This is a genomic window from Sphingomonas panacisoli, from assembly GCF_007859635.1.
GTDB lineage: Bacteria > Pseudomonadota > Alphaproteobacteria > Sphingomonadales > Sphingomonadaceae > Sphingomonas > Sphingomonas panacisoli.
The window spans coordinates 334,763-391,253 of record NZ_CP042306.1 but is presented as its reverse complement, the minus strand read 5'-3'; the positions used below and the strand labels follow the sequence as shown (position 1 = coordinate 391,253).

Genomic DNA, 56,491 nt, shown 5'->3' with positions numbered 1-56,491 from the left:
CCAAATTGGACGCTGTGCGTGACGTAGTCAGCAGCTGGCCCGTCCTTGGGGGCTACAAACACATATGTGCCCTCGCACTGAGCGGGCGTCGCACCGGCAGCGATAACATCATCACTCGGCGGACCGTCGTCGGTATACGTTGCGGTATTCATTTCAGTTACCGTGTTCATCACCGTGGTCACGGTCATGAACTGTGACGCCCAAATGAACGCGACAATGACAATGATGCCCAACGCCCACTTTTGCCACTGTAGCAGGATGGCCTCTGGCTCATCACTTTCCTGCTCTTCAATTTCCGGTGGACGAGACCCAGCAACAAAAGTGCGGTGATCGTAATAATGGTAGTGATGCTCGGCTTTGTCGGTCGGCTCTGGCCCGCTTTTGGGGCCGCCTTTCTCGTTTGGGTCATAAGGAACAAGCTTGGTCATTGGTCGCGCCCCCGCCCGCGTCAGCCGTTGATGATGCTCCACGTGCGCCAGCACATGTTATTGCCCGTGAGGTCCTCGGACGTGCCCTTCAGGCGCACGTGCATAGCTGTCAGTGCGATACCGCCGTCCTTGGCTTCGACCGCATATGTGATGGTTTCAGCACCACGTACGCCGCCGCGGAACACCAGGCGGCCGTTGGTGTCGTCGCTCACGGTGAGCGTTGCGGTGAAGCCAAATTGCCGGCGAAGCGCCTGTTTGAACGCACCATAGTTGGTGCGCTGAACTGGCTGATAAGTGCCCGTGCCATCAAGGCACAGGAGTGGTGTCTCGGCAGGGAGTGTGACCCCCGCAGCCGCCGTCGCTAGTAAAACTGATAACATATGCCGCTCCTAGAAAAATGGGCGGCAGTACTTCGCCTAGCCGCCCCTATGTTCCTCTCGGGGCGGCGGCCGAAGCCGGATGTTGAGAACCCGTCGTTAGAGCAGGCGCATGCGCCTTTACCGTTGCCGGCTGGACATGCGCGCATGCCACCCGGCCGTCAGCAAGCTGTTGACCGAGTAACTAACGATGGGGTTCTCACGCCCCACGCTGTGGCTTTTTCACAGCGTGAAGCCAGTATAGTTGAAACGCCGCCGCAGGGCAACGATGTGGCTGTGAGCGCCAATTTAATCAGCACCAGATCGGTCAAAGCTTTTAACAGCGTTCAAACGATGGAGCCGAGCATACTTGGCTGCGGCCAGTGCCTTTTGCCAAAGCGTTCGACGATCAGCCTGACGACCTCCGAGATCGGGGCGTACCCGACCTCGGCCTACATTATCAGGATCGAAAAAACGGGATGTTCCACTCTGGCTTTTCCAACGCGACGTTGAGTTCGGTCACCATTTGCGCCAGCTCATCGTAATGTAGCTTGTAGGGCAATATTTCAGCCTCAGCTTTGCACTTTCGCTTAGCGCTTCGGATCGCATGATTACACAACTCCCGCCCAGCCCCTCGACCAAATACGACATCGGGCAGTTTCATCATTAATTCGATTTGCATTTGCCGCAGCGATACCGCCGGCTCGCAATCATCAATCTCTCCAGAGGATTCGAGCAGTGTCGCCGTGCCCCAAGTAATCCCATCCTGCGTTGGCTCAACTTGATGCCAGTCCATCACGCCTTGCACGCTTTTTAAATCGACGAACTTTTGCCAATCCGACGGAGGGTCCAACAGGCGATCGACCACGCCGTCGCCTGAAGCCAAGACGAAAACTCAATTTTCAATCGCGAAACTCCCGTCATCCATTAGTAATTCGGGATTAGGACGCGGCTGAAGCACCGCTACATAATCGGGTATTATCTTGCAGAGTGCAGCATGCGTATCTTCGCGGCATTTCACCACATCGAATTCACACTCGTTCGCCGATGTGGCCCATAATTCATTTTTGAGCTCTACCACGACCAAACTCTCATTCGGTCGAATAAAACCGCTCTTCAATCCCTGCTCATGAAAGGACTGCCGGATGCACTGACGTGCATATATACTGACCCCGTTGAGGAGAGCGGGCGTCCCTCCCCAGCCATACGCGGCAGCAATCTTTGCGATCACCTGCTCTCAAACAGGAGCGTCCTCGAGCAGATCTCTATAGCGGAGTGCCAGGGTAAACGCGGGGACTATCATGTTGGCTAGAGACTCCGAGTAATGCGGCGGGGTGATTAGTTGGTACTGGCCGTTCATATTTTCCTCCTCTACGCCGTCCCATTGCAATGGGACGTTTGCGTGATCGACCTCATGGTCCTATTGTAGTGGGACGTCAAGTGACTGATCGAGGGGTCAATGGTCGAAGGCCGTAACGTGAACTGGGCCGCAGGATTGCCGCCGTTGCCAACGACTGTTGTGGAGCGACGTAACGCGTCGAAAACGTTCAACGCATGGGCTCAAGCCATCCTGGACGAGTGGCAATCGCGAAAAGGGATGGCGGCGGAGAAAGGCGAGGAAAGCCCAAACGCCTGGTTCAAGCGTCAAGCATATGGCTTGTTAGCGCATTACATTGAAACGGGGCAGGACGGCGTGTTCCGATTAAACCCTAGAGCCGACGCGCGGCCCAGCCGGCTTGTCGAAGAGGCGCTCAAAAACCCATTCAAGCTCGGTTTACTCGCGATGTTCGCGGATGAGTCACCACTGTCGCGCAAAGACCGCCACGTATTTGGCAACCAAATGCTCTACGCATGGGCGCACGACGTCCCACCCGAGTTGATTAACGGATTTCTAGCTGTGAGCGGTCATCCAACGCAGATCGCCGAGAAACTCAAATGCGGTCACGTCGAACCTGGCTTCGAACAACGGCATAAGTCCGAAAGGCTGCCCTGATCGTCCGCCCCACTCGCAACTCGCTAACAAACTACGTGTCTTCACTGAGTTGTAAGTAGTTGCGGGAGAATAGTTTGACGCCCCAACAGGCAGCGTGTTGACAATATGGGCAGGTCTAACAGCAGCTGACGCTATGATGGCGAATCCGGTGGAGTGCGTTGGCGACGTCAACTACATATTTCAGGTACTGAGCGTGGCCGCGCGGGGCAACCAACCTGCACGGCCGCGCTCCAACAACGATGTTAGTTTTTCGTAGACGATCGAGGCTTTCGAGCAGCAGGCGCTTTGGGCGTTACAGTGTCAGCTGCCTTCCGTTTACGGCCAAGACCGATTTTCTTGGCCAACTCACGGCGACTAGATGAATAACTCTCGGCGACCATTGGGTAGTCCGGCTTTAGATTATAGCGCTCGCGATACTGCTCCGGCGTCAGACCGTGAGTGGCGAGATGTCGACGCAAGGTTTTGTAGGGCTTGCCGTCAATCAGCGAGATAAGATGGTCTTTGGACCCAAGCGATTTCCGAACCGATACTGCCGGTTCGTATTCGGTTGTGGGTTCTTCGAGCAGTGGTGCGGAAGGGCCGGATAGACCGATAACGGCGCTATGCATTTGAGCGAGAAACGCTGGGACTTCTTCCGCAGTCGCGCGTGTATTTGGATTGCCCAGCCAGGCGATCGTAAGCTCGGTTGCGAGCTCAACAGCATTCAGTTCATCAGCCATGTTCGTCTCCCTGCGAAGCTGTTGCCCGGTGGACTCACCGGGTTAGTCCGTCAAGGATTTGAATCAATCAAGGCATCAGCTGCTGCCTAGTATGCGGACAATGGCGACCGGCACCGGCCCGGTGTGGAGCAGCTGATTAGGAGTTATTTCATATCGTTTTTCGGCGGCGAGTAGCACTCGAATGACAGCGCTTTTGCTTGAAACCCGCCGAAGCTGGGCGGACACAAGAACGATAGGTGAAAAGGCGGAGCCGCTCGACTCCGCCTTTTTCGTTATCAATCTGGGCTGGTTAGAATTTGGCCCTTACGCCGGCACGGAATGCGCGGCCGATGATACCTTGCTCGGCTTGTACCGAGTTGTACAAATAGCCGCTGTAGGTCACCGTATCGAGCGGCGGCCTTGTATTGAGTACGTTGAGCACGTTCACATAAAATGTGAAGCGCTCGCCGACATTCACTTCACCGGTCAAATCGAGGTTAAAAAATGGCTTAACCCGACACGGCTGCAATCCACCGTCCAGTCCCGAATTTCCGCTGTTGGGATCAGGATCGGTGCAACGGCCACTATTCTGATCGTCGGCCGACAAATTATAGCCGTTTGTATAATAGGCCGTCGCAGTGAGCGAGCCGATCTTGCCAAATTCCAGCGTGTTCTGCCATGATCCCTTCCAGCGGAAGGTACCCGACCCGGATGTCAGATTGAAGTTTCCGAGGGTATCGACGTACCGCTCGACGTGGCCGTCGGCGTAAACGGTATTAAGCTTGATAACATATGCGGCTTCCGCATTCCCGGACAGCCGAACCTCGCCAAAGAGCGGGATGGAGTACTGCGCACCAAACTCGACCCCCTCCGTTTCAATCTTATTGGCGTTGATGAACGGTGCACCGACGGTGGCAACCACTGGCGGTGCGAGGGGATGATTTACGTCAGGCGCAGCTAGCTCAAACGTGTAACCAGCTTTCATTGTGCCGTTAGCATAATATTGCTTCAGTGCGTCACCAAAAGGCGCAGGCTGGATCGCGCCTGTTTTCCGGATGTTATAGTAATCGCCCGACAGTGTAAGCCAGCGAGTGGGCTTAAACTCTGCGCCAAGGGTAATGTTGCGGGATTTCTCCGGCTTCAAGGCTGGATTGGCGACTGCTTTCTCTCCAACAGTATACGCGCTTACGTAGACCGAACAGTTTGCTGGCGAAGAAGCTGTGCACGTCACGCCAGGGTTGCTGAATTGGGCTAAATAGGCGGCTGGTAGCTGCGTGAAATAAGGGACGTAGCCGGTCGTTGGCAAAGCGCTAGTTTCGCCAAAGGAGGGAATGCGGAAGCCGCCAGAGATCGAACCGCGCAGTAGAACGCCGCGGACCGGCTTGATCACGACACCTGCCTTTGGCGAAAAGTTGGACTGCCCGGACGAATAATGATCGTAGCGACCCGAACCTTCGAGCGACAGCTGGTCAAAGACCGGCGCCTTTATTTCGAAGAAGCCTGATTGAACCCAACGATGTCCAATCGTGCCAAATGCGTTCACATTGAAATACCGCTGTGTCGGTCCGTTGTAATCGGGGTTGGCACTGGGCGCGTAAACCGATTCATAGCGGACCGCTCCACCGATACCGAACTGAAGCGGACCGCCAGGCAGGTTAAAGAGCGCGTGCGTAAGCGTCGCGTTGAGCTGATACATCTCCGAGTTTGCGTTCGACAATAATGTCGGGGCGAGATAGTCGCGGACCGCCTGCGTGTTGGCAGACGGGTTGACGAAGTTGTACGAGCCGTCTCGGACGACGTCCAGGAGATGCTGGATGTAGACGTAGCCAGAGAATTGACGGCGCAGGTCATTCACCATGCCGACACCGTCCACGCGCCAGTCCCATTCGTCGCCGAATGTTCCATTAATGCCGCCAGCCAGGCGATAAGCGCGACTACGTGTGGCAGTGAACTGACTGAGGTCGGGTGTAGTGCCCAGTACCAATGCGACTTGTCCCGCAGCGGCGAATGGATTTTGAGGGTTAAGGGTGCCATTCGCCGCCGTACAAGCCCCGACCGTCAAACGCGGACAGATGTAAACTGGTAACGCGAGCGGAGCCGATCCAGGCGCGGTCGCAGCGCTTGCAACGGCTGCGGTACTGAACGCTGGATAGAGGATACCGGCCGGTGCTTGAGCGCGTACCAGAGAATTTGTAGGAAACGGACCCGCCAAACCGTACCCTGTATAGGAAACGGTACTTTGCTCGAAATTGAATTCAACATAGGCATGGGTCCGGTCACCGATCTCCATCGTTGCGCGCGCGGAGGCACCGAGCCGCGTTAGTTTAGGCTCGATTATGTTGCCATCAGCGACCTGATCTTGAACGCAAACCGTTGTCGGAGAATTCGGAAAGCCCGCTAGCTCGGCAGCGGTTGGGTTATACGGTTGAAAGCGACCGCAGCCATTCGTTGGATTTAGGAACTGGTAGCGACTACCTGGTATGGCAGCGAACGTCGTTGGATTGGCAGGACGCACCAAGAAGATTGGCACAGAGGCTGACACGCCACCGTAATTTAATGGCGAGTTTGCCCGAAGGTCGGCGCCACAGTTTCCGTCGAAGCAGATCCCGGTCTGGTTTGCCGTATTATAGGGATAGCCGAGGTCGCGATTGTGGAGCATGTCTTGATGCAGGTAGTGAACGTTGACGTAGACGTTGAACCGCTGCGTCGAAAGATCACCAATTCCCGCAGTAAGGCTGAGACGCTGATTGGCAGCGTCTCCCCGCTCGGTAATCCCAGCTTCTACCGTCGCCTGGACGCCAGTGACCTGACGCTTCGTGATGACGTTTACAACCCCCGCGATCGCGTCAGCACCGTAACTCGATGAGGCGCCATCGCGAAGGACTTCGATGCGGTCAACGATCGCATCGGGTATTGTGTTGAGATCGACAAAGTTGCGCGAGCCGTCATCGGCGAGTGGGTAATAGGCTGCGCGAAGCCCATCGAACAACACAAGTGTGGAGTTAGTTGACAAGCCGCGCAATGAAACTGAGGATGCGCCGCCAGCAAACGCGCCGTTGGCAGCAAACGAGTTGGTGAGAGCTGGCCCATTGTTAGACGCCAGCATCTGAAGCGCCGACTGCACAGTGCTAATGCCACGCTTGTTGAGATCGTCGGCGGTGACGGTGGTAACCGGCGATGCGATATTCGCACCATTCGCACCACGAAAAAGAGTACCGGTAATCACGATATCATTGCCGTCGGTCTGATCGTCAGCTGCTGGTGCCGTCGTAGCTGCCGGAGTGGTCGGCGTGGCAGCAGCATCCTGCGCCAACGCAGGAGGCGCAAAAAAGGCCGACATGGCGGCGCCTGCTCCGACCACCGCGAGAGTGTTTAGCGAGCTTCCTGCGCGAAAACCTCTGTTGAGATAAGAAACCCGCATGTTAAATTCTCCCTGAAGTAGTTTTAATTCGTTGGCGGCACGCCGTGTGGCGCGAACAAGGCGCACTTCGTCGAAAGGTGCGCTTGCGTAATTTCATCAAATAAAGCGATCATGAGAAACGCGGTTAGCGCTAGTATTTCTACCGACTAATGGATTAATATAAGCCCGCAAAGCTATTCACGATCAACTAAGGTAAAACTCAAATACAATAGTCCTTCGGATACTAATATTGATCGTCTTCACTGCAACATAACTGTCGCAGCATCAGGGATCATCGGTTACGTTACCGACAACCGCAATGGCAGTGATTTACGCCGTATGCGAAGCTAAATAAACAAATACGGGCCGATGCTTTACCGCTCCCCGCGGTGCGTCACACAAACGACACACAGCGATTTGCAATTCGCCTTGGATTTTTACGTCGGTCTAAAGGTGTTTTGGCCTCGACTAGCGCGATCGCCGTCGCCTCAAGGCTCCATCATCGTTAAGAACGGGTCGCCTCATCACTTTGACGTTATGTCGCTAAATCAATGCTCTAGCGAGCTAACCTACTGAACTGCAGGTGCAGAAAAGTCCCATGACGCGCGGGGCCAATCGTTACGCTACTGGTCATCGCATAGGCAATCCGCCCGCCCACTAATGTCTTCAGGCCAGCAATACCGCGAGGACTGGGAGCGTAACTTCGATCGCTCGAGATCGCAAAAGTTCTTTGCAGAGTTGAGCTGATGTTTGGGTTCGCGCGCGTGACCCCGCCGGGTCGCTCTGTCGTGCGACACAGCCACCAACTGCTGTTGCCTGCAGCTTTCACTCAGCGCCAGTCGCAGCAGGTTTGGCGTTACCTGCCGGGCCAGCGTGTCGTTAACGGGTCGCCAGTTGCCTTGAGGTCACGCAACGACATCGCCCCTAGGCGCGCAGCTAGTCTTCCATCACTGCCTCGGCCGCGGGACCGTCGGCTATGCCCCACGTTCCTGGCACGTGGCCCCCTTTCCACGAGGCACGCCCCCGCCAACCGATCTCGACGGGACCGGCGAGCCGCCATCACCGGCGACTCTGAAGATATGGCCTGTTCGCTCTGCTCGATGCTTGGAGCGAGCAGATGGTGCTACAGCGAATGATTTTTTACTGGGCCCTACTCACGGAATTTGACCGCCAGTCGATTAGTAATCCTGCCAATACCGCTCGCGTTGAGTCCCCGATCACAATGACACAGCCAAGTCGATGAGGCCGCGCAAGGTGGCGTTTATCGTTCTCGAAATTTTCGCGGCAGAGGTCGGGGCAGGGGCAGGTTTGCTAGTTATCCCCCCACCCATGAGAACGATCTAGTCGGGCGACGCTGCCAAACGCCCTGCTCCACTCGGTATGTTTTAAGCCCCGCTATTTCTCGTTGGCGATCCGTCGCGCAATCGCATTACGCTCAGTCGCCGCGCTGCTCAGTCCATCCGAAGCGTACAGCCCGCGGAGGAAAGCGGTATCCGATCCCGTCAGCGCACGAGGTGCCGTCCCGCTACCGTCGAGCAGCGACAAGATCGTATCAACCTGCCCCCCAGACGCCGGCGGACGGGCATGCCCGAGACCGCGCATTGCCGCATAATCCGCGATCTGGCGGAGCGACAAGCCCACCGTCGCCGATTGGTCGATCACGACGAACGATGCTTCGAGATCTCGCCGAGACGCATATTGCCTGATCGACGTCGAGCGCACGCGAAGCACCGGAGTCTGACTAAATGTGTCGCGCGTTTTGTCGAACAATGCGTGCTGCATATCTGCGTCGCTCAGTTCTTCGCCAGCCTCGTTGCGCAGCGACGTGACGCTCCATGCGCGCGCCGGTGCGGGTGTGGTCAACGCATCGATATCGCTGGGGCTCAGACCAGTCAGCCAATCTGGTCGCCTGGATCGCATGTCTATGACCAGGTCGCTGCCACTAGTCGCGACGATTACGATCAAATTAGGTGTACATGTCGCCTTTTTCGCGACCGGCGCACCGACAGAGACCGCATCAGCGATGATGCGCTCTTTAACAATCGTTGCGTAGGATTGCGGCAAACCAATCACGTCGGCGCACACTGGCTGATGAAAACGCGCAAGTTGGCCATCGGTCCTGGTCGAAACACTCCTGACAAAGGCTTCGGCGACTGCGCGATCCTGCTTACGTTTGGCGCGTACGACAATGTCATCTTGCGATTTAACATCTTGTGCGACCGCGACGCTCGGAACGGCGATTAACAACAACGAGAAAATCAAACGCATCACAATCCTCCTTAGCAAAATCGTGGTCGATCGATTTTTCGTTCCCAACCAAATGGGCGTTGCAGTGCATTGGTCAGACAATACTGCTGCACCCGCAGCAACCTGCCAAGTCCCCTGTGTTAGCTTTTCGGCCGATCATCACATTTTTGGTGGACTAGCTTCGGTGCTTCCCATGATCGGTCCAAAAACAGACCCCGATCGTGCCACATGCACGCGGACAACTCCTATGACGAGACAGTCACCCTGTTCGCAAGAGAGTGTGCGGGTCATGAATGCTATTGATGACATTTTGAGGCGAGGGGCGTTTGCGATCATTGCCGCGACCGTTCGCGGTACTTTGTTGTCGCCGCTCAACGCGACGGCTAACCGACTTGGCGCAGAGCAAGTCTTGAGCCTCTCTTTCCACCCGGGACGCGTGTTTAAAGCGACCGACCTTAGTCACGCAAAAAACCAAAAGCTGGCGTTCACGTTAGTAATTAGATCGGCCTTACAGAATCGACTGAGACCGACGGCACTGGTCGTGGAGGCAATGAGGAACGATGCCGTGCAGCACGCGACGCGATATACGGCAGATGGCCTAGCGGCGTTCGTCCTTTCTGCGACCGCAATTGATGCTATGAACCATCTCTTTCTCAAAGCGCAGTCGTCATGCGGCGTTCGATTGCATGATTGAGCCAATTGCCTCGGGTAGCGACGCTATGCGCGTCACCATCGACGCGCAGGGTTCGTCCAAATGCCGATGGCGCGGCTCTATCACCGCCTCAATCGAACAATACCACCAAATTAGGCGCTTGATATTCCCGATCAAGGGCAAGGAAAACGTACCCCAGGCGGCGTAATCAATGGCGGTCATCGTAATCGCATCGGGCAGTTCGCTATCAATACATTTGGTATGGACGACGCGTGATCAGTCATCGGACCTGACTAACTGGCTCTAATGCATCGGTTCATTGTGTACTACTGTATCATCTTTATATATTACTGTGTCTTGTTTTCGAGCCGCTGCCAAAAGCGACCCCAACCTGGTCGAGGATCGCGCAAAACCTGCAGTCCAGATGCTTGGCGCTGGACAGAGCTACCCGCTTGGCTCAACGGCATTCAAGCAGCTCGCAGTCAAACACCAACGCATCAACTGCATCCAATTTGGATGAAGCTAGAGAAGCTGATTGAAAACGACGATTTTGAGGAGGAAGGTGCCACCGATTCATGATTGGGGGCGAGCATGATCCGTGCTTTAGTTTCGTTAGTCGCTGTCGCGCTGGTGCTGTGCGGTTGCGCGGAAGGAAACTCCATTTATCATAATCGCGCTCTACTCAATGGCGCGTCTAGTACGCTTTCCGATGCAAGGATTGTTACCCTGGACGCGAAACAGCGTAACGTATTCGTCGTCCGACTCCCTGCGACGACTGCTACCAAAACCGCGAGCGCAGCAGGGTTTTCGGCGAATATGGCAATATGTGCCGAAGCGGCGCCAGACGTCTTCAGCGCTTTAAGCGCAAGTGCGTCGGGGGAGTTAAATGGATCGGGCCTTCTATCAGGAGCAACCGACAAAACGCTTCAATTGCGCGCCGCCCTCGCGATCAGCGAAGCAGCTGGGTCTATCGAACGGACGCAGACGATCAACCTGCTGCGTGAATCGCTGTACAGGACGTGCGAGCGTTACATGAGCGGCGCAATCGGCCGCGATGAGTTCATCGTTCAATCGGCGCGCGATCAACGCAACATGGTTGCCATCCTCGCGATCGAGCAGCTCACTCGCAGCGCCTCCCCACGAGCGACCTTACTAACCGCTGGCGGGGCATCATCGAGCGTCGTCGGCGGTGCTGATTTCTTTACCGAACTTCGAAAAGCGACTGATGAGGCTTCCGGTGCCGCGGAAGCCCAGAAAATTGCTGTCGCCAACTACGACGCGGCCAAGTGCGACCCAATCCTGGCGGCTACAGCCCCTACTGACGCTACAGCGCTGGCGACCTATAACACTTGCGACGCCGCCAAAAAGGCAGTCACTGCAGCCAACGACAAGGTCGCGAAAGCCAATAGTTATTTGGCTGCGATGAAGAGTTTGGGGCCCAATGCAAGTGCGCCCAATGCTGGCGCCACCGCCGGCTCGGGTGCAGCCGCCACGATCGGCGCCAACAATCCAGACCCTGCCGTTACCGACAAGATCGCAGCTGCAGTCACAGATATCGTCAGAATGTCGTATGATTTTGACGAGGGCGAGATGTTGTGCATCGCCAAATTCCGTGGTGATGTTCCGCAAATCGACCCAGTATTGCGCGATAATTGTCTCGCGCTCCTGACAGCCAAAATTCAGGCAAAAACCCAAACCTACAGAGCTGAGCTGCAAAAAGCTGGTGCGGCGCTGGTCGAGCCGGCAGCTGTGAAGCTTCGTTCGACCGTTAACGAGGGCATGATATGCTGGGCGAAATCACCCGCTGCCTTTGCCCAGGCAGCCGCCACGGTTGGAAATATCGAAAAACAGGATGCGCAGGCGTTTGCGGCTGCTGACGCGCAGACGGTCTACAATGCCCTGACATTTTTGCCTGCGGAAACTACGGCCGCCATCATTTTGAAGGCGTGTCCTCCAAACTAGGAACAATTGCATGCCCATTCACTCCCAGTCCGACCTAGTCGTTGAAATTTGCCGCGCCGCAAGCGAGCAGGCTTTGGAATTGCTGATTGGCGCGACGGCTCAATTTTGGAAAACGCAAGGGTTTGGTCGGGTAGCAGTAACGTACACGTCCCCTGCAGCCGGCATTTATGGCGCAACTGTACGCATGAATCCCGGCGGGGGTCCGGAGACCCTTGGGCATGACCTGACCAATCAATATACCGCGGTCGTGGTTCTCAGCGGCGAGTAGCGCATGTTGGTTTAACTCAGCCTACATGCCGCGCGTCAGTCAGCGTAAAAGCGTGATTATCACATGAGTCTAGCGCCTGCGCCGTTGCGCTTTTGGCATCGCGTTATTGGGACTGACAGGCAGCCTTACTCCTCGCTGTCATCAGCGCCATTGTCCATCACGCCGTCGCTGGCGCCCACCACTTCAGCCGGCGTCGCGGTCGGCTTTGGCACTGGCACTTTAGCTACACTCGCTTGCAAGTCGCTCAGTCGCTTATCCGCGCCGTCCGTCGTCTCGCCCGCGCTTGTGACAGCTTTCAAGTAGCGCCCCGCCGCCGTCTCCTCATCAAAATATGAAATCTCCTTCGACAAATCGGGCTGGTCTTCTTCCGGCATCGACTTGATGGTCATCATGTCGAAAGCGCCGCAGCTATCCACTTTTGCCCAACTGAATGTGCGTGCCAGCGCATCGTAGCAATTTTGGCTGTAAATCATCGCGCCTGACAGCCCCTCCGCGGTGAACGCAACGCGGTAATGGCCAATGCCGCGCCTGACAGCGGCTTTGCTCAGCGGCTGCACCGGCGGCAGGTCCTGCGCTGAAATCGAGTTGGCCAGCGTGTCGCTCACGCTGTTCATGGGCGCAGCGGCGTTGCTGCTGGCCGTGTGGCTACACTTGCCCAGCGACGCCAGCACTGCAATCACCGCCATGACCCCAAGTGCCCATGAGCAGCCATTGTCGGCCGCTGGCTTTATAGGCAGCCCACCCACCGCCGCGTCCTCGTGCGCCTATGCTGCTTCATCATCCGCCCCCGTCGTCAGTCTATCCTGGCCAGGCGTCTGCGCAATGATGACGCAACCGATTCACCCAAAATGGTGCTTGTTGGGCTGGATCAAGCGCCATAGCCTCCGCCACACCATGACCGGGGGGCAGCTTTGTCGCAGCATCACATTTACTTGGCAGTGTGCAGCAGCGCCATTGAGCGCGCAGCCGTTCCATGGGTCTCACAATTCTACCCTGATGTTGGCGTTTACCGTGACGGCGACGTCCTTGAACTTCAATCCACCACCAAGACGCCGGCTGAGCTAGCGCTCATTTGGTCATGTGCGTGCGCCAATGAGCGGCTGCTTAACAGCAACGCCGCCATGCGCGCGGGCGTCATGCAGGAGCTCTTGCAGTGACGTTTATGCCGCTACGCACGCGTCCGCTGCGCTCCGGCGGCGCGTTGGTTGTTGATGACGCTGGCGCGTTTACGGCGGCAAGTGACGCGTTGGTCGCGCGCCTTGGACGTGGTGCCCAAACGCCCGCAGACCTAATCGCGCTCAGCCGCGGCGGGCACGTGTTCGACATGGATGATGACTTTTCGCGTATGGCGTTCGCTTACCGCCGCGCGCAGCGCCTGACCCGCGCCCAGTCGCTCGACTACCTCATCCTTGTTCCCACGCTGCGCTGCAATTTGAGTTGCACATATTGCCAAGTGTCGCGCGTTGGCGCGACGCAATCCGGCTTCGACTGGTCTGATGACACGCTGGCTGGCGTGTTGCGGCTCATCGACAGCCTGCCCGGCGACTTTATCAAAATCGAATTTCAGGGCGGTGAGCCCACGCTGCGACCTGATCTCCTGCGCGCCGTCATCCAGCGTTGTGAGCGTTTTGCAACACGGCAATTTGTCATTTGCTCAAACCTTCAAAGCATTACCGCTGACTTGCTCGACATTTTTGACCGGCCCGACGTGTTGATCAGCACGTCACTTGATGGTGACGCTGCAACGCACGGCCGCAACCGGACCAAGGAAGCTGCCTCGACCGCGACGTTTGCCAAAAACCTTGAACGGCTGTTGGCACGCTATGCGCCCGGCAAGCTGTCCGCGCTACCTACCGTTGATCCGACGCAGCCGCCTGACATTGATGGGCTGATCGACGCATATGCGTCACGCGGCCTAGAAAGCATTTTCTTGCGGCCTATCAACTATCAGGGGTTTGCACGAAAACGACATAGTGATTCACGCGAACAAAGCGACGCGTGGCGCACTTATTATGAGCAGTTCGTACGCCGCATTATTGAGCGCAACTGGCATGACCAGTCGCGCGTCCTTGAGGAAACCTATTTCAGCATTTGCTTACGCCGCATCTTTCGTCCTGGCCGTGAGCGCCATGTCGACTTGCGCAACCCCAATCCGGTGGGCGTTGATTATGTGGTCATCGATCATGACGGCATTGTCTACCCGACGGATGAAGCGCGTATGCTGGCGCGCTCGGGCGTTATCGATCTCGCGATCGGCGACGTGCATCGAGGGTGGGACACTGACGCACGTACAGCGCTCAATTACCACGCCACCAATGAATTTGACCCAGCGTGCCAGCGTTGCGCGTACCAGCCATTTTGCGGCCGTGACCTGGTTGATGACATTGCTCGTTATGGTCGCGCTGACGTGCCGCGGCTTGATACCGCGTTTTGCCGCCGGCATTTGCACCTGTTCGACTTTATATTTGAGCTCATTTATTCCGACGACGACGCCGTACAGCACTCGCTAGCCCGCTGGCTGCGACTGCCTGGCACGCCCGCCGCTTTGGGGCCACGGCTCCAGTGATCCTACTCAATTTGCCCGCATTTGCTGAAAGCAATATACCGTTTGTAACACGGCTGCGTACGTCAGCCTCTGACAAACGCGACATTGCTGATTCTCTGATGATCGACGCTGACAGCATGGGCGCCAGTTTTGCTGGCGCGCATGGCTTGTTCGCCATCGATGGTGTTTCAGCAGAAGATCTGGACGGCGACGTGGTGTTGGTAACTCCACTTGCTGGTCGCGCTGAGCGACTGCTGCGCCGCGCATCGCGGCACAATACGCTGTTGGTCACTGAGCGCTGCGACCAGCTGTGCGTCATGTGCTCACAGCCGCCCAAAAAAACGCATGTCGACCGCTTCGCATTGCTTGAACAAGCGTGCTTGCTTGCTGAGCCGGACACGTTGATCGGTGTGTCCGGCGGTGAGCCCACACTCTATAAGCAAAAGTTGCTGAGCATGATCGAACACGTGCTCGACGCGCGGCCTGACGTGCAGTTTCACATATTGTCCAACGGGCAACATTTTGAGCGCGATGACGTCGACCGGCTACGCGACCCCCGTTACCGCCGTGTAAGCTGGGGCATCCCACTCTATGCAGCTGACGCCGCCACGCATGATGACGTTGTCGGAAAACACGGCGCGTTCGTCCGGCTACGCGACAGTTTTGCGTTGCTGATGGCGGCGGGCGCGCGTGTAGAACTACGGACTGTGTTGCTGTCGACCAACGTCGACAAGCTACATGACCTCGCCCATTTTGTCGTCGCCCGCCTACGGTTCATTGAAGCCTGGTCAATCATGCAACTCGAACATATCGGGTTCGCCAAGGGTCGTTGGCGCGACTTGTTCGTCCGGCATGATCTCAACTTTACGCCCGTCGCGACGGCACTCGACGCGGCCCTGCTGCATGGCGTGCGCGCGCAACTATTCAACTTTCCACTGTGCACCGTGCCCGCGGCCTACCGACCCTATGCAATCGCCTCGATTTCGGACTGGAAAAACAAAACCATGGCGCCGTGCCAACAATGCAGCGAGCGTGAGCATTGCGCTGGCTTCTTCGAATGGCATCCTGATGAGGACGCGATGGCCGTGGTGACGCCGTTATGACCAAAAAGCGGTACCTCATTTCAAGCTTGGCTGCGGCTGGCATTGCAGCGCCTGAAGCCGCCCAAGCCACATTGATCACTGTGACGACGTCGATGGGCCCCAACCCAAATGGAACGCTGTTCAAAATATTCACGCAAGATCACACGGTGATCCTGGCGGACCACCGCAGCCATTCAAGCCACAGCAGCCATTCAAGCCATAGCTCGGGCTACGGTGGCGGCGGGCACTACAGCCATACCAGCCATCGATCGAGCGCGGGCGGCGCTTATTATGACCCGTCGCCGTCACAGCCCTATTATGCCCCGCCGCCGCCCCCGCCACCACCGCCTCCCCCGCCGCGGTCCATCCCACTCCCATTGGTGTCGCCAAACTTACGTGCCACGCCGCCCAAAGCAGACGACGCTGTTCCGACGCTTTCGGGGCGCACCAACCGCTTCAAAGCAATTGTGCGGCGCGTCCAAATCGCCCTGCTCGCACAGGGTTATTATCAGGGACCGATCGATGGGGTGGTTGGCGCTGGGTTGCGCAGCGCATTGCGGCGTTTTCAAAAGGCGCGCGGGATCAGCGAAACGGGCACCATCACGCCGGAGGCCTTGGACGCGTTGATGGTGTCGAGCGAGTGAACCGGTAGCTAATAATTTGCCGCTTACCGCACCTAATAAGCCATACGGCTGATTGAGCGCACGGCCACTGCGTTAGCGACAATCGAGGATGCCGGGATGCTTTGTTTCGTGTTGGCTTCGCGGTGACCGCCATGAGTACGCCGTACTCTTCCCTTTGGGCAAGTACGTCCCGCATATGTTTTGGTGCCAGATTAGGAGTCGGCGCGCATTGGGCGCGTCTGCGTGAGGATTGAACACCGTGCAGTTGCCACAGCCGAGCCTTCAAACCGGCGTATATACAGCTGTCATCGGTCTATTCGCGGCGGCTGCCGTCATCTGGTGGCCGAACCAGCTTTGGGTCGCCGATCTTATCGCTGGAGCGGCAGCCACAGTCTTGGTTTGGGGTATAAAAATCGGCGGTAAGCATTGGTGGAAAACTTGTCGTAAAACAGCGACGCTAGTCGCGGTGCTCATAGTGCTCGTGACCGGTGTTGCAGTTTACCGTCATGCTCAGGGGGACGAACCCGCCGTTCAAGATTTTACAATTGCGTTTTTGCCCCAGCCGCTTGACGCTAATGGCTTTCACGCGGCGATCGTGGTGACGAGTACCGCTAGAAAAACCGTTGTTTTTGATGCTGTGCGGATTGCGTCGCCAGGGTCTGTCACCAGCGGCGGTCCTGCTATCGAAGTCACGCCCAAACGCCCTGTTTCTATCCCTTTTGATGCGGGCCTGTGGCGTGGGGGTATCGTGACGTTCGAGGCTCACTACAGCGTTGAAGGAAAGCCGGCGAAAAAAGCCATTTACGCGGAATTTTCTGTTCCATCAAACCCAGGCCCCAACGAGATACAATCCAATTTCGTTCGGGAGCAGGACAAGTCAGACTTCGAGACTCTGCAAACTGAAGCTGACAAAATCGGCGATAGCGCGCAGGGTTGCGTGCCCGTAGAGATCCCCGAAAAGCTCCCAGATGGGTCGCCCACCCTCCTGTCTAAAGTGTCCATGCGGAGGTTCTTTCTTTTTGACGCTAACGTGCGCCAAATTGGCATGAGATCGCTCATGCGCGGGAAGTGGTACCAGTTGTCGATGCCGTTGGGTAATACCCTTAATGGCATGCACGAGGTAAGGTACTGCTGGCATGAACCGAATGGATACATGGCCATTCAAGCTGACGGGCGCTTTGTCCGCTACCGGATCGCTGTAGGCTTCGATCAAGGTGAAACTCAGTGATTGACCCCTACCCCGGCAACCGCTGTTTGTCGCGAACGCTATACTGGTAGCGGCGACTATTCACACTAGCCGGCGGAACAGGTGATCGCTTCAAAATAGGCGGTCAACCTGTTTAGTGTATGCGATGTTAGCGAGACGTAATAGCGACGACGGTCGCGGGGATCCGGCGTCTTTTCCACCATCTCTGCTTCGATCATCGCGAACAAATACCGTAGTGCGGTTGTGGACGGGGCGCCCGCTGCGAGGCAAAGGCTAGAGACCGAGACGGCCTGGTTAATAGCTGTCGCCACGTACAGGTCGAGTAACATATTCCACGCGGGATCGCCCAAGTCCTCACCAAACATATCGTCGCGAACGCGGCGCTCTTTAATGAGACGACGCGCGACGACGGTCGGGCTTGGGCGTTCCACCTCGATCGCTGTCCCATCATGGACTCCAGCGTCTAATCCTTTGCCGCACGACGGCGTGCGCCGCGCAAAATCAGCCAAGCCATTTGAATGACTCGTCATTTGTTGACGAGCTCTGCTGGTGGGCGGGCGCAGCCCCCTAGTGGTCGGGTCCGCGAGGCTGTTGTTTGCGGCTCTCTATGGCAGACCACAAACCCCATAACAGGATGATCAGCGCCGGGTAGGCACCGCTGCCGGTCAGGATAGCATAGGTCAGCCGCGAGTTCTGCAGGCCTACCAACTTGGTGATATGGCCCAGGCAGGCGATGGCTTGCGTCGCCGTCAATGCAGCCAGCCAAAGCTGTGGTCTTTTGATGGTCAGAACCGCCAAGGCAAATGTCAGAAGCAAGTCGATAACTGCAACCGATGCCTCGAGCCCAGCAAACATGTTGCGCGAGACCGTAAGGCGATCGGCAACCATGGCGCCTGCGAACAGCATGGCTGCCAAGACGACCGGACGGTCGCCCCGCCACACGCATAGCGCGAATACGACCGCCAAGCACGGCCAGAACAAAACGACGTAAAGCGTTGTCCATGCGGGCATGCAGCGACCGGACCACGGTAATCGTGGCCCGGTCAACAATAACCTTACGCAACGGCGCGCAACGGTGACGCGCCCACGACGTCCGGCGGACACTCCGGTTCGGAAAACGCAAGTCCCAATTGCTGGGGCAAGTTGCGCAAGATGTCGTGCGCCTGGACTACCTTCGCGCGGGCCTGCAGCGACAAGCGCGACGCTTCCGACATGAGTTCAATGACATCAGCGCCTGCTGATGGTGGCAGCGCAGCGCGCTGATGACCATCGAGCATCGCGGCCACAAATGCGGCTGCTTGCACAGCCGTGTTGTTGGCGCTTTCCTCAAGCGGCATAAACTTATCCGCAAGCGTTGGTGCAAGGGTCCGGCGAGTAGCGACAACGTCGCGCATATTGGTTGGCATGACTGGTCTCCCCCGACCGGTCACACCGGCGGGCTAATGTGGTCTGTTGGGCTGGATAAGGTTGGCGATGTCGCGAGCACTTTCAGCAAGTGGCTTGAGCGCTAAAATCACAATCAGCAGCGCAACAACCAAGCTCGCAATCAACGCGATCGTCTTTAACGGGTGCGTCGTGGTACCGGTGGCAGTCTCCCCCTGATCCGCGTCGGGAGCTCGCTCGAGCCTGGCGGCCCTGCCAGGCTGATGCTCCACGACTGTCACCGACGGAGATCGGTCCAAATTGGTGGATTGGGCCACCGGGAGAATTTCACTAGTGAGAATCTCACTAGGCGTTTGCGCTTCGTATGTGAGAACAGCGTACCCTGCTTGGCGCCGCGTCGATGCACCGAGTTTCGTGATCCCGGCGACTATGTGGTTGTTGACCGTGCCTTCAGCGATACCCAGCTCGTGGGCGATTTCGGGCGTGGTCTTACCCTGGCCAACAAGCCTCAGGCATCGCAGTTGCTGCGCGCTTAAGCTGCTGACAAGCCTGGAATCACCCATTCTGGAGTATCTGCCTAATTCAGCGCCTACCGCCAAGTCGCGGTTTTCACCCCAATGCCTTATTTTCGGGCGTTTATTGCAAACCAGCGCCGGTCCACACGTGGCACGTAAATTTGTCGATCCTAAATTGCTTCATTGAGCATTTTTGCAGAAGCTCTCGCTTTAAGAAATTTCTTCGGAAATTTTTCCGCCATCTTAGCAAGGCGATCTTCCCACAAGCGAACCGCCTCACGTTTTTCGTCGCGCCAATCATGGCGCTGATAAACGCCCGCTATGCCGCTCCTAGCGCCACTCACGTGATTGAGCAGCGCTTCTGTGACTTCGAACCTTACGCCAAGGCGCTGCAGGTTTGTCGCCATCGTTCGCCGCAAGTCGTGAAGCCGCCACGGGCGGACCCGTCGATCTTCATCAACCTGCGCGACTAGCTCATCCAGACGTCGCTTCATTTTCGAAAAACCGGAAATGGAGGTCTTCCCGGTGGTCGTGAAGACGTAGCCTTTCCGGGGCCAGGAGGGGCCTGCCGCCAAAGCATCGAGCGTCCGGATAGCAAGCTTTCCCAGCGGCATTGAGTGCGCGGTGTGGTTCTTCGAGCGTGCAGCCGGCAGCACCCATTCCCGCTTGCCGCGATAGAGTTCGTCCCACGTCATGCCCGCAACTTCCTCGCGACGCTGGCCGGTGATGATGAGCAACGTCAGGAAAGCTTCAAACGGTGCATTCAAATGGTCGCTCATCGCCGAGACCAACATAAGCTCATAGTCGTCAAGCACGTGATCGCGGGACGCGACCGGCGGTGGCGGCTTGATCCCGTCGCATGGCGATCGCTCGATATCGCCACGCTGGACCGCCCATACAAATAGCTTACGCGTAACGGCAAAAACGTTACGTGGCAGCGCCGGGCTCTTAGGCGGCAGGCCATCGAACACCGCTGCGATATCGCGTCTTGCTATTGATGGTAGGCCTATTCCTTCCAAGACGGGGACGACCCATCGCCGCAGGTCAGCGGCACGCGATTGGAACGTTCGCGCACGCCAGTGCCTCTTTCCGTAATCCTGGAGAAAGCGCTCGGCATACTTGCCAAATTCAAGATCGATGTCGTCTTGTTGCCGCCGCCTCTCAGTCGCAACTGTGTCAATGCCCATCGCAGCGGCACGCAGTCGTCGGCGCGCTTCTTCGCGAGCGTTGGTCGCATTCCAAACCTCGCCGTCCTTGCCGATGGTATACCGCCGCTCACGAGAACCCCGACCACCCATCCGATACTGAACGACAAACGATTTCGTCCCACCGGCCGAAATCCGGACGCCGAAGCCAGCCAGATCGGTGTCCCACCAAAACTCGCTAGCCCCCTTCGACTTCAGCGTCTCGACCGAGCGCTGCGTCAGTTTGATCTTCCCCACAACCGACCCTCACACCCCAAAAAAGTAAGCACCATGTAAGCACCAAGGAGGAGAAATGCGACTTTTTGACCGCAGCCTCACCTTTTGTCATATATTATCCCGTTGATATTTTACGATATTAATATCCGTTCTGGACAGAAAATACGCAGTTCACGCACTGGGGGTGTGGGGGTCGCAGGTTCGAATCCTGTCGCCCCGACCATTTCAAGCCGATAGCAAGAACGAGTGGCACGGCGATCTTCGCGTCGTTCCTGGCCGGGTAAAGGCGGTGTTGCTTGAGATCAGTCGATCCGCGCTGTGATTCGCCGGCGAAAAGTGGTTTAACCCAAGTTATGAACGACTCTGCCTTCGCATCGCTGTCTCCGCGCGAGCGCGACTGCCTGCGCGGCGTGCGCGCGCTGCAGGGATCAGGCGAGATTGCGCGCGATCTGGGTATCGCGCCGGGCACGGTGGACGCGTATCTCGGCACCGCCCGCGTCAAGCTCGGTGCGCGCGACCGCAAGCATGCGGCACTGCTGTTCGCCGAATACGAAACCGGGCTGAGCCCGGAAAAAACCGACCCCCAGAATCTCCCATACGAAAATCTCGGGCTGGCCGCCGCGTCGCGCCACCCGGCATGGACGTCGGCGATCGAGGGCGGTCGTCTCTCCCCTTCCCTACAGGACGCCGTCCTCGATCAGCGGCGCTTCGGCGGCGTCACGGGGCGGACCGGCTGGTCCGGTATGCTCCGTGACGTTATCGAAGGGGCGAGACCGAGTGACTTGTCGACTGCATCCAGGGGGGGTTTTGATCCTGGCCGCCACCGTGATCATAGGCTTTGCCTTTTTCGCGGTCAGCGCCGGGGTCGGTGCTCTTTACGGTCTGGCAACGTTCCTCCGATCGCTTTCTCACTGACGCCGCATCACCCTTAACCGGACGCGTCTGCCCACCACGGCCGGCGCGGTGGAGGAACTATGCGCGTCGATCCTGCAAACCATCCCCAATTCGCCAACATCCTCGCGGTGTCGGCCGCCGTCCTGACCGCCGAACGCGACGTCGACACCTCGATCGTCGCGCTGTCGAAGCTGATGGCGACGACGATCGAACAATATAACGACGCCAAGCTGCCCGCGCACATGGCGCAGCCCGCGCTCGCCAAGCTGGCCGAAGCGCTGACCGTCAACGTCGATGGTCGCCGCCTGCTGGGCGAAGCGCATCGCGAATATGGCCGCACCGCCAAGATGCTGGGCGCGACCGCCGAGGATTGGGGACCGCTCTGGCCGTGCTCGAAGGTCGAAGAGACGAAGCCCGCGCGCGCACCGCTCCGGGTGGCCGCCTAATTGGCTTGACGAGGAATAGCCGAAATGGTCGGCATGGACGGCAATGATCGCCATCCTCTTCATCTCCCTGTGGCTCGGGGTGTGCGGCTATGCCTTGTGGCGTGGCGGACAGCCCGAGCGCTTTGTGGCGGTGATGTTCCTCGTCGCCGCCCCGCTCAGCTCGGTGCTGTATTCGGCCGACAGCTGGCACGGGATGCAGCCGGGGATATTCGCAGTCGATCTGGTGATGCTGGGCCTGTTGCTGGTGATTGCGCTGCGGGCCAATCGCTATTGGCCGATCGCGATCGCCGCGATGCAGGTGTTCCAGGTGATCGGGCAATTGCTGAAACTGGCCGACCGCGACATGCCGATTCTGGTCTATTGGATCAGCACCGTGGTCTGGGCCTATCCGATGTTGATCCTGTTGCTGCTTGGCACCGTCCGCCACCGGAATCGGGTCAAGCGGCTCGGTCCCGAAGTGTCCTGGAGCAGATCCTCACCGCCGCTGGATTGATCGACGCGGCCCGCCGGGCGGACACCCTGATCGAAGAATTCGGATCGCTGCCGCTGTTGCTCGCGGCGAGTCCGGCGCGCCAGTTGCGCGTGGCGGGCAACGCGGAAATCGTCGCGCTGTTGCAGGCGGTGAAGCAGGCGCTTCGCGACGTGACGCGCGCCGATCTCGACGGGCGGCGCGTGCTGCCCGACGCGCGTGCGCTGCGCGATTATCTGATGGTCCATCTGGCCGACGAGACCAACGAGCAGGTTCGCATCCTGTACCTCAACGCCAACGACCGCCTGATCCTCGACGAACTCCATTCGAGCGGCACGCCGAGCACGACGCCGTTCTGCGTCCGCACGATTGCCGCGCGCGCGCTTGAAGTGGGCGCGATGAGCCTGATCGTCGCGCACAACCATCCGTCGGGCCTGCGCGAGAGCAGCAACGCCGACATCGCGCTGACGATCGCGCTGGAGGCCGCGCTCGACGCGCTCGGCATGACGCTGATCGACCATCTGATCGTGACACGCGGCGGACTGTCGAGCGTGCGCGCGGCGACCAAGGGGTTGGCGGCATGACGGTCCGCACGCTCCTGATCGACGACGACCCTGATACGCGCGCGATCGTCGCGCTCGCGCTCGACCTCCACCCGGACTTCGCCGTCGCCGCGGTGTCGCGGCTCGACGCCGCCGATACGCTGCGCCGCGGAGTCGACGCGTTCGACCTGATCCTGCTCGACATGAAGACGTCCGACATGAGCGCCGGCGCGCTGGTCGGGACGGTGCGGCAATGGTCGTCCTCGGCGGCGATCCCGGTGCTGATCCTGTCACCGAAGCACAGCGATGCGGAGCGGTCCTATCGCTCGGCCGGCGCGCAGGGCGTGATTGCCAAGCCGTTCGATCCCGTCGCGCTACCCGACCGCGTGCTGGACATGCTCGAACCGTTCGGGGCGCCGGCGCGTCGCAGCGCCGGTTAGTTCATCACCTGCGCGGCGAAGCGCTCCATCTCTTCCGCCTGCGGGCTCATCTGGAGCAGCACCAGGTCGAGCCCGGCGCCTTCATAATCGGCGATGCGTTGCTTGAGCTGTTCAGGCGTGCCGACCAGGTTCGGGCGCAACCCGCGGTTCGATACCGAATATTCCTGGATCTTGAGCTCGCGTTCCAATTGCGTACCCGATAGCCATTGGTCGAAATTGTCGTAGCCGGCGGGCAAGTCGCTGACCGTGGTGATCCGCTCGAGCTCGCGCTGCGCCTCGGCCGCCGAATCGCGCACGATCGCATAGGCCGCCATGCCGTATTGCATCGGCGTGCCACCCACCGCATCGCGCCGCGCCGCCATGTCGGCGATCTTGGGCGCGATCGCCTCGACCGGATCGCCGTGCATGACGTACGCGTCGCACTGCGCGGCGATCATCGACTTCGCCTTCTCGCTCTCGCCACCGGCATAGACGGTCGGGCGCTTCGCCGGCTTGGGCGAGCAGATCGCGTCCTGCGTCTGGTAGAACTGGCCGTCGAAGCTGAACCGCTCCTCGGTCCACAGCCCGTCCACGACCGTCAGCCATTCCTCGGTCCGCGCATAGCGGTTGTCGTGCTGATCGAACTGCAACCCATATTGCTTGGCTTCGTCGGCCCACCAGGACGACACGACGTTGAGCGCCAGCCGCCCGCCCGAAATGCGGTCGATGTTGGCCGCCGCCTTCGCGAACAGCGCCGGGTGGTGGAAATTCGGCCGCACCGCGACCATCAGCTCGATCGACTCCGTCACCGCCGCCAGCGCCGCCGCGGTCGACCAGGCATCGAGCGCGGGTTGCTCGACGCCCTTGATGTCGTTGAGGTTGAGCTCGGCGATGAGCGACAGGTCGTAGCCGAGTTGCTCCGACCGCTGCGTCAGCCGCTTCACATAGTCCCAGCTCGCCGCCATGCCTTCGTCCGGCACGTTGCGGAGCCAGCCGCCGAACACCGGCATCCAATATCCGTAGCGCATGGCGACTACCCTTAGGCGAAGCTCTTGGCGGTGACCATGTCGAGAAAATCGACGAGCTTGTCGTGCGGGTCCCAGCCGAGCACGTCCATCGGCTTGGCGACGAAATTGGACAAGGCGTTGATGTCGTAGAAGCGCGGCGTTCCGTCGCGATCGTCGATCATCACTTCGATCCCGCCGACGTCGAGCCGCATTTCGTCGGCGATGCGTTCGGCCGCGTCGATCAGCATCTGGTCGGGTTCGGCCGCGACCATCGCGATCCCCGAATCGGCGACGCAGGCATCGGCCGGACACAGATCGAACGCCCCGCCCCCCACGATGTCGATCGCGTAGAGATATTCGCGGTCCAACGTCTCGATCCGCGTAATCTTGCCGTCGCGCACTGGCACGTAATCCTGCACCAGCAGCACGCCGTCCACGCTCTTCGGCAATTCGCCCTCGTTCACCGCCCAGCGCAGCTCCGCCATGTTATCGAACTTGACGATCCCGGCGCCCGACCCGCCGATATTCGCCTTCAGCACCAGCGGAAAGGTCAAGGTCGCCGCCGCCGCTTCGATATCCGCCACGCGGTGCACGACGCGTGTTTCGGGGATTGCGAGGCCGAGGCTCGCGATCAGCGCGAGTTGCCGCGCCTTCGACGCGTCGATGGCCATCACATCGGCGCCGTTGATCACGCGCGCGCCCGACCGCCGCCAATGGTCGAGCAATGCCATGGTGTGGAAGATCGGATGCTCCGCCTCGCGCAGGAAGCTCGACATCGCGATGCGGTTGAACACGACCGGCGCGGGAATCGCGCCATAACCGGGGCTCCAATTACCCTCGGGGCCGAACGCGGCGTAATTGATGCCGCGGCGGTCGAGCGCGGCGAACAGAGGCGCAAACCATTGGGGATGTTCGTAAAGTATTGCGAGGTCGATCATGATCCCGGCCTTACCGTCGCCCCTTGCCAGCGTCATCCCTGCGAAAACGCCGGTATTTGTACCATGCTGTCCCAATTCGACGCCATCGGGACTGCCCAAAACCGGCAGGCCGGCACTTCTTCGCGCCAGTCGGCATAGAGGGTGGTGCGATCGGCCCGCCTCCCCTACAGGCCGCGCATCATGCTCAACCTGACCGACATTACGGTCCGCCTCGGCGGGCGGACGATCCTCGACGGCGCGACCGCGAAGCTGCCGCCGAAGAGCCGCGTCGGGCTGATCGGCCGCAACGGCGCGGGCAAGACGACGTTGGTCAAGGTGATCGCCGGCACGCTGGAACCCGATACCGGCCAGGCCGACATGCCGCGCGGCAGCCGGCTCGGCTATATCGCGCAGGAAGCGCCGCACGGCGACGCGACCCCGTTCGAGACGGTGCTCGCCGCCGACACGGAGCGCGCCGCGCTGATGCACGAAAGCGAGACGAGCCACGATCCCGACCGGCTCGGCGAGATCCACGAGCGGCTGAATGCGATCGACGCGCATTCGGCGCCGTCGCGCGCCGCGCGCATCCTGGTCGGGCTCGGCTTCGACGAAGCCGCGCAGCATAGCCCGCTCGACACCTTTTCCGGCGGGTGGAAGATGCGCGTCGCGCTAGCGGCGTTGCTGTTCTCGCAGCCCGACCTGCTGCTGCTCGACGAACCGTCGAACCACCTCGACCTCGAAGCGGTGTTGTGGCTCGAGGATTTCCTCAAATCCTATCCCGCGACGATCGTGCTGGTCAGCCACGAGCGCGATTTCCTCAACAACGTGGTGGACCACATCCTCCACCTCGAGCGCGGCAAGCTCTGGCTCTATCCGGGCGGCTACGATTCGTTCGAACGCCAGCGTGCCGAACGCCAGGCGCAGATCGCGTCGGCGCGCGCCAAGCAGCAGGCCGAGCGCGAGAAATTGCAGGATTACGTCGCCCGCAACTCCGCCCGCGCATCGACCGCCAAGCAGGCGCAGTCCCGCGCCAAGGCGCTGGCGAAAATGCAGCCGATCGCCGAACTGGTCGACGATCCGTCACTCAGCTTCGACTTTCCCAGTTCCGCAGAATTGCGCCCACCGCTGATCACGCTCGACCTCGCGAGCGTCGGTTACGGCGACAAACCGATCCTCAGCCGGTTGAACCTGCGCCTCGATCCCGATGACCGCATCGCGCTGCTCGGGCGTAACGGCAACGGCAAGACCACGTTGGCGCGCCTGCTCGCGGCGCAGCTCACGCCGATGGACGGCGCGATGAACGCGTCGGGCAAGATGCGCGTCGGCTATTTCACGCAATACCAGGTCGAGGAACTCGACTCCGACGAGACTCCGCTCCAGCACATGGCGCTGCTGATGAAGGGCGCGACGCCGGGCGCCGTGCGCAGCCAGCTCGGCCGGTTCGGCTTTTCGGGCGACAAGGCAATCACCAAGGTCGGTAAGCTGTCGGGCGGCGAGCGCGCCCGGCTCGCGCTGGCGCTGATCACCCGCGATGCGCCGCACATGCTGATCCTCGACGAACCGACCAACCATTTGGACGTCGATGCCCGCGAAGCGCTGATCCAGGCGCTCAACGCCTATTCGGGCGCCGTCGTGATCGTCAGCCACGATCGCCACATGCTGGAAATGACCGCCGACCGGCTGGTGCTGGTCGACGCCGGCACCGCGAAGGAGTTCGACGGCAGCCTGGACGACTATATCGCCTTCGTGCTGGCGAAGGACGCGTCGGACACCGCGAAGGAAGTGTCGAAGCTCAACAAGAAGGACGCCCGTCGCGCGGCCGCCGAAGCACGCGAGGCCAGCCAGAGCCTTCGCAAGGCGGCGAAGGCGGCGGAAGACCAGCTCGCCAAGCTCAACGCCGAACGCAGCGCGATCGACCGCGCGATGTTCGACCCGCCCTCGGCGGACGCGGCGCTGTCGAAACTGACGATGACCGACCTGATGAAACGCCGCGCCGAGGTGGAAGCGAAGATCGAAACGGCCGAGGCGGCATGGATGGAAGCCAGCGAAGCGCTGGAAGCGATCGCCGCGTAACACCCGACAAAAACGGCTCGTCGCGAACTTTCGCGCGGGCTGCGTTGGTTAGTAAATTGTCAACGCCTCGCCCTTACGAACGGTCCCAACTATGAAGGGATCGAAGGCATGAGCGCGTTTGGGCGCCGCAGTGGAGCGGGCGGAGGAGCGGCCGGACGGCCGGCTTTTGGCGTCGCCAAGCCGATGCAGGGCGGTAGCCCGGCACGGGCCGAACCCGATCACGCCGAACAATTCCCACCGCTTCCCGGCGGTATGGATCCGCACAGCCCGCCGCCGTCCAGCGCCGATCTCGAAGCGCCGCAGGGCAACATGCCCGGCACCGCGATGGACGCGATGCAGCGCCTCGCCGACCGTCAGAACGCCAGCGCCGATTCGGGCAGCTCGCGCGGCGAGGGGTTCGAGGCATCGGTCCACAAGATCAAGGAACAGGTGCTGCCGCGCCTGCTCGAACGCGTCGATCCGGAAGCCGCCGCCACGCTCAACAAGGACGAGCTGGCCGAGGAATTCCGCCCGATCATCGGCGAAGTGCTCGCCGAACTGAAGCTGACGCTCAACCGCCGCGAACAGTTCGCGCTGGAAAAGGTGCTGGTCGACGAACTGCTCGGTCTCGGGCCGCTCGAGGAACTGCTCAGCGATCCGAACATCTCCGACATCATGGTCAACGGTCCCGACCAGACCTTCGTCGAACGCAAGGGCCAGCTCGAGCTGGCGCAAATCCAGTTCCGCGACGAGGAGCATCTGTTCCAGATCGCGCAGCGCATCTGCAACTCGGTCGGCCGCCGCGTCGACCAGACCACGCCGCTGGCCGACGCCCGTCTGAAGGACGGCTCCCGCGTCAACGTGATCGTCCCGCCGCTCAGCTTGCGCGGCACCGCGATCTCGATTCGTAAATTCTCCGACAAGCCGATCACGCTCGACATGATGGCCGGCTTCGGATCGATGAGCCCGAAGATGGCGACCGCGCTGAAGATCGCGGGCGCGTGCCGGTTCAACATCGTCATCTCGGGCGGTACCGGTTCGGGTAAGACGACGATGCTCAACGCCTTGTCGAAGATGATCGACCCGGGCGAGCGCGTGCTGACGATCGAGGATGCGGCCGAACTTCGTCTGCAGCAGCCGCACTGGCTGCCGCTCGAAACGCGCCCCGCCAATCTCGAAGGTCAGGGCGAAATCACCATTCGCGACCTCGTCAAGAACGCGCTGCGTATGCGCCCGGACCGCATCATCCTCGGCGAAATTCGTGGCTCGGAGTGCTTCGACCTCCTGGCCGCGATGAACACCGGCCACGACGGATCGATGTGTACGCTCCACTCCAACAGCCCGCGCGAATGCCTGGGCCGTATGGAAAACATGGTGCTGATGGGCGACATCAAGATCCCGAAGGAAGCCATTTCGCGCCAGATCGCCGACTCGGTCGACATGATCGTCCAGGTCAAGCGCCTGCGCGACGGTTCGCGCCGCGTGACCAACATCACCGAGGTTATCGGCATGGAAGGCCCCGTCATCGTGACGCAGGAGCTGTTCAAGTTCGAATATCTCGACGAGAGTTCGGACGGCAAGATCGTCGGCGAATATCGCGCGATGGGCCTGCGCCCCTACACGATCGAAAAGGCCCGCCAGTTCGGGTTCGATCAGGCGTATCTGGAAGCCTGCCTCTAAGCTTTTTGCAGCGATTTAGCGGACGCTAAATCGCGCCTGGCAAAAGCGCGGCCGGCCTCGCTTTGCGAGGGCCGACGGCGCGGCTTCGCCGTGCCGCATCGCGTTAACGATCAATCAAGGTTAATGCCGTTTTTACTTTTGCGGCGCCCGCGTAAGCCAGGCGCATGCACCGCTGGCTGCTCCCGCTTGCCATCCTTCTGCCCGCGCCCCTCGCTGCGGCGATGGCGCCCGGACTGCCCGCGCCGATGCCCGACCGCGCGGTGTTGGCGCCCGATACCGAGGCGCAGTGGGTGCCGTTCGAGCTGACCCCGGGCAATCAGATCCGGTTCCGCATGACGATCGACGGGCGCCTGGCGACGGCGTTGCTTGACACCGGTTTCAATCAGACCGTGATCTCGCGCCGCTGGGCGATCGCCGCGCGCTTGCCCGTGGTCGCCGGCGGTACCGCGACCGCGATCGGCGGGACCGTCGCGATGGGCGCAGTCGATGGCCGGACGTTGGTGATCGGCGGGCTGACCAAGACCGGCGGACGGCTCGGCGTGCTGGACTTGCCGGCCGGCGCGACCGGCAGCGACGCGACGATCGACGCCGTGATCGGCGGCGACGTGCTGCGCCAATACGCGCTCGACATCGACTTCGCGCAGCATCGTTTCCGCTTGCTGCCGAGCGGGCGGCTTCCCTTCGCGGGGCAAAGCGCGCCGCTGACGCTGTCGGCGCGCGCGGGGCTCTATATCAGCGAGTTGCGGATCGACGGCACGCGGTTGCGCCCGATCATCGTCGATACCGGCGACGGCGCGACGCTCGCCGTGTCGGCCGAGGCCTGGACCACGATCGGCGCGGTGCGGCCGACCACTTCGACCGTCTCGTACAGCGTCGCCGGCCCGGTCCAGTCCGACTTCACCGTGCTGCCCGAAGTCGCGGTCGGCGACGCGACGCTCCGCCAGGCCGAAACGATGATCGAGGCGAATGGCGGCTTTTCGGCGCGGATGGGCGCGTCGGGGCGGATCGGGATCGGGTTCCTGCAACGGTTCCGCGTCCTGCTCGACCCGCGCGCCGGGCGGATGGTGATGGCGGCAACCACCGATACCGACCGCGCGCCGTTGCGCTCGACCAGCGGCCTACTGCTCGGCACCGAACAGGATCGCCTCCGCGTACTCCATGTGATGCGCGGCAGCCCGGCGGCGGCCGGCGGGTGGAAGCCCGGCGAAGAGATTTGCGGCATCGACGGTACGACCGTCTCGGCCGGCTATCGCACCGATCCCATTGCGATGTGGCCGGCCGGGAACCCGGGGCGCGTGGTGCGGCTGCGGCTGTGCGGCGGCGCGACGCGCGCGCTGACGCTGGCGCAGTTTTACTAGCCGCCGTGCTCCGGCGAAGGCCGGAGCGTCGGAAATCGAAGCGCGATCTTGCCAACGCGACGGCCTTCGCCGGAGCACAGTGACGACTTACAGATTTACCGCCAGGCTGAACGCGACGATCGCCCCGATCAGCGCGAAGACCTGGACCGAGCGCCAGTCGAACCACGCCACGCGGTCGAGGTCGTCGCGCCGACGGTGCCGCCAATCGGCGATCCCGGCCAGCACCGCGACGACGACCGCCAGCGCGACCGCGCCCTCGGCGAGCTGCTTGCTCGTGAAATCCACGCCTTAGTGGCCGAGCTTCTCGATCTTTTCCTGAAGCCGCGCGAGTTCCGCCTTCAGCGTCGCGACATCCTCGTCTTTGCCCGCGACTGGTGCACCGGCCTCGGCGGCGGCACCCGGCTTGAACGCCTTCGTCGCAGCCTCGAACATCTGCATGTTGCGCTTGGCGATCTCTGCGAACGGCGAGTTGGCGAACGCGCCCTCGACCGCTGACTTGAACTGTTCGTGGTTGCGGCGAAAGCTTTCCATCGATGCTTCCAGATAGCCCGGCACCATCGCCTGCATCGAATCGCCGTACATCGCGATCAACTGGCGCAGGAAATTGACCGGCAGCATCGTCTGGCCGCGGGCTTCCTCTTCCATGATGATCTGGGTCAGGACATTGTGCGTGATGTCCTCGTCGGTCTTGGCGTCGACCACTTTGAAATCGCGCCCTTCGCGCGTCATCGTCGCGAGATGATCGAGCGTGATGTAGGACGAGCTTTCGGTATTGTAGAGCCGCCGATTGGCGTACTTCTTGATGATCACCGGGCCGTCGCCGGCGGCATTCTTCTTCATGGATCGATCGCCCCTGTCGATATCGTGGGCCGATAGCTACGCGGTTGCTTGATGCACTGCAACACGCGCTGCTGTGCTGCGCAAAATAAACGCAGCAAAACGGGACTCGCCGTAACGGCAACATCGCTTGTGCGCCTGCGCTGGCCGTCACGACGGCGGCACGCTACAGACGCGGGGAATTCAGATCAGGAGTCGTCCCATGACCGATATCGTCATCACCGCCGCCAAGCGCACCCCCGTCGGCAGCTTTCTAGGCGCGTTCGCCGGTACGCCCGCGCACGAACTCGGCCGCATCGCGATCGAGGCGGCGCTGGCGCAGGCGGGCGTATCGGGCGCCGACGTGTCGGAAGTGATCCTGGGCCAGGTGCTGACTGCCGGCCAGGGCCAGAACCCCGCGCGCCAGGCGTCGATGGCGGCGGGCGTCCCCAAGGGAAGTACCCGCCTGGGGCGTCAACCAGGTATGCGGTTCCGGTCTGCGCGCGGTCGCATTGGCGGCGCAGGCGGTCGCGACCGGCGACGCGACGATCGTCGTCGCGGGCGGGCAGGAGAGCATGTCGCTCAGTGCGCACGCGCAGCATCTGCGCGGCGGCACCAAGATGGGTGATGTCAGCCTGGTCGACACGATGATCAAGGACGGCCTGACCGACGTGTTCAACGGCTATCACATGGGCATCACCGCCGAGAATCTGGCCGAGCAATATCAGGTGACGCGCGGCGAGCAGGACGAATTCTCGGTCGCCAGCCAGAACAAGGCGGAGGCCGCGCGCGGTGCGGGGCGGTTCAAGGACGAGATCGCGGCCGTCACAGTCAAGGGCCGCAAGGGCGATACGATCGTCGAGGACGACGAGTATATCCGTTCGGGCGCGACGCTCGACAGCGTGTCGGGCGTGCGGCCCGCGTTCAAGAAGGACGGCACGGTGACCGCCGCCAACGCTTCGGGCCTTAACGACGGCGCGGCCGCTTTGGTCGTGATGAGCCGAGAGGAAGCGGAAAAGCGCGGCAGCCCGATCCTGGCCGTGATCAAGTCGTGGGCGTCGGCGGGCGTCGATCCGTCGGTGATGGGGATCGGGCCGGTCCCGGCATCGAAGCGCGCGCTGGAGAAAGCCGGGTGGACGATCGCCGACCTCGACCTGATCGAGGCCAACGAGGCGTTCGCGGCGCAAGCGCTGTCGGTCGGCAAGGAACTCGGCTGGGACGCCGACAAGGTCAACGTCAACGGCGGCGCGATCGCGATCGGCCACCCGATCGGCGCGAGCGGCGCGCGCGTGCTTACGACGTTGATCTACGAAATGCAGAAGCGCGACGCGAAGAAGGGCCTGGCCACGCTCTGCATCGGCGGCGGCATGGGCATCGCAATGTGTCTCGAGCGGGACTGAAAACTTCCCACGTTTTAGCGGCTTAGTGCTCCGGCGAAGGCCGGAGCGTTGGAGAGGATGTTTGAAACTGCCAACGCTCCGGCCTTCGCCGGAGCACTGTCTATGGTAGGCGCTCGAACCGGTCGCCCAGCCCCGTCAGCAACTCATATTGCGACATGCCCGACGCCGCCGACGCGCGCGGGAGGTCGTAGTCGATGTCGAGCCAGTCGCCCTCGGCGACCTGGCGGCCGGTGACATCCACCGCGGTCAGGTCCATCGATACGCGACCGAGCACCGGTAGCGCCTCGCGTTCGTGCAGCGCCTGGCCGCGCCCCGAAAACCCACGCCAATAACCATCGGCATACCCGATATTGAGGATCGCCACGTCGGTATCGGCGGGCGCCGTCCACGTCGCGTTGTAGCCCACCGTCTCGCCCGCCGAGACGTGGCGGCGTTGCAGCACCTGGGCTTGCGGGAAGGCCACTTGCCGGATCGTGTCCGCCAGTTCGGGGCGCGGCACCCCGCCGTACAGCGCAAGGCCGGGCCGCGTCAGGTCGAACGCATAATCCGCGCCGAGCGCGATGCCGGCCGAATTGGCGAGGCTCAGCCGCTGCGCCGTTACGCCTTCGGCCATGGCCACGAACCGTCCGCGCTGGTCGCTGTTCTTGGGGCTGTCGTCATCGGCCGAGGCGAGGTGGCTCATCAGCGTGTCGATGTTCAGCCCGTCGAGCGCGCCCGCCGTCAGATCGCCCGCACCCAGCCCGAGCCGGTTCATGCCGGTGTCGAGCATGACGTCGCACGTCCCGCCGCCCGCCGCCTTCCACCGCGCCGCCTGCGCCGCGGTGTTGAGCACCGGGGTCGCGATACCCGTCAGCGCGGTCGCCATATCCTCTCCGCGCACGCCGTGGAGCACCGACAGACCGGGCAGTTTGAGCGGCGCCAACGCAGCCGCCTCCGCCCAGGTCGCGACGAAGAAGTCCCGGCAGCCCGCCGCCGCCAGCGTCGTCGCGACCCACGCCGCGCCGAGCCCGTAACCGTCGGCCTTGATCGCCGCCCCGCACGCCGCGCGCCCGCTCAGCCGCGCCAGCGAGCGCCAATTGGCGACCAGCGCTTGTGGATCACGGCGAAGGCGTAAGGGGGCGGCGGTCATGCCGCGCTGCCTAGCGGCGCACGCGCGCCAAGGCTAGGCGAGCGGCGCCTCCGGCTTCCACTTCAGGCCCCAAAGCGACACGATCAGCGCGACGAGCACCACCCACCACGTATACCACAGCCCCGCATAGGGATCGCCGGTCTTGGCCACGATCAGCTGGCTGATCAGCGGTAGGAACCCGCCGAAATAGCCGGTGCCGATATGATAGGGGATCGACATCGAGCTGTAGCGGATGCGGGGCGGGAACATCTCCGCCAGCAACGCCGCGACCGGACCGTAGGTCGCCCCCGCCAGCGCCGACATCACCAGCATCGCGACCAGGATGCCGAGCACGCCCGGCACGGTTGGGCGCACCTTGTCGAGGTTGTACCCCGCATCCTTCAGCGCAGCATCGAGCCCCGCCGGGCTGGTATCCATCACCCGCTCGCCACCGATCACCACGACCACCGCGGGCGTCGATCCCTTGGTGTAGGCGATGCCCTTTTTCGAGAAGTAATCGAGCAACTGCCCGCATTCGTCGCCCTGCTTCTTCGACAGGATCATGTTGGTCAGGCTGTAGTCGCAGGTCGGGCCGCTGACGATCACCGGCGCGCGCTTGTTGGCGTGGACCAGCGCCGGGTTCGCCGACCCGCCGATCACCCAGAAGATCGGGAACAGCATCACCAATGTCAGCGCATAGCCGATCACGATCGGCGCCTTGCGGCCCACGCGGTCGGACAGCCGCCCGAACAGGATGAACCAGAACAGCCCGCAAAACCCGCCGAACCCGACGATCAGCTGCGCGGTGGTCTCCTCGACCCGCATCGTCGTGGTCAGGAACGACAGCGTCGAGAACAAAGCGGTGTACCAGATCACCGTCAGCCCCGCGGCGACCCCCATCAGCGCCACGAATAGCCGCTTGGGATTGCCGGGATAGGTCAGGCTCTCGATGAACGGGTTCTTCGCGGTCTCCCCCGCTTCCTTCATCGCGCTGAAGATCGGGCTTTCGCTGAGCTTCAGCCGCATCCACAGCGACACCGCGAGCAACACCAGCGAGAACACGAACGGAAAGCGCCACGCCCACGCGGTCCAGGTCGCCTCGCTGACAACCAGCTTGGTCAGCAGCACCACCGCCAGGCTGAGGATGAATCCGCCCGCGACGCACGCCTGGATGAAGCTGGTGTAGAACCCCGCTTTGCCCGGCGGCGAATGCTCGGCGACGTAGATCGCCGCCCCGCCATATTCGCCGCCCAGCGCGAGCCCCTGCAGCACCCGCAGGAAGATGATGATCCCCGGCGCCCACAATCCGATCTGCGCCGCGGGCGGGATCAGCCCGACCCCGGCGGTCGCGATGCCCATCAACGTGATCGTGACGAGAAACGTGTATTTGCGCCCCAGCCGATCGCCGAGGAATCCGAACAGCGCCGCGCCGAACGGCCGGAACCCGAACCCGACCGCGAACCCGGCCCACACCAGCACCATCCGCACGGTTTCGTTGTCCGACGGCACGAACGTCTTGCCGATGATCGTCGCCAGCGTGCCGTAGATGAAGAAGTCGTACCATTCGAACAATGTGCCGAGCGACGACGCGGCGATGACGAGGCGCACGTCGGCGGGCGACGGATCGGGCCGCAAGTCCTCCGCTACGATCGTCGCCATTGGTGCTGCCCCTCCCCTGTTACGACAGTCCTACCGCGTTGGGCCGGGGAGTGGAATATGCCTGTGATACCGCCGTGCGAAACGAGCCGCCGACCCTAAGATCGACGGCTCTCGCTAACATCGGAGGACGGATCAGGCGAAGCGGACGCGGGTCGCGACCTTCGGCCGACGACGCATCGCGAAACCGATCGCGCCGAAGCCCGCCAGCATCATCGCCCAGGTCGCGGGTTCGGGGACCGCGCCGGCGGCAACCGGAGAAATGGTCAGTGTGCCATTGCCGAAGAACGGATTGATGAGCGTGAACGTACCCGTCAGGAAGGTGGGGCTGCTCGGCGATCCGGTGAACAGCGTGGGCGCATTGAACTGCGTGAAGCCGAGATTGGGTGCCGCAATGCTCAGGCTGGCGAAGATGCCATTACCGAAGCTGATCGTGTCCGCCGTTCCCGCGACGCCGCCGAAAATGCCGGCGACGTTGCGGAACGAAAACTGGTCCGACCCGACGAACGTTTGCGAAGAGTTGGGGGTCGGGTTGGAATCGAGCTGGAATATCGCGGTCCCCGACGGCCCCGAGAAGTTGAATAGATACGGCGCGGCATAGGCGGGCGAGGCCACCGCGATCATCGCGGTCGCCATAACAAATGCGATCTTTTTCATAGTCACTCCCTGCCTCTGACAGCCACACATCGCGGGTAGACGGCGGGTCGAGATACGAACGCAGGACGCCAAAGGTTGCGCTGCCGTTAACGAATAAATTGCGCGTCTCTCTTTGGCACACGCAGAAGAAATATTTCCTGATCTGTGTTAGTTATGCTGGCGTTCAGGACCGATCCTTCGCCTCCGGAATATCCTCCAGCCGCCATCCCCCGAACAGCGCTCGCGTCGGGTCGGTCGGCGGCTTGCCCTTGGCCTTCGACCATCCCGTCACCTGGCTCAGATCGGGCAGTTCGCCCGGCGCCCAGCGGTGATAGGTCGGCTCGCCGCGCGCCAGGCGTTCGGCCTCAGCGATGCGATATTTCAACCGGGCTTCCTCCAGCCCTGCCTCGTACATCGCAGCCAATCGGAACGAATGCGCCTCGCGGCTCTCCCCGCGCCGGCGCTTGAGGTGCGGCGGCTCGTTGAGCGTGTGCACCTCCTTCTGGTGGAGATACATCAGCTGCAGCGCCTGGTTCGCGGTCATCGGCGGGATGGCGGGCGGATCGTTGCGGCGCCAATCGTCGTCGGCGAACGATTCCGCCAGCGTGCTTTCCAGCAACGCCATCTTCAGCCGTTCATACCCCATTTCCAGCGCCAGCCGCCATTCGCGCGCGAAGCCGGGGTCGCGATCCCGGATGCGATAGAAGGTCGAAGCCGAATGGCACCCCGCAGCGGCCGAGAGCGACACGTTTGCGGTCGCACAAAGCGCCGCGAGGAAACGTTGCCGGGCGGCATGATCGACCAGGCCAGTCTGGGCGCGGCGCAATTGCCGCTGGCCGCCTTTGGTGCGACAAATATTCGGCTCCGCGGATGATGGAACGGCAGTGCCAGCGCGAGCGCCCGACAGCGCCGCATGCGCCATCGCGAGCGCGGCGTCCCATCGCAGCGCGAAGGCCGAATACCGCCCCCGCCGCCAGTTGAACTTGCGCGGCGTGACCCCTAGCGCTCGCGCCGCGGTGGTGGCGTTGCCGGTGCGTTGAAGGTGCCGCAGGAACGCGGCGTTTTCCATCTGCTGGGCGCGAGTCAGGGGGATCGGCATGCGGTCCTCGGCGGGAAGGGAGGACATCTCAGGTCTGCCTGAAATTCCTACATTTCAAGCCGCAATTGATCCTCCCCGGGACGGGGAGGTGGCGCCGAAGGCGACGGAGGGGGCGGGCCACCAGCGACCTCCGAGGAGGCGAACCCCCTCCACCAGCCTACGGCTGGTCCCCCTCCCCGTCCCGGGGAGGATCTAAAGGATCGACACGACCTCGACCGCTTCATCTCGCCCCGGCATTTCGACCTCCTCGCCCGCCATCGCCCCGATCAGCGCGCGCGCCAGCGGTGCACTGAACGCGATTAGCCCGGCCGCCGGATCGGCCTCGTCATCGCCGACGATGCGCAGGTCGCGGGTCGCCCCGTCCATCCGGATACGCACGCGCGATCCGAACGCGATCTCGTCGGCGGTCGGCGGCGGGGCGACGATCGCGGTGACGCGGCGGGTGTGCCAATAGCGCAGGCTGCGCGCGATTTCCTCGCGGCGCGGTTCGTCGGCGGTGGCCTGCTCGGCTTCCAATTCGGCGATGCGTGCGGCGATCAGCGTCGGGCCGTTTTCGGTGACGAGGTTCGGGCCGGCCGGGATCGGCAGTTCGAAGCGCGGTTCCTTATGTTCCTCGTCGGACTCGCGGCGAAACGCGACGCTCATTCCTTCTTGCCCAATGCCCGGATGATCGCCGAGAAATCGAGTCCGCCATTCCCATCGTCGTTGAACGCCTGGTACATCTCCGCCGCCTTCGCCCCCATCGGCGTGTCGGCGCCGACCGACGACGCGGCTTCCATCGCGAGGCGCAGGTCCTTGAGCATCAACGCGGTCGCGAAGCCGCCCTGATAGTCGCGATCGGCGGGGGTTTCCGGGCCGACACCGGGCCATGGCGCGTAGCTGGTCAGCGACCAGCTCTGGCCCGAGGACACACTGGCGATATCGAAGAATTTCTGCGGATCGAGCCCGAGCTTGTCGGCGAGCAGGAATGCTTCGCACGTCGCGATCATCTCCGCGCCGAGCACCATGTTGTTGCAGATCTTGGCCGCCTGCCCCGCGCCCGACGCGCCGGCGTGGATCACCGCCTTGCCCATCGCCGACAGAAACGGTTCGGCGCGGTCGAACGCCTCTGCGCTGCCGCCGACCATGAAGGTCAAAGTGCCGGCGTTGGCCGCCGCGATCCCACCCGACACGGGAGCATCGACCATCGTCAGACCCTTGGCCAGCGCCGCCTCGCCGACGCGCTTGGCGGTGGCGACGTCGATCGTCGAACAGTCCATCAGGATCGCCGACGCGGGCGCGGCACCGAACACGCTGTCGGTATACACGCCCTCTACATGCTTGCCCGCGGGCAGCATCGTCACCACGGCTTCGGCGCCGTCGCACGCCTCCGCCGCGGATCCGACGGGCAGGCAGCCGGCCGCCTTCGCCTTGTCGAGCGCCTCCGCCGACAAGTCGAACGCGCGGACGTCATGGCCGTTCTTCGCCAGGTTTGCGGCCATCCCGCCGCCCATATTGCCCAGCCCGACGAATGCGACGCGTGCCATCAACTTACCTTTCAAACGGCTATTTTCTTACGAACGAAAGCGCCCAGAAACGCGAAGGTCAAAACTGGCAGACTAGCGATGACGGCAAGGCGGAGCTGCGCTTCGAAAAAATAGGGATCGCCGATTGCAACCGGCAGAAGCCATAATTGAGCAACAACCAACACGGTAACTAGCCCGCCAACAAACCCTGCGAGGATCCGCCGACGCCCGCTGCAGGCGAAAAACATGGCGACCAAACTACCCAATAACGTGCAGCAGCCAACGAGAATCCCAGTCCCCACCTTATTTGCCCTTCCACGTCCCCTGACGCTTCTCGACGAACGCGGTCATGCCTTCCTTCTGGTCTTCGGTGCCAAATAACCCGTGGAAAAGCCTTCTCTCGAACTGCACCCCTTGCCCCAGCATCGTCTCGAACGCGGCGTTGACCATTTCCTTGTTCGCCTTGACCGCGAGCGGCGCCATGCCGGCGATCTGGGTGGCGACCTTGATCGCTTCGTCGACCAATTCGGCGGCCGGGATGACGCGTGAGACCAGGCCGGCGCGCTCGGCTTCTGCCGCGTCCATGAAGCGGCCGGTCAGGCACATCTCCATCGCCTTCGCCTTGCCGACCGCGCGGGTCAGCCGCTGCGATCCGCCCATTCCCGGCGCAACGCCGAGCTTGATCTCGGGCTGGCCGAACTTCGCGGTGTCGGCGGCGAGGATGAAGTCGCACATCATCGCCAGCTCGCACCCGCCGCCCAGCGCGAACCCGGCGACCGCCGCGATCACGGGCTTGCGCGTGCGCGTAAACATCTCCCACCCGGCGAAGTAATTGTCGCCGTACATGTCGCCGAACGATTGCGGCTGCATCTCCTTGATGTCGGCCCCCGCCGCGAAGGCCTTCTCGCTCCCGGTCAGCACCGCGCAGCCCTGCGACGGGTCGGCATCGAACGCCTGGGCGGCCGCGACGAGTTCGCCGAGGACCTGATTGTTGAGCGCGTTGAGTGCCTGCGGGCGGTTGAGCGTGATCAGCGTCACGCCGCCCTCGCGCCGTTCGACCAGCAGGGTTTCGTAGGTCGCCATCACATCACTCCTTCGGGGGCAGCGGGGTCCACGCCTGGTCGGCGGGGAGCGGCTGGAAATAGGCATCGACCATCGCGTCGGTAACTTCCGATGGGGTCGCGGGGGTCCAGCGCGGATTGCCCGTCTTGTCAATCAGCAGCGCGCGGACGCCCTCGGCGAAATCGGGCGCCTGGTACATGCGGATCATGATCGCGAACTCCATCCGCATCTCGTCGACGAAATGCAGATGGCGCGGGCTTTCGACCAGCATCTTGAGCGAAACCTTGCATGACGTGGGTGAGCGTTGAGCAAGTGTTTCCAACTGTCTGGTCGCCCATTCGCCGCCATCGGTCTCGAGGTCGCGCAGGATCGTCTCGAAATCGTCCGATGCGAACAGGCGGTCGATATCGGGGAGTTGCGCGACGATCTTCGCGGGCGGCGGGGTGACCGCGGCACCGGCGAGGATCGACTCGGTCTTCTCGGGCGTCGCGCAAATCTGCGCCTTCACCTGGTCCAGCGCTTCCGACGGCAGGTAGAAATTCGCCAGGCCCATCGCGACGCAATCCGCCCCGTCGAGCCGCGCGCCGGTCAGCGCCAGATACTGCGCACTCCGCCCCCGCAACCGCGACAAATATCGCCCGCCGCCCACGTCAGGGAACAGACCAATCGTCGTCTCCGGCATCGCGAACAGTGTCCGCTCGGTCGCGACGCGATAGCGGCACGGGCACGAAATCCCGACGCCCCCGCCCATCGTCACCCCGTCCATGAACGCCACGCCCGGCTTCGGGTACGTGTACATGAGGTGATTGAGGCGATATTCGTGGAAGAAGAATTGCTGTCCCACGCTCGCGCCCTGCGGCACGTCATGTGCGATCGCCACCACGTCCCCGCCCGCACAGAAACCGCGGCCCTCGGCATGATCGATCAGCACGATCCGCACGTCGGGGTCGCTGCGCCAATCGAGCAGCGCGCGCGTCATCGCCTGGACCATGTCGAGGTTGAGCGAATGCAGCGCCTTGGGCCGGTTCAGCCGCAGCCGCCCGGCGCACTGGTCGACATAGGTACGGACGTCGTCGGTCGTCATCAGGTTCACGCAAAGCCCCTTAGTGCGTGATGGAAACGTAGGATCCCGGCGCCGGCTCGATCGCGTCGGCAGGCATGCGGCCTGGAACGCGCTTGCCCGATCCGTGTTCGGCCAGCCATGCGTTCCAACTTGGCCACCACGAGCCTTCGTTACGGGTCGCACCCGCCAGCCATTCTTGCGCCGTGCCGGGCTTGGCATCGCTGGTCCAGAAGCCGTGCTTGTTCGCGGCGGGCGGGTTGATGACGCCGGCATTGTGACCCGATCCGCCGAGCACGAACGTCACCGGCCCGCCGAACAATTTGCCGCCATCATACACCGCGCTCCAGGCCGAGACGTGGTCGTCCTTAAGCGCGATCAGGAAGATCGGCGTCTTGACCGATGCAAGGTCGATCTCGACCCCGCCGACGGCGAACCCGGTCTTTTCCTTGAGCGCGTTGTTCGCCAGCAGCCCGCGATTGTAGCTCTTGAGGAAAGCGTGCGGGATACGCGCGCCGTCCTCGAACCAATAGAGCAGGTCGCTGGGCGGCGCGGCCTTGTCGAGCAGGTAATGGTTGATCACCGACGACCAGATCAGGTCGTTCGATCGCACCGCGGCGAAGAGCTGCTGCAACTCGGTCGAATCGATAAACCCCTGGCGCTCGAGATGGCCTTCGAGCGCGTCGAGATGCGCTTCATGGACGAACGCCGCCCAGTCGCGCATGTCGGCGAAATCGACCATGCTGCCGATCAGGGTCGCGGTGTTGACCTCGCCCGCGCGGCCTTTCGCCTGCAACCATGCAAGCACGACCGATACCAGCGTCCCGCCAAGGCAGAAGCTGAACAGGTCGACCTTGTCCGCGCCCGATTTGGCGCGCGCCTGGCCGATTGCCTCGACGATGCCGTCGAGGACATATTGTTCGACGCCGCAGTCGCGGTGGCGCTCGTCGGGATTGATCCACGAGATGACGAACACCGTCCGTCCCTGATCGACCAGCCACTTCACCAGGCTCGATTTGGGCTGGAGGTCGATCATGTAGAATTTATTCACCAGCGGCGGCACGTAGAGCAGCGGGTCGGCCGCTACGTCCTTGGTCGTGGGATCGTATTGGATCAGCTGGAACAAATGGTTCTGGAACACGACGCTGCCCGGCGTCGCGGCGATCGTCTTGCCCTTTTCGAATGCGTCGGCGGTGCGGCGGCGAACGATCCTCTTTCCTTCCGCGACATCCTCGATCAGGTGCGCGAAGCCCTGGGCAAGATTGGCGCCGCCGGTCTCGACGGTACGCTTGACGACGTCCGGGTTGGTCATCGCGAAGTTGGTCGGGGCGATCGCGTTGAGATATTGATCGACCAGGAAATCGATCATCGCCGCATTCGGCGTATCACCCTTTTCCGCCACTTGCGCGACCGAGCGAATCTGCTTCGAGGCGAGCAGATAGGCGTCGCGGATCGTACGGTAATACGGATTGTCCTGCCATTCGGGCGACGCGAAGCGGCGGTCGCGCGGTTTTTCGGCATCGGTCTTGGACAGGAAGGCGCGCGACCAGAAGTCGCCCCATTCGTGCGCCGCCTGCAATTGCACCTCGAGCAATTGCTGTGGATTGCGGCCAAGCCCCACCGCGAAGTCGGACATCGTCTGCATCAGCGCGAGCGGATCGTACGGCCGCGTCGCTTCCGACTTCATCGGCGTGCGCGCGGCCTGCGTCATGGCATTGGTGATGTTGGCCAGCGCATCTTGCCAAAGCGCGGCAGGGGATTGATCGGTCACTGGCGCGTCAGGTCCCGGCCGACGATCATCCGCATCACTTGGTTGGTGCCTTCCAGGATCGAATGGACGCGCAAGTCGCGCCAGAAGCGCTCGATCGGATAGTCGCGCAGATAGCCGTAGCCGCCATGGAGTTGCAGCGCGCGATCGACGATCGACGAGCCGTTATCGGTCGCCAGCCGCTTCGCCATCGCCGAAAAGCGCGACTTGTCGGGCGCGTTCGCGGTCACCTTCGCTGCCGCCATGTAGAGCAGCGCGCGCGACGCCTCGAGGTCGGTCGCCATATCGGCGAGCATGAACTGCGTGTTCTGGAAATCGGACACCGGCGTGCCGAACTGCTGGCGTTCCTTGGTGTACTTGACCGCCTCGTCGAGGCAGCGCTGCGCCCCGCCCAGCGAGCACGCGCCGATGTTCAACCGCCCGCCGTCGAGCCCGGCCATCGCGAAGCGGAACCCGTCACCCTCCGCGCCGACGCGGTTCTCGACGGGCACGCGGCAATCCTCGAAGATCACCTGCGCGGTCGGCGACGCATTCCAGCCGAGCTTCTTTTCCGGCGCGCCGAACGACAGGCCCGGCGTGCCCTTTTCGATCACCAGACAGGAAATGCCCTTCGACTTTTCCTCCGACGTGCGGACCATGCAGACATAGATGTCGTTATAGCCCGCGCCGGAGATGAACTGCTTGGTGCCATTGAGCACGTAATGATCGCCGTCGAGCCGCGCGCTGGTCTTGAGCGCCGCGGCGTCGGAGCCCGATCCCGGCTCGGTCAGGCAATAACTCGCGATCTTGTCCATGCTGACCAGGTCGGGAAGGAAGCGGTCCTTGATCTCCTGTCCGCCGAAGCGGTCGATCATCCATGTCGCCATGTTGTGGATCGAAATGTACGCGCTGGTCGCGGGGCAGCCATAGGCCATCGCCTCCATGATCAGCGCTGCTTCCAGCCGCCCGAGCCCGATCCCGCCCGATTCCTCCGACACGTAGATCGCGCCAAAGCCGAGCTCGCCGACCGCCTTCCACACATCGACCGGATAGTGCGACTGCTCGTCCCACTCGCCCGCGAACGGCGTGATGCGGTCCGCGGTGAATTTGCGCGCGAGGTCCTGGATCTCGCGCTGGTCGTCGGTCAGGTCGAACTGGTTGGTCATTTCCGGTTGGTCTCTACGTCCGCCGGCGCATCGCCATCATCGGCGGGTACGTCGGTGATGTTGGCGTCCTCGGTCAGATTGCCTTCGTCCAGCGCCGTGATGTTCGCCGCATTGTCGTTCGCCGGCGCGGCAGGCGCGTCGTTCTTGTGGCATCCGGCGATCGCCAGCGCACCCGCGGCAAGGATGAGGAGTTTCTTCATGGTCATTCTCCCGATCTGTCGGCCCCGTCTTAAAGAAGCGGACGGGCCAAGGCCATAACGGCAAAGGAACGATTTATCCCATCGTCGGGATGACAAACGCGTTGCCGCCGTCGGGCGATCCATCGGGCCAGCGCTGGGTGATCGTCTTGACCTTGGTCCAGAACTTCACGCCTTCCATACCGTGCTGGTTGGTGTCGCCGAACGCGCTGCGCTTCCAGCCGCCGAACGTATGATACGCGACCGGCACCGGGATCGGCACGTTGATGCCGACCATGCCGACATTGACGCGCGCCGCGAACTCGCGCGCGGCGTGGCCGTTGCGGGTGAAGATCGCGACGCCGTTGCCGTATTGGTGGTCGCTGGGCAGCCGCACCGCCTCCTCGAAATCCTTGGCGCGGACGATCTGGAGGACGGGTCCGAAAATCTCCTCCTTGTACGACTGCATGTCGGTGGTGACGCGATCAAACAGCGATGGGCCGATGAAGAAACCTTCCTCGTGACCCTGGAGCTTGAAGCCGCGGCCGTCGACGACGAGCTCAGCGCCTTCGTCGATCCCGGTCTGGATCCAGTTCTCGACGCGCTGCTTGTGCGCGGCGTTCACGACCGGGCCGTAATGCGCTTCGGCATCGGTGCTCACACCGACCCGCAATGCATCGATCGCCGGGATCAGCTTCTTGCGCAAAGCGTCGGCGGTCTTGTCGCCGACCGGCACGACGACGGGGAGGGCCATACAGCGCTCGCCGGCCGAGCCGAACGCGGCGCCCGACAGATCGGCGACGACTTGATCGAGATCGGCGTCGGGCATCACGATGCCATGGTTCTTCGCGCCGCCCATCGCCTGAACGCGCTTTCCGGCGTCGACACCGCGTCGATAGACATAGTGCGCGATGTCGCTCGAGCCGACGAAGCTGACCGCGGCGATCGCCGGATGGTCGAGGATCGCGTCGACCATTTCCTTGTCGCCATGGACGACCTGCAGGATGCCTTCAGGCGCCCCCGCTTCGAGCATCAGCTCGGCAAGGCGTACCGGCACGCTCGGATCGCGCTCCGACGGCTTGAGGATGAACGCGTTACCCACCGCGATCGCTACACCGAACATCCACATCGGAATCATCGCGGGAAAGTTGAACGGCGTGATGCCCGCACCGATGCCGAGCGGCTGGCGCATTGAATAGACGTCGATTCCGGGGCCGGCACCTTGCGTATATTCACCCTTCAATACGTGCGGGATGCCGCACGCGAACTCGATCACATCGAGCCCACGTTGCACGTCGCCGCGCGCGTCGGCGACGACCTTGCCATGCTCGGAGGCGAGCAAGGTCGCGAGCTCGTCCATATTGGCTTCGACCAGGCGCTTGAACTCGAACATCACGCGCGCGCGCCGCTGCGGGTTGGTCGCCGCCCAAGCCGGCTGCGCAGCCTGCGCGGCGGCGATGGCGCGGTCGAGATCGGCCTGCGTGCCGAGCGTCACCGACGCCTGCACCTTGCCGGTATTGGGGTCGAACACATCGCCCGTCCGGCCGCCCGCGCCACCCTGATGGCCCACAATATGATGATCGATGATGCGCATGTGACTCTCCTGCCGGTGGAGGGGGCCGGCTTTGGCCATGCTCTGTAATTAAATTACGCGCGGTACAAGCGCTTTGCGGGGGTCAGAGCCGCTCGACGGGTATGCCGATCGCCTGGCCCGGCAGCGTCGCCAGCCGCACGCCGAAGAGCGCACCGAGACTATCGGGCGTCACCACATCGGCCGCCGCGCCCGCGGCGACGACCCGTCCCTCCGCCATCAGGATCGCGTCGTCGGCGACCCGCGCGGCCTGAGCGAGGTCGTGGAGCACGACGATCACACCGGTCCCCGCCGCTGCCTGCTCGCGCAGGCGATCGAGCAAATCGAGCTGGTGTGCGGGGTCGAGGCTGGCGAGCGGCTCGTCGGCGAGCAGCCAGCGCGGCTTGCCCGCCAGCACGCGCGCCAGCAGCACGCGCGCGCGCTCGCCGCCCGACAATTCGCCGATCCGGCGGTGCGCGAGAGGTTCGGTATCGGTCGCGGCGAAGGCAGCGGCGATGGCGGAGTCGTCTCTCGCATCACGGTACGGCAGCCGGCCCAGCGCGATCACATCGCGCGCGACCATGTTCCAGGCGACGTCGCCGGCTTGCGGCAGATAGCCGATCGTCCGCGCACGAACGTCGCGGGGCATCGCCGACAAGTCGCTGCCGTCGATCGCGACCGACCCGGCGCTCGGCGGCACCAATGCGGCGGCGATGCGCAACAGGCTGGTCTTGCCGGCGCCGTTCGGGCCGAGGATCACCGTGACGCGCCCGGGCTGCAGACCGACCGACACCGCGTCGAGCACGCGGCGGCGCCCGAGATCGAGCGTAACCGTGTCGAGGCTCAGCGCCATTGCCGGCCCCCTTCGCGGAACAACAGGCCGAGGAAGAACGGCGCGCCGATCAATGCCATGACGACGCCCAGCCGCACCTCGCCAGCACCCGGCGCCAGCCGACAAAGACTGTCGGCGGCGAGCGTCAGCGCCGCGCCGCCAAGCGCGCTCGGCAGCAGCAAGGCGGAGGGCCGCGCGCCGAACAGGGGGCGCAACAGATGCGGCACGACCAACCCGACAAACCCGACGACACCCGTGACCGCCACACCGGCGCCGACCGCGAGGCCGGTGCCCAGCACCACGGTCCAGCGTAGCCGCGCCAAGTTCGCGCCGAGCGACCGCGCGGCATCCTCGCCCAGCGCCAGCGCGTCGAGCGCGCGGCCCGTGGTCAGCAGCACGAGCGTGCCGCCGACCATGAACGGTGCCGCGAGCATCACGTCGGTGGTGCCGCGATCGGTCAGCGCGCCCATTAGCCAGTCGATCGCTTCCGCGACCGCATAAGGATTGGGGGCGATCGAGATCAGGAACGCGGTCAGCGCGCCCGCGAGGCTCGCCAGCACCGTCCCGGCCAGCACGAACACCACCGGGCTTTCCGCGCGCGCGGTCAGCAGACCGAGCAGCGCCATCGCCCCGCCCGCCCCGGCCATCGCCCAACCGAACTGACCCAGCCCGCCTGCGATCCCACCGAGTCCGAACACAATCGAGGCAACTGCGCCGAGCGCCGCGCACGACGACACGCCGATCACCGTCGGGTCGGCCAGCGGATTGCGCAGATACCCCTGCAGCACCGCACCCGACAGGCCGAGCGATGCACCGAGCAGCGCACCGAGCAACGCGCGTGGCACCCGCAACTCGATCACGATCGCCCAGCGCGGATCCTGGCCGGTCCAGGCTTCCCATGGCAGCCATTGCTTTCCCGCCGCCAGCGACAGTGCGACCATCGCCAGCGTCAGCGCCGCGAGCAGCAGCAGGCGGATCGTCCGGTTCATCGCGTCATCCCCGCGCGGATCACCGCGAGCCGCTGCATCGCGGGAATGATCGTCGGCCCGCCGCAATTGACAAACGTGCGTGGAAAGGCCGCCTCGGCGACGCGCAGACCCGCGCGCGCCAGGACGTGCCGCCGCAGAGTGGCGGTGCGGCCGTCGGGATCGGGCGTCATGATCACGGCGGGCGGGTTACGCACGATCGCCTCGATCGGCACCGCTCGCGACATCTCCGCGGGCGGCGAGGCGAACCCCGCGCGGCCGAGCATTTCGGTCAGCAGGGTCGGTCCGCCATTGGCGAAATTGTCGGCGATGAACAGCAAGGCTGTGGGCCTAGCCGCGTCCTTCGGCACCGCTGCGGCGACGGCCGCATCGATGCGCGCGATCAATCGTTCGCCCGCAGCCTGCGAGCCGAGCGCTGCGGCGACCGAGCGGATCTGGTCGCGGCTCGCGGCGATCGTCGTGGGCGAGATCGAGCAACAGCACCTTCAGGCCAAGCTTTTGATAGGCGCGCAGCGTGCTTGCCGGGGTGAAGCTGGAGGCGAGCACGAGATCGGGCTTCATCGCGACAACCTCCTCCGCCGTCCCCGCCGTTCCCCGAAACCGCCGCGCGAGGTCGAGCGGGATCGACGTGGCGGCGGCTTCTTGCGAATAATGGCTGATCGCCGCGACCCGCTCCGGCGGCACCAACGCGAGCAGCAACTGGTCGGCACACGGATTGGTCGAGACGATTCCGCCAGTGCGGACGGGCTGCGCACTGCAGCCCGCCAGCGCCAGCGCGATCGAGGCGATCGCTCGCCTCAATCGAACTTCACACGAATGCCGCCATAGGCCGCGCGGCCCGGCGTGCCGTAACCGCGCACGACGGTGTATTTTTCGTCGAACAGGTTGTCGACGCGACCATAGATCGCGAACCGATTGCCGATCGGCAGTTCGGCACGGACGCCCGCGACGACGTAGCCGTCGAGCCGGTTGAAGTTCCCCGCGTCGTCGAAACTGTCGCCGACCGCCAGCACCGTCGCGCCGACCGACAGCTTGAGCGGCGTCTCCCAGTCGATCGACGCGCTGACCGACTGACGCGGGCGACGCGCCAGCTGCTTGCCGAAATTGGCGCCTGGCGAGCGGTTGATCGAATCGATGAAGCTGTACGACCCGCTCAGCGTCAGCCGGTCGCTCGGTCGCATGTTGAGCCCGACCTCCAGGCCCTTTCCACGCGTGCGGGCGATATTGCCGTACGTGAAGGTCGCCGCGTTATAGTCGATCTGATTGCGAGTATCGCGGTGAAACCATGTCGCGCTGATCGTGATCGCGCTGCCGACCAGATTCTGCTCGATCCCGACGTCATAGCTGCGCGCGGATTCGGGCTGGAGGTTGGGGTTGCCGAGCCCGAACGGCCCGAACAGTTGATAGAGGGTCGGCGCCTTGAACCCCTCGGCGTAGCTGCCGCGAAACGTCGTGCCAATGGATAGCGAATAGACCGCGTTGGCGCCGAACGTCGTGTGCCCGCCGAACGCGGAATCGTCGTCGTAGCGCACACCACCGGTCAGCGTCAGACGTGCAATCGGCGTCAGGATAGCTTCGCCATAGACGCTGGTGGTGCCGCGCGACTTGAACACGCTGCCGTCGGTGAAGCGGGTATTCTCGCGCTGCGCCCCGGCGACCAGGCGGATCGCGCCGGACGCGCGCCAATCCCCCTGATATTCGTAACGTTCCGAGCGGCCGCGCGCGAAGAAGGACGGTGCGGACCCGAAGGTCGGGTCGAAATTGTCGCGGTTGATGTCGGCGATCGTGAAGGCGATCCTGTTCTTCAGCCGCCCCAGCCCGACGTTGAGCCCGGCATAACCGTAAATCTCCTGCGTCTCGGCATATTCGGCGTCGTCGACCGGCAGGAACGGCGGCGTGAAGCCGAAGCCGTCGATATCGACGCGGCTGTTGGCGTAATAGCCGCGCAGGTCGAGGCTGATCGCGTCGGTGATGTCCACGCCGATCCGCGCCGTCCCGCCATATTGGCGATAGCCGTCGGGCTCGGTCCCGCTCGCCGCCGCCGAAATACCGTCGGTGCGCAGATAGCCCGCGTTGAACGATCCGGAAAAGCGCCCTGCCTTGCCGGAGATGCCGGCATTGGCGAACACGCTGTCGAAGCTGCCATATTCGGCGTTGGCGCGCGCGCTGAAGCGGTCGGTCGGCGCGGCGGTGACGACGTTGACGACGCCGCCGATCGCTTGGCTGCCCCACGGTACCGAGTTCGGCCCGCGCAATACTTCGACCCGCTCGACCGATCCCGACAGCAGGTTGGCGAAGTCGAATCCGCCGCCCGGCGAGGACGGATCGTTGACGCGCACGCCGTCGATCAGCGTCAGCGTCTGCTCGCCCTCCGCGCCGCGGATGCGGACGGTGCTCAGCGTGCCGAGCCCGCCGTTGCGCGTCACGGTGACGCCGGGCGTGGTTGCGAGGAGGTCGCTGATCGCGACGGCCTGACGCTGCTCGATCGTCTGGCGGTCGATCACGGTGATGGCGTGGCCGGTCGATTCCGGCTTCTCGACGACACCGGTCGCGCTGATGATGATGTCGTTGTCGACCATCGACCCGCACGGTTCATATTCGCCGTCATAGACGCAAAAGACCGGCTTGGTGATCTGCGTCGTGGATTGAGCGCGCGCCGACGAACTGAGCGCTACCGCGACAAGCGCCGACGACGTCAGGATTAAGAACTTCAACATTGGACATGACCCCTTCAAAGGGCCGGTCGCCGGGATGCCAACACGACACCCGGCCGCGACGGCCCGGTTCATGTCGTTCACGCGAGGGTGCTCCCTCGTTCGCTCGGCACACCCCGTCCGCGCGAAGGAATCGACTGTGGCGGGCAGGTCTCCTGGCTCCCGGGTCGCCGCGTTCGCGCCGCCTTCCCAGCCCGAAGGCCAGTGGCTTTGTGGCGCGACCGCTATCCGGTCACAGTTGCGGGGGCAGCGCCGGTCTCGTCACCGGACTTCCCTTTTGCTTCCCGCCTCGCGGCGAGAACCCGTCACCTGCCGGCCTCTAGGCGCTTCGCTGCAGCGCGGCAAGATGGGGTCAGAAACCGAACGATTGCTGGGTCGTGGGCTTGGGTGCGAGCGGCGCCGCTGCGGTCTCGACGCCTTCGAGCGCGAGCATCCGAGCCTTCGCGATCGATCCGCCCGGCGCGGAAAAGCCGCCGACCTTGCCGCCCGCCGCCAGGACGCGATGGCACGGCACGATCAGCGGGATCGGATTGCTCGCCATCGCCTGCCCGACATCGCGCGCGAATTCTGGTCCGGCGCCCAGCTGCTTCGCCACCGCGCCATAGGTCGTGCTCTCGCCCCAGCCGAGCGCGCGGACGGCATCGTACACCCGCGCGAAGAACGGCGACTGTTCCCCAAGGTCGATCGGGACCCCGTCGAAATCGGTCTGCTCACCCGCGAAATAACGCTGCGCCGCAGCGATCACCGTCGCAACATCGGCGGGTGGATCGGTCCGGACGGCGTCGGACAAGCGTCGCAACAACGCGCGCTCGGCCTCCGCGGCCGTGCTAGCGGGAAGCCGGAACGCCGTGATGCCGCGCCCGCTCCACCCGATCGCGGCGAAGCCATGTGCGGTTTCGAAGACGTGATATCGATGCATCGCCGGTTGCTTTCCCACATCACGCGGCATCGTGGAAGATGATCCCGAGCGTGTGACGATGCCCGCGCCGCACGCGGCTGACGCCGTGGCGCATCGCGACGCGATAGTCTCCGCGCGTGCCGCGTTGCGGCCGGCTGTTGACCGCGAACACCACGCCGTCGCCCTTGCCCAGCGGCACGACCTCGACCCGCGACTGCATCCGCGGGCGTTGCTCGGTCAGCACGAACTCGCCGCCATCGAAAGCTTCTCCCGGTGCTGACAACAGCACCGCGACCTGCAACGGGAAGACGTGCTCGCCGTACAGATCCTGATGCAGGCAGTTATAATCGCCGGCGCCGTATTGCAGCAGCAACGGTGTCGGCCGCGCCTGTCCGTCGGCGTGGCACCGCTCAAGGAAAGCGGCGTGGTCGGCAGGGAAGCGCGTCGCCACACTCATCCGTTCGTGCCAATGGTTCGCGATCGGCGCGAGGTGTAGGTACAGCTTCGTTCGCAGTCCCTCCACCAGCGGCGGCAACGGATAGGCGAAATAGCGATACTCGCCGCGCCCGAAACCGTGCCGCGCCATCACCACATGGCTGCGAAACGTATCGCCGGGACCGTAGAGAGCGGCAACGCCGTCGCTCGCATCCCCACTCAGCAACCCGGGCAACACGGCCCAGCCTCTTTCATCGAGATCACGGGCGATCATGGCCCAGTCGAATGTGTCGGTTCGTTCGGTCATCGCGCGACCATGCGCGGCTTAGCGCCGGCGCACACTCCGCCGCTTGCGCCCGAACACGAAAAAGCCCGCCGGGTCGGTGACCAAGCGGGCTTTTAATGGTGGGCGTAGCAAGGTTTGAACTTGCGACCCCTGCGATGTCAACACAGTGCTCTACCACTGAGCTATACGCCCACGAGGGAGCGGCCTTTAACGGGGGTTCCGCGCAGGCGCAACCCGTAGCCGTGCGGCCTTTGTCGATTGATTTGTCAGCCTGACCGCTTGACCAACGTAATCACCACGCCGGGCGGCGCGGCGCCATTCTCCGCGGTATTTTCGATATGTCGGCGGATCGTCCGCTGATCGACGATTTCCCACCATTGGCGCTGATGAAAGGGTTTGCCGTCAGCCATGAAATCGTGCTCGAAATACCACGTTCCGTCTTTCAGCGTGCCGGGCCATGCTTGCGCCGAGCGATCGCTGACATAGTAGAAGGACCAGGTCGCGGTCGTGTTGTCGTAGCCGCTATAGTATTTGCCGACCGCGATGTCCGGTTTCCCCGCGACGCCGCGATCGAATTTCCAGTCTCCTGCGATGACCGGCGTCTCGGCGGGTTTGCTGAAGCGGTAATAGAGGTCGGGTCGTGGAGCCGTGCCGTCCGCTGGCTGAACTTGCCATTCGCCGAGCAGAAAATCAAACGCAGCTCGAGGATTGGCTGACCCGGTATTGGAAGCGGTTTGTCCAAATGCCGGCGATGCGACAGCGATCAACAAAACCAAGCTTACGGAACGCATGCCTTGCTCTCCCCGAACTCAATCGGGGACGGAATGAAGGCATTCATCCGTAAAAGCAAATCTTATAATACGAATCGATCTATTCGTCGATTTAAAGGCCCCCGCTGGCGCTTTCCGATTCGAACATGCGATCGACCTCCATCACCAGGTCGCGCAAATGGAACGGCTTCGACAGCACGCGCGCCTGCGGCATCGCTTTGCCGGCGCGGGAGCGTGACGGCCGCAAAGCCGGTGATGAACATGACGCGCATACTCGGCGCGATCTCGGCGGCCTTTTGGGCCAATTCGATCCCGTCCATTTCGGGCATCACGATATCGGTTAGCAGCAGGTCGAAATGTTCGGTCTGGACCAGCGGCAACGCGGCGGTGCCGCGATCGACGGCGGTGACGGCATAACCCGAACGTTCGAGCGCGCGCGTGAGATACTCGCGCATCACCGCATCGTCCTCGGCCAAGAGAATTCTGATCATCGCCGCCCTGCTTTATCGTCTGGCCGGTATTATGCGCGAAGGACTTAAGATTTTCCAGCTTTTACCCCCGATTGCCGCGTCCCGTTGCGGCGCATAAGATACACGTATGACCGCAACCTCGTTCGATCGTATCGGGCCGATCCCGCCGGACAGTCCGGTGGTGGTGTCGGTGCCGCATGCGGGGCGCGATTATCCGCTGCAGCTGCGCGCGGCGGCCGCGGTGCCGGTCGCGTCGATGCTCGCGCTGGAGGATCGCCATGCCGATACGCTGGCGCGGGCCGCGCGGGGTGACGAGACTCTGTTCGTCCAGCGCCGCGCGCGCGCCTGGATCGACCTCAACCGCGCCGAGGACGAGCGCGATCCGCTGATCGACGACGGCGCGCGGCCGATCCCGGCGGGCGTGGCGGCGACCAAGTTGCGGAGTGGGCTCGGCCTGATTCCGCGCCGCGCCGCGCCGGGGGTGACGTTATGGCGCCGTCGCCTGGCCGACGAGGAGGTGTGCCAGCGCATCGCCGACGATCACCGGCCGTATCACGCCGCGCTCAACACGGCGCTGGCGGCGGCGCGCGACCGGTTCGGAATCGCGCTGCTGATCGATCTGCACTCGATGCCGCCGCTGCCCGGCCCGCGCCCCGCGCGGATCGTACTGGGCGACCGGTTCGGGCGGAGCGCCGGCGCGCGGCTGGTCCATCGGATCGAGAGCGAAGCAATCAAAGCTGGCGCGATGGTCGCGCTCAACACGCCCTATCCCGGCGGACATATCCTGGGCCGCCACGGCAATCCCACCGATGGCATCCACGCGATCCAGGTCGAAGTCGACCGCCGGCTCTATCTCGATGCGGGGCTCAACGCGCCCGGCAAGGGGCTGGCCGCGACCGCCGCGTTGCTGCGCCGGATGATCGACGCGGCGACCGACGAGTTGCTGTGCGGCGAATACGCCCAGGCGGCCGAATAACGCCCGATAAAAAACCGCCCCGGGCAGATGCCCGAGGCGGCCAAGGTTCAGGGAGGAGGCGCATCCGAAGATGCGCCACACGGCCCCGCGAAAGGGGGGAACACGACGCCGTGCAGTATCTAAACTAGGGAGGCGGGCATTTGGTTTCAAGGGGCCACGCGCCGCTTTGACGCGTCGCCCCCGAAACGGCGCAAAACCCTTAGGCGGTCGGCTGCAATTGCGGCGCCGGCATCAGGCCGAGCTGCATCTGGCGCGTGAAAATCTCCCGCATCACCGACAACGAGAACAGATGGGCGTAGATCAACGGCAGCAGCCCCGACTGGACGATCTTGCGCAGCTGGTCGCCGCGCAGTGCCGTCAGCTTTTCTTCGCTGATCATCTTGAAACCCGAATAGATGAAGGGCTTGTCGACGCCTTCCGGCTGGATCGACACTTCGCCGTCCATCAGCAGGTCGAGTTCCTTGATCTCGTTCATGAACGCACCGGTACGCGCGCCGGCTTCCTCGAACTGTTGGCTGAAATCGAGGATGTTCTGGACCAGCGGCGTCGCCTCGCCATTCTCGAACAGCGGATCGCCTTCCTCGAAATCGCCGATCGTCGGCGAGGTCGGGTCGAAGCATAAGGTCAGTTCTTCGGCGTCCGGGGTTAGCCGGGCGAGCAGATACGGATAGCGGCGGATATAGGCCGGGACGTAGGTGTAGGGATCGCGCAGCTGGCCCTTCTCGTCGATGAAGACGTTGACGCCTTCGTTCAGCCCCATCAGCGCGAGCGGCACCGAATCGTCGCCCTGCGAGAAGATGATCGGCATCTGGCGCTGGACCAGCGGGAATTCGTCGACCGTGACGGGAATCGCGTGCTGATTTACCAGGAAGTCGGCGCCTTCGGTCAGGCGGACCTTGAACTTGGCATGCGCCTCGCTCGAAAGCGGCTCGAGCGTATTGTAGAACAGGGGAAGCGATTGCGGCGCGCTGGCCATTACCTTGACTCCATCGAAGATCATGAGCGCGGCGGGACGCCGCTAATCGGGGAGCGCCTTATGGTGTGGGAGGCGACGGCGCAAGTGTGACGAGCTTGCCGGGGTTCATCAGCTCGTGCGGATCGAACGCACGCTTGATCGCGCGGAGCGCCGCCATGCGGGCGGGCGGCGACAGGCGTTCGAGCTCGGCCAGCTTCATCTGGCCGATGCCGTGCTCCGCGGAAATCGACCCGCCCGCCGCGACGACGAGATCGTAGACCATGTGGCTCGCCGCCTCGCCGACCCCGGCGCGCCAGCGATCGCCGTCGGCTCCGGCGGGCGCGTTGACGTGGAAATGGACGTTGCCGTCGCCGAGGTGTCCGAACGCGCTGCAATGGACGCCGGGAAAGGCGGCTTCGACGCGGGCGGACGCGCTTTCCATGAAATCGGGCATCGCATCGACCGGCACCGATATGTCGTGCGCCATCGTTGGTCCCTCGGCGCGTTCGGCCTCGGAGATCGAGTCCCGCAGACGCCAGAATGCCCCGGCTTGCGCCTCGTTCGCCGCGACGACAGCATCCTGGGCGAGGCCGGCGGCGAGCGCGTCCTGCATTAGTGCTTCGAGCGCGGGCTTGGCAGTATCGGGCGAGGCCGCGACGTAATCGACCAACACCAGCCATGGGTGTGAGCTATCGAGCGGCGGGCGCGTCCCGGGGATGTGCTTGAGCACAAGATCGAGCGCGAGCTTGGGGACGAGTTCGAAGCTCTCGATCGCGGTGCCCGATCCGCGTTCCATCGCGCGGAGCAGCGTCAGCGCCACGGCCGGCGACTCGACGCCGAGCCATCCCGTCGCACGGTCGACCACCGCTGGAACGAGCCGCAGCGTCGCCGCGGTGACGATGCCCAGCGTCCCCTCAGCCCCGACCAGCAGATGATCCAAATCGTAGCCGCGATTGTCCTTCTTGAGCGCCGCCAGTCCGTCATGGCGCGACCCGTCGGGCAGGACCGCCTCGACCCCCGCAACCAGCGACCGCATCGTCCCGAACCGCAGCACTTGCGTGCCGCCCGCATTGGTCGAGACCAGCCCGCCGATCGTCGCGCTGCCTCGGGCGCCGAGCGTCAGCGGGAAGCGCATACCCTGCGCTTCTGCCGCTTCGTGCAGGTTCGCCAGGATCACGCCGGCCTCGACCACCGCCAGTCCCGCGGCGGGGTCGATCGAACGAATCCGGTTCATCCGCCGCAGCGACAGGATCAACGCCGATCCGTCCGCGGGAGGGGTCGCGCCGCCGACCATCGACGTATTGCCACCCTGCGGCACCAGCGCCACGCCGAGTTCATGCGCACGCGCCACGGCGAACTGCATGTCCTCGACGTTAGCAGGTGCCAGGATCGCCGGCGCGGCACCATGAAACCGCCCGCGCCAATCGGTCAGCCAGGGCGCGATGTCGTCGGGGTCGGTGACGACCGCCTTGTCGCCACTGTGCGCGCGGACGGCATCGATCAACGCGGATTGAGCAGGCGTCATGCCGCGCCGCTAGCACGGTCGCGTTGCCCGGCCAATTCATTGACCGTTCAACCTTTGGGCTTACCAAGGCGCCGTTCAT

The 56,491-nt window shown here is 62.8% G+C and carries 55 protein-coding genes, 1 tRNA gene, 3 pseudogenes and 1 riboswitch (2 of these 60 cut by a window edge); of the genes and pseudogenes, 17 read left to right on the top strand and 42 right to left on the bottom strand.

Annotation, left to right across the window (positions count from 1 at the left end):
• From FPZ24_RS01960 to FPZ24_RS01945, 4 genes are all read right to left on the bottom strand, one after another.
• On the bottom strand, window positions 1-428 hold the 5' portion of the coding sequence (locus tag FPZ24_RS01960) for a hypothetical protein (RefSeq protein WP_146569473.1). The gene continues 337 nt to the left of window position 1, outside the view; 428 of the gene's 765 nt are visible here — the first part of the coding sequence; it begins with the start codon at window positions 426-428; the stop codon falls past the left edge of the window.
• Between the two features lie 20 nt (window positions 429-448).
• The gene (locus FPZ24_RS01955) at window positions 449-808 is read right to left on the bottom strand and encodes a hypothetical protein (RefSeq protein WP_146569472.1); all 360 of its coding nucleotides are present in this window, start codon (window positions 806-808) and stop codon (window positions 449-451) included.
• Between the two features lie 436 nt (window positions 809-1,244).
• Window positions 1,245-1,652, bottom strand: a complete 408-nt coding sequence (locus FPZ24_RS01950) for a hypothetical protein (RefSeq protein WP_146569471.1) — start codon at window positions 1,650-1,652, stop codon at window positions 1,245-1,247.
• 27 nt (window positions 1,653-1,679) lie between these two features.
• Complete coding sequence (locus tag FPZ24_RS01945) at window positions 1,680-2,015, bottom strand: hypothetical protein (RefSeq protein WP_146569470.1); 336 nt, start codon at window positions 2,013-2,015, stop codon at window positions 1,680-1,682.
• A 228-nt stretch (window positions 2,016-2,243) separates the two neighbouring features.
• On the opposite strand from FPZ24_RS01945, the gene FPZ24_RS01940 reads away from it, so the two are divergent.
• Window positions 2,244-2,777 (top strand): hypothetical protein, encoded by a 534-nt coding sequence (locus FPZ24_RS01940; RefSeq protein WP_146569469.1) that lies wholly within the window; start codon window positions 2,244-2,246, stop codon window positions 2,775-2,777.
• A 242-nt stretch (window positions 2,778-3,019) separates the two neighbouring features.
• Here FPZ24_RS01940 and FPZ24_RS01935 read toward each other — a convergent pair whose 3' ends face one another.
• The 3 genes from FPZ24_RS01935 to FPZ24_RS01925 all read right to left on the bottom strand — a co-directional run bounded on the left by FPZ24_RS01935 (window position 3,020) and on the right by FPZ24_RS01925 (window position 9,143).
• Window positions 3,020-3,496, bottom strand: coding sequence for a Ros/MucR family transcriptional regulator (locus tag FPZ24_RS01935; RefSeq protein WP_146569468.1), 477 nt, complete (start codon window positions 3,494-3,496; stop codon window positions 3,020-3,022).
• A 289-nt stretch (window positions 3,497-3,785) separates the two neighbouring features.
• Window positions 3,786-6,896, bottom strand: a complete 3,111-nt coding sequence (locus FPZ24_RS01930; protein ID WP_146569467.1) for a TonB-dependent receptor domain-containing protein — start codon at window positions 6,894-6,896, stop codon at window positions 3,786-3,788.
• A gap of 1,374 nt (window positions 6,897-8,270) precedes the next feature.
• Complete coding sequence (locus tag FPZ24_RS01925; protein WP_146569466.1) at window positions 8,271-9,143, bottom strand: hypothetical protein; 873 nt, start codon at window positions 9,141-9,143, stop codon at window positions 8,271-8,273.
• 1,222 nt (window positions 9,144-10,365) lie between these two features.
• Between FPZ24_RS01925 and FPZ24_RS01920 the strand changes: the two genes are divergently transcribed.
• Window positions 10,366-11,736 carry a hypothetical protein gene (locus tag FPZ24_RS01920; protein ID WP_146569465.1) on the top strand — a complete coding sequence of 457 codons (1,371 nt, stop codon included), beginning with the start codon at window positions 10,366-10,368 and terminating at the stop codon, window positions 11,734-11,736.
• Between the two features lie 393 nt (window positions 11,737-12,129).
• Here FPZ24_RS01920 and FPZ24_RS01910 read toward each other — a convergent pair whose 3' ends face one another.
• Entirely contained in the window at window positions 12,130-12,690 is a 561-nt protein-coding gene (locus FPZ24_RS01910; protein WP_146569463.1) for a hypothetical protein, read from the bottom strand.
• A 476-nt stretch (window positions 12,691-13,166) separates the two neighbouring features.
• Here FPZ24_RS01910 and hxsB point away from each other — a divergent pair, with 476 nt between their 5' ends.
• The 4 genes from hxsB (at window position 13,167) to FPZ24_RS01890 (ending at window position 17,482) form a co-directional block, all read left to right on the top strand.
• Entirely contained in the window at window positions 13,167-14,570 is a 1,404-nt protein-coding gene (gene hxsB / locus FPZ24_RS01905) for a His-Xaa-Ser system radical SAM maturase HxsB (RefSeq protein WP_240047674.1), read from the top strand.
• Between the two features lie 98 nt (window positions 14,571-14,668).
• Window positions 14,669-15,652, top strand: coding sequence for a His-Xaa-Ser system radical SAM maturase HxsC (hxsC, locus tag FPZ24_RS01900; protein ID WP_240047571.1), 984 nt, complete (start codon window positions 14,669-14,671; stop codon window positions 15,650-15,652).
• Window positions 15,649-16,275 (top strand): peptidoglycan-binding protein, encoded by a 627-nt coding sequence (locus tag FPZ24_RS01895; protein ID WP_146569460.1) that lies wholly within the window; start codon window positions 15,649-15,651, stop codon window positions 16,273-16,275. The genes hxsC and FPZ24_RS01895 overlap by 4 nt, the downstream gene beginning before the upstream one ends.
• Before the next feature lie 229 nt (window positions 16,276-16,504).
• A complete protein-coding gene (locus tag FPZ24_RS01890) occupies window positions 16,505-17,482 on the top strand; it encodes a hypothetical protein (RefSeq protein WP_146569459.1) in 978 nt (325 codons plus the stop codon).
• A gap of 65 nt (window positions 17,483-17,547) precedes the next feature.
• Here the strand turns inward: FPZ24_RS01890 and FPZ24_RS01885 are convergent, their stop codons facing one another.
• From FPZ24_RS01885 to FPZ24_RS01865, 5 genes are all read right to left on the bottom strand, one after another.
• A complete protein-coding gene (locus tag FPZ24_RS01885; RefSeq protein WP_146569458.1) occupies window positions 17,548-17,991 on the bottom strand; it encodes a helix-turn-helix domain-containing protein in 444 nt (147 codons plus the stop codon).
• 37 nt (window positions 17,992-18,028) lie between these two features.
• Complete coding sequence (locus FPZ24_RS01880; RefSeq protein ID WP_205012855.1) at window positions 18,029-18,376, bottom strand: hypothetical protein; 348 nt, start codon at window positions 18,374-18,376, stop codon at window positions 18,029-18,031.
• A 140-nt stretch (window positions 18,377-18,516) separates the two neighbouring features.
• Window positions 18,517-18,867, bottom strand: coding sequence for a hypothetical protein (locus tag FPZ24_RS01875; RefSeq protein ID WP_146569456.1), 351 nt, complete (start codon window positions 18,865-18,867; stop codon window positions 18,517-18,519).
• Window positions 18,868-18,900: 33 nt separating this feature from the next.
• A complete protein-coding gene (locus FPZ24_RS01870) occupies window positions 18,901-19,407 on the bottom strand; it encodes a helix-turn-helix domain-containing protein (RefSeq protein WP_146569455.1) in 507 nt (168 codons plus the stop codon).
• Window positions 19,408-19,529: 122 nt separating this feature from the next.
• Window positions 19,530-20,801, bottom strand: coding sequence for a tyrosine-type recombinase/integrase (locus FPZ24_RS01865; RefSeq protein WP_146569454.1), 1,272 nt, complete (start codon window positions 20,799-20,801; stop codon window positions 19,530-19,532).
• 332 nt (window positions 20,802-21,133) lie between these two features.
• On the opposite strand from FPZ24_RS01865, the gene FPZ24_RS01860 reads away from it, so the two are divergent.
• From FPZ24_RS01860 to FPZ24_RS01845, 5 genes are read left to right on the top strand one after another with little or no spacing between them, the layout of a single operon-like run.
• Window positions 21,134-21,712: a helix-turn-helix domain-containing protein gene (locus tag FPZ24_RS01860; RefSeq protein ID WP_146569453.1), complete on the top strand. Its 579-nt coding sequence runs from the start codon at window positions 21,134-21,136 to the stop codon at window positions 21,710-21,712.
• Window positions 21,713-21,754: 42 nt separating this feature from the next.
• Entirely contained in the window at window positions 21,755-22,120 is a 366-nt protein-coding gene (locus FPZ24_RS01855; RefSeq protein ID WP_146569452.1) for a hypothetical protein, read from the top strand.
• Window positions 22,121-22,163: 43 nt separating this feature from the next.
• Complete coding sequence (locus tag FPZ24_RS17005) at window positions 22,164-22,613, top strand: hypothetical protein (RefSeq protein WP_186728976.1); 450 nt, start codon at window positions 22,164-22,166, stop codon at window positions 22,611-22,613.
• Entirely contained in the window at window positions 22,610-23,173 is a 564-nt protein-coding gene (locus FPZ24_RS17000) for a JAB domain-containing protein (RefSeq protein ID WP_186728975.1), read from the top strand. Before FPZ24_RS17005 ends, FPZ24_RS17000 begins: the two co-directional genes overlap by 4 nt.
• A complete protein-coding gene (locus FPZ24_RS01845; protein WP_146569450.1) occupies window positions 23,170-23,571 on the top strand; it encodes a response regulator in 402 nt (133 codons plus the stop codon). Before FPZ24_RS17000 ends, FPZ24_RS01845 begins: the two co-directional genes overlap by 4 nt.
• On the opposite strand, the gene FPZ24_RS01840 is transcribed toward FPZ24_RS01845, so the two are convergent.
• Together FPZ24_RS01840 and FPZ24_RS01835 are read right to left on the bottom strand one after the other, a co-directional pair.
• Window positions 23,568-24,578, bottom strand: a complete 1,011-nt coding sequence (locus FPZ24_RS01840) for an LLM class flavin-dependent oxidoreductase (RefSeq protein WP_146569449.1) — start codon at window positions 24,576-24,578, stop codon at window positions 23,568-23,570. The two genes, FPZ24_RS01845 and FPZ24_RS01840, sit on opposite strands and share 4 nt — an antisense overlap.
• An 11-nt stretch (window positions 24,579-24,589) precedes the next feature.
• Window positions 24,590-25,495 (bottom strand): ATP-grasp domain-containing protein, encoded by a 906-nt coding sequence (locus tag FPZ24_RS01835; RefSeq protein WP_146569448.1) that lies wholly within the window; start codon window positions 25,493-25,495, stop codon window positions 24,590-24,592.
• A gap of 180 nt (window positions 25,496-25,675) precedes the next feature.
• On the opposite strand from FPZ24_RS01835, the gene FPZ24_RS01830 reads away from it, so the two are divergent.
• From FPZ24_RS01830 to FPZ24_RS01820, 3 genes are all read left to right on the top strand, one after another.
• A complete protein-coding gene (locus FPZ24_RS01830; RefSeq protein ID WP_146569447.1) occupies window positions 25,676-27,547 on the top strand; it encodes an ABC-F family ATP-binding cassette domain-containing protein in 1,872 nt (623 codons plus the stop codon).
• Window positions 27,548-27,655: 108 nt separating this feature from the next.
• On the top strand, window positions 27,656-29,206 hold the full coding sequence (locus FPZ24_RS01825) for a TadA family conjugal transfer-associated ATPase (RefSeq protein WP_146569446.1): 1,551 nt from the start codon (window positions 27,656-27,658) through the stop codon (window positions 29,204-29,206).
• A 164-nt stretch (window positions 29,207-29,370) separates the two neighbouring features.
• A complete protein-coding gene (locus tag FPZ24_RS01820) occupies window positions 29,371-30,564 on the top strand; it encodes an aspartyl protease family protein (RefSeq protein ID WP_146569445.1) in 1,194 nt (397 codons plus the stop codon).
• Between the two features lie 87 nt (window positions 30,565-30,651).
• On the opposite strand, the gene FPZ24_RS01815 is transcribed toward FPZ24_RS01820, so the two are convergent.
• Window positions 30,652-30,849 (bottom strand): hypothetical protein, encoded by a 198-nt coding sequence (locus FPZ24_RS01815; protein WP_146569444.1) that lies wholly within the window; start codon window positions 30,847-30,849, stop codon window positions 30,652-30,654.
• A 3-nt stretch (window positions 30,850-30,852) separates the two neighbouring features.
• Window positions 30,853-31,404, bottom strand: coding sequence for a polyhydroxyalkanoate synthesis repressor PhaR (gene phaR, locus FPZ24_RS01810; RefSeq protein WP_146569443.1), 552 nt, complete (start codon window positions 31,402-31,404; stop codon window positions 30,853-30,855).
• Window positions 31,405-31,603: 199 nt separating this feature from the next.
• Between phaR and FPZ24_RS01805 the strand changes: the two are divergent.
• Window positions 31,604-32,780, top strand: a pseudogene (locus FPZ24_RS01805) (acetyl-CoA C-acetyltransferase).
• 100 nt (window positions 32,781-32,880) lie between these two features.
• Here FPZ24_RS01805 and FPZ24_RS01800 read toward each other — a convergent pair.
• From FPZ24_RS01800 to cpdR, 23 genes and pseudogenes are all read right to left on the bottom strand, one after another.
• Window positions 32,881-33,909, bottom strand: coding sequence for an alanine racemase (locus tag FPZ24_RS01800; RefSeq protein WP_146569442.1), 1,029 nt, complete (start codon window positions 33,907-33,909; stop codon window positions 32,881-32,883).
• A 33-nt stretch (window positions 33,910-33,942) separates the two neighbouring features.
• Window positions 33,943-35,547, bottom strand: coding sequence for an MFS transporter (locus FPZ24_RS01795; RefSeq protein ID WP_146569441.1), 1,605 nt, complete (start codon window positions 35,545-35,547; stop codon window positions 33,943-33,945).
• Window positions 35,548-35,679: 132 nt separating this feature from the next.
• Window positions 35,680-35,793 (bottom strand): annotated as a pseudogene (locus tag FPZ24_RS17895) (PEPxxWA-CTERM sorting domain-containing protein); the annotation flags it as partial.
• A 571-nt stretch (window positions 35,794-36,364) separates the two neighbouring features.
• Complete coding sequence (locus tag FPZ24_RS01785) at window positions 36,365-37,306, bottom strand: hypothetical protein (protein WP_146569440.1); 942 nt, start codon at window positions 37,304-37,306, stop codon at window positions 36,365-36,367.
• A 165-nt stretch (window positions 37,307-37,471) separates the two neighbouring features.
• Entirely contained in the window at window positions 37,472-37,924 is a 453-nt protein-coding gene (locus FPZ24_RS01780; RefSeq protein WP_146569439.1) for a GreA/GreB family elongation factor, read from the bottom strand.
• The gene (mmsB, locus tag FPZ24_RS01775) at window positions 37,921-38,805 is read right to left on the bottom strand and encodes a 3-hydroxyisobutyrate dehydrogenase (protein ID WP_146569438.1); all 885 of its coding nucleotides are present in this window, start codon (window positions 38,803-38,805) and stop codon (window positions 37,921-37,923) included. The genes FPZ24_RS01780 and mmsB overlap by 4 nt, the downstream gene beginning before the upstream one ends.
• Window positions 38,806-38,816: 11 nt before the next feature.
• On the bottom strand, window positions 38,817-39,050 hold the full coding sequence (locus FPZ24_RS01770) for a hypothetical protein (protein WP_146569437.1): 234 nt from the start codon (window positions 39,048-39,050) through the stop codon (window positions 38,817-38,819).
• A 37-nt stretch (window positions 39,051-39,087) separates the two neighbouring features.
• Entirely contained in the window at window positions 39,088-39,867 is a 780-nt protein-coding gene (locus FPZ24_RS01765; protein WP_146569436.1) for an enoyl-CoA hydratase, read from the bottom strand.
• Between the two features lie 4 nt (window positions 39,868-39,871).
• Window positions 39,872-40,930 (bottom strand): enoyl-CoA hydratase/isomerase family protein, encoded by a 1,059-nt coding sequence (locus FPZ24_RS01760; RefSeq protein WP_186729173.1) that lies wholly within the window; start codon window positions 40,928-40,930, stop codon window positions 39,872-39,874.
• A 19-nt stretch (window positions 40,931-40,949) separates the two neighbouring features.
• Complete coding sequence (locus FPZ24_RS01755) at window positions 40,950-42,677, bottom strand: alpha/beta fold hydrolase (protein WP_146569435.1); 1,728 nt, start codon at window positions 42,675-42,677, stop codon at window positions 40,950-40,952.
• Window positions 42,674-43,819: an acyl-CoA dehydrogenase family protein gene (locus FPZ24_RS01750; protein WP_146569434.1), complete on the bottom strand. Its 1,146-nt coding sequence runs from the start codon at window positions 43,817-43,819 to the stop codon at window positions 42,674-42,676. The genes FPZ24_RS01755 and FPZ24_RS01750 overlap by 4 nt, the downstream gene beginning before the upstream one ends.
• Window positions 43,816-44,019 (bottom strand): hypothetical protein, encoded by a 204-nt coding sequence (locus FPZ24_RS01745; RefSeq protein WP_146569433.1) that lies wholly within the window; start codon window positions 44,017-44,019, stop codon window positions 43,816-43,818. The genes FPZ24_RS01750 and FPZ24_RS01745 overlap by 4 nt, the downstream gene beginning before the upstream one ends.
• 73 nt (window positions 44,020-44,092) lie before the next feature.
• Complete coding sequence (locus FPZ24_RS01740; protein ID WP_146569432.1) at window positions 44,093-45,589, bottom strand: CoA-acylating methylmalonate-semialdehyde dehydrogenase; 1,497 nt, start codon at window positions 45,587-45,589, stop codon at window positions 44,093-44,095.
• A gap of 82 nt (window positions 45,590-45,671) precedes the next feature.
• Window positions 45,672-46,418, bottom strand: a complete 747-nt coding sequence (locus FPZ24_RS01735) for an ABC transporter ATP-binding protein (RefSeq protein WP_146569431.1) — start codon at window positions 46,416-46,418, stop codon at window positions 45,672-45,674.
• Entirely contained in the window at window positions 46,409-47,386 is a 978-nt protein-coding gene (locus tag FPZ24_RS01730; protein ID WP_146569430.1) for a FecCD family ABC transporter permease, read from the bottom strand. Before FPZ24_RS01730 ends, FPZ24_RS01735 begins: the two co-directional genes overlap by 10 nt.
• Window positions 47,383-47,817: an ABC transporter substrate-binding protein gene (locus FPZ24_RS17450; RefSeq protein ID WP_240047673.1), complete on the bottom strand. Its 435-nt coding sequence runs from the start codon at window positions 47,815-47,817 to the stop codon at window positions 47,383-47,385. Before FPZ24_RS17450 ends, FPZ24_RS01730 begins: the two co-directional genes overlap by 4 nt.
• Entirely contained in the window at window positions 47,714-48,184 is a 471-nt protein-coding gene (locus FPZ24_RS17445) for a substrate-binding domain-containing protein (RefSeq protein ID WP_240047569.1), read from the bottom strand. Before FPZ24_RS17445 ends, FPZ24_RS17450 begins: the two co-directional genes overlap by 104 nt.
• Entirely contained in the window at window positions 48,181-50,100 is a 1,920-nt protein-coding gene (locus tag FPZ24_RS01720) for a TonB-dependent receptor plug domain-containing protein (RefSeq protein ID WP_186728974.1), read from the bottom strand. Before FPZ24_RS01720 ends, FPZ24_RS17445 begins: the two co-directional genes overlap by 4 nt.
• A 125-nt stretch (window positions 50,101-50,225) precedes the next feature.
• A riboswitch (cobalamin riboswitch) is annotated at window positions 50,226-50,418 on the bottom strand.
• Window positions 50,419-50,449: 31 nt separating this feature from the next.
• Entirely contained in the window at window positions 50,450-51,016 is a 567-nt protein-coding gene (locus FPZ24_RS01715) for a methylated-DNA--[protein]-cysteine S-methyltransferase (protein ID WP_146569428.1), read from the bottom strand.
• 19 nt (window positions 51,017-51,035) lie between these two features.
• The gene (locus FPZ24_RS01710; protein WP_146569427.1) at window positions 51,036-51,737 is read right to left on the bottom strand and encodes a 2OG-Fe(II) oxygenase; all 702 of its coding nucleotides are present in this window, start codon (window positions 51,735-51,737) and stop codon (window positions 51,036-51,038) included.
• A gap of 96 nt (window positions 51,738-51,833) precedes the next feature.
• Window positions 51,834-51,908: transfer RNA gene (locus FPZ24_RS01705), tRNA-Val, on the bottom strand.
• Between the two features lie 74 nt (window positions 51,909-51,982).
• The gene (locus FPZ24_RS01700; RefSeq protein ID WP_146569426.1) at window positions 51,983-52,507 is read right to left on the bottom strand and encodes a hypothetical protein; all 525 of its coding nucleotides are present in this window, start codon (window positions 52,505-52,507) and stop codon (window positions 51,983-51,985) included.
• Window positions 52,508-52,598: 91 nt separating this feature from the next.
• Window positions 52,599-52,977: pseudogene (gene cpdR / locus FPZ24_RS01695) on the bottom strand (cell cycle two-component system response regulator CpdR).
• Between the two features lie 106 nt (window positions 52,978-53,083).
• Between cpdR and FPZ24_RS01690 the strand changes: the two are divergent.
• On the top strand, window positions 53,084-53,932 hold the full coding sequence (locus FPZ24_RS01690; RefSeq protein WP_146569425.1) for an N-formylglutamate amidohydrolase: 849 nt from the start codon (window positions 53,084-53,086) through the stop codon (window positions 53,930-53,932).
• 199 nt (window positions 53,933-54,131) lie between these two features.
• Here FPZ24_RS01690 and FPZ24_RS01685 read toward each other — a convergent pair whose 3' ends face one another.
• Together FPZ24_RS01685 and FPZ24_RS01680 are read right to left on the bottom strand one after the other, a co-directional pair.
• The gene (locus tag FPZ24_RS01685; protein ID WP_146569424.1) at window positions 54,132-54,908 is read right to left on the bottom strand and encodes a SapC family protein; all 777 of its coding nucleotides are present in this window, start codon (window positions 54,906-54,908) and stop codon (window positions 54,132-54,134) included.
• Window positions 54,909-54,966: 58 nt separating this feature from the next.
• Window positions 54,967-56,412 (bottom strand): FAD-binding oxidoreductase, encoded by a 1,446-nt coding sequence (locus FPZ24_RS01680; RefSeq protein WP_146569423.1) that lies wholly within the window; start codon window positions 56,410-56,412, stop codon window positions 54,967-54,969.
• 77 nt (window positions 56,413-56,489) lie between these two features.
• On the opposite strand from FPZ24_RS01680, the gene FPZ24_RS01675 reads away from it, so the two are divergent.
• On the top strand, window positions 56,490-56,491 hold a 2-nt sliver of the coding sequence (locus FPZ24_RS01675) for a hypothetical protein (RefSeq protein WP_146569422.1). The gene runs 442 nt beyond the window's last position; only 2 of the gene's 444 nt are visible here; only part of the start codon is in view: it crosses the right edge, with 2 bases visible at window positions 56,490-56,491; the stop codon falls past the right edge of the window.

Coding starts and splice junctions, on each gene's coding strand:
- FPZ24_RS01955 (WP_146569472.1), bottom strand. CDS start 808: ATGTTATCAGTTTTACTAGCGACGGCGGCTGCGGGGGTCACACTCCCT.
- FPZ24_RS01940 (WP_146569469.1), top strand. CDS start 2,244: ATGGTCGAAGGCCGTAACGTGAACTGGGCCGCAGGATTGCCGCCGTTG.
- FPZ24_RS01935 (WP_146569468.1), bottom strand. CDS start 3,496: ATGGCTGATGAACTGAATGCTGTTGAGCTCGCAACCGAGCTTACGATC.
- FPZ24_RS01930 (WP_146569467.1), bottom strand. CDS start 6,896: ATGCGGGTTTCTTATCTCAACAGAGGTTTTCGCGCAGGAAGCTCGCTA.
- FPZ24_RS01925 (WP_146569466.1), bottom strand. CDS start 9,143: ATGCGTTTGATTTTCTCGTTGTTGTTAATCGCCGTTCCGAGCGTCGCG.
- FPZ24_RS01920 (WP_146569465.1), top strand. CDS start 10,366: ATGATCCGTGCTTTAGTTTCGTTAGTCGCTGTCGCGCTGGTGCTGTGC.
- FPZ24_RS01910 (WP_146569463.1), bottom strand. CDS start 12,690: ATGGCGGTGATTGCAGTGCTGGCGTCGCTGGGCAAGTGTAGCCACACG.
- hxsB (WP_240047674.1), top strand. CDS start 13,167: ATGCCGCTACGCACGCGTCCGCTGCGCTCCGGCGGCGCGTTGGTTGTT.
- hxsC (WP_240047571.1), top strand. CDS start 14,669: ATGATCGACGCTGACAGCATGGGCGCCAGTTTTGCTGGCGCGCATGGC.
- FPZ24_RS01895 (WP_146569460.1), top strand. CDS start 15,649: ATGACCAAAAAGCGGTACCTCATTTCAAGCTTGGCTGCGGCTGGCATT.
- FPZ24_RS01885 (WP_146569458.1), bottom strand. CDS start 17,991: ATGACGAGTCATTCAAATGGCTTGGCTGATTTTGCGCGGCGCACGCCG.
- FPZ24_RS01875 (WP_146569456.1), bottom strand. CDS start 18,867: ATGCCAACCAATATGCGCGACGTTGTCGCTACTCGCCGGACCCTTGCA.
- FPZ24_RS01870 (WP_146569455.1), bottom strand. CDS start 19,407: ATGGGTGATTCCAGGCTTGTCAGCAGCTTAAGCGCGCAGCAACTGCGA.
- FPZ24_RS01860 (WP_146569453.1), top strand. CDS start 21,134: ATGAACGACTCTGCCTTCGCATCGCTGTCTCCGCGCGAGCGCGACTGC.
- FPZ24_RS01855 (WP_146569452.1), top strand. CDS start 21,755: ATGCGCGTCGATCCTGCAAACCATCCCCAATTCGCCAACATCCTCGCG.
- FPZ24_RS17005 (WP_186728976.1), top strand. CDS start 22,164: ATGATCGCCATCCTCTTCATCTCCCTGTGGCTCGGGGTGTGCGGCTAT.
- FPZ24_RS01845 (WP_146569450.1), top strand. CDS start 23,170: ATGACGGTCCGCACGCTCCTGATCGACGACGACCCTGATACGCGCGCG.
- FPZ24_RS01840 (WP_146569449.1), bottom strand. CDS start 24,578: ATGCGCTACGGATATTGGATGCCGGTGTTCGGCGGCTGGCTCCGCAAC.
- FPZ24_RS01835 (WP_146569448.1), bottom strand. CDS start 25,495: ATGATCGACCTCGCAATACTTTACGAACATCCCCAATGGTTTGCGCCT.
- FPZ24_RS01830 (WP_146569447.1), top strand. CDS start 25,676: ATGCTCAACCTGACCGACATTACGGTCCGCCTCGGCGGGCGGACGATC.
- FPZ24_RS01825 (WP_146569446.1), top strand. CDS start 27,656: ATGAGCGCGTTTGGGCGCCGCAGTGGAGCGGGCGGAGGAGCGGCCGGA.
- FPZ24_RS01820 (WP_146569445.1), top strand. CDS start 29,371: ATGCACCGCTGGCTGCTCCCGCTTGCCATCCTTCTGCCCGCGCCCCTC.
- phaR (WP_146569443.1), bottom strand. CDS start 31,404: ATGAAGAAGAATGCCGCCGGCGACGGCCCGGTGATCATCAAGAAGTAC.
- FPZ24_RS01800 (WP_146569442.1), bottom strand. CDS start 33,909: ATGACCGCCGCCCCCTTACGCCTTCGCCGTGATCCACAAGCGCTGGTC.
- FPZ24_RS01795 (WP_146569441.1), bottom strand. CDS start 35,547: ATGGCGACGATCGTAGCGGAGGACTTGCGGCCCGATCCGTCGCCCGCC.
- FPZ24_RS01785 (WP_146569440.1), bottom strand. CDS start 37,306: ATGTCCTCCCTTCCCGCCGAGGACCGCATGCCGATCCCCCTGACTCGC.
- FPZ24_RS01780 (WP_146569439.1), bottom strand. CDS start 37,924: ATGAGCGTCGCGTTTCGCCGCGAGTCCGACGAGGAACATAAGGAACCG.
- mmsB (WP_146569438.1), bottom strand. CDS start 38,805: ATGGCACGCGTCGCATTCGTCGGGCTGGGCAATATGGGCGGCGGGATG.
- FPZ24_RS01765 (WP_146569436.1), bottom strand. CDS start 39,867: ATGGCGACCTACGAAACCCTGCTGGTCGAACGGCGCGAGGGCGGCGTG.
- FPZ24_RS01760 (WP_186729173.1), bottom strand. CDS start 40,930: ATGACGACCGACGACGTCCGTACCTATGTCGACCAGTGCGCCGGGCGG.
- FPZ24_RS01750 (WP_146569434.1), bottom strand. CDS start 43,819: ATGACCAACCAGTTCGACCTGACCGACGACCAGCGCGAGATCCAGGAC.
- FPZ24_RS01745 (WP_146569433.1), bottom strand. CDS start 44,019: ATGAAGAAACTCCTCATCCTTGCCGCGGGTGCGCTGGCGATCGCCGGA.
- FPZ24_RS01740 (WP_146569432.1), bottom strand. CDS start 45,589: ATGCGCATCATCGATCATCATATTGTGGGCCATCAGGGTGGCGCGGGC.
- FPZ24_RS01735 (WP_146569431.1), bottom strand. CDS start 46,418: ATGGCGCTGAGCCTCGACACGGTTACGCTCGATCTCGGGCGCCGCCGC.
- FPZ24_RS01730 (WP_146569430.1), bottom strand. CDS start 47,386: ATGAACCGGACGATCCGCCTGCTGCTGCTCGCGGCGCTGACGCTGGCG.
- FPZ24_RS01720 (WP_186728974.1), bottom strand. CDS start 50,100: ATGTTGAAGTTCTTAATCCTGACGTCGTCGGCGCTTGTCGCGGTAGCG.
- FPZ24_RS01715 (WP_146569428.1), bottom strand. CDS start 51,016: ATGCATCGATATCACGTCTTCGAAACCGCACATGGCTTCGCCGCGATC.
- FPZ24_RS01710 (WP_146569427.1), bottom strand. CDS start 51,737: ATGACCGAACGAACCGACACATTCGACTGGGCCATGATCGCCCGTGAT.
- FPZ24_RS01700 (WP_146569426.1), bottom strand. CDS start 52,507: ATGCGTTCCGTAAGCTTGGTTTTGTTGATCGCTGTCGCATCGCCGGCA.
- FPZ24_RS01690 (WP_146569425.1), top strand. CDS start 53,084: ATGACCGCAACCTCGTTCGATCGTATCGGGCCGATCCCGCCGGACAGT.
- FPZ24_RS01685 (WP_146569424.1), bottom strand. CDS start 54,908: ATGGCCAGCGCGCCGCAATCGCTTCCCCTGTTCTACAATACGCTCGAG.
- FPZ24_RS01680 (WP_146569423.1), bottom strand. CDS start 56,412: ATGACGCCTGCTCAATCCGCGTTGATCGATGCCGTCCGCGCGCACAGT.